The sequence below is a fragment of the Hafnia psychrotolerans genome, assembly GCF_014639435.1.
In the GTDB taxonomy this organism is placed as follows: domain Bacteria; phylum Pseudomonadota; class Gammaproteobacteria; order Enterobacterales; family Enterobacteriaceae; genus Ewingella; species Ewingella psychrotolerans.
The window spans coordinates 173,014-230,684 of record NZ_BMFZ01000005.1 but is presented as its reverse complement, the minus strand read 5'-3'; the positions used below and the strand labels follow the sequence as shown (position 1 = coordinate 230,684).

Annotated in this window: 46 protein-coding genes and 1 pseudogene (1 of these 47 running past the window's edge); 25 read left to right on the top strand and 22 right to left on the bottom strand. The window is 52.0% G+C overall.

Annotated elements, in window-relative coordinates; genetic code table 11:
- The 4 genes from dnaK to nhaR form a co-directional block, all read left to right on the top strand.
- Nucleotides 1-1,269 carry the 3' portion of a molecular chaperone DnaK gene (gene dnaK, locus IEV89_RS11440; RefSeq protein ID WP_188473642.1) on the top strand. The gene continues 633 nt to the left of window position 1, outside the view, so only the last 1,269 of its 1,902 coding nucleotides appear in the window; its start codon lies beyond the left edge, outside the window; the stop codon is at nt 1,267-1,269.
- Between the two features lie 100 nt (nt 1,270-1,369).
- Complete coding sequence (gene dnaJ / locus IEV89_RS11435) at nt 1,370-2,500, top strand: molecular chaperone DnaJ (RefSeq protein ID WP_188473641.1); 1,131 nt, start codon at nt 1,370-1,372, stop codon at nt 2,498-2,500.
- 241 nt (nt 2,501-2,741) lie between these two features.
- Entirely contained in the window at nt 2,742-3,923 is a 1,182-nt protein-coding gene (nhaA, locus tag IEV89_RS11430; protein ID WP_188473640.1) for a Na+/H+ antiporter NhaA, read from the top strand.
- A gap of 45 nt (nt 3,924-3,968) precedes the next feature.
- Entirely contained in the window at nt 3,969-4,859 is an 891-nt protein-coding gene (gene nhaR / locus IEV89_RS11425; RefSeq protein ID WP_188473639.1) for a transcriptional activator NhaR, read from the top strand.
- Nucleotides 4,860-4,941: 82 nt separating this feature from the next.
- Here the strand turns inward: nhaR and rpsT are convergent, their stop codons facing one another.
- Nucleotides 4,942-5,205, bottom strand: a complete 264-nt coding sequence (rpsT, locus tag IEV89_RS11420) for a 30S ribosomal protein S20 (RefSeq protein ID WP_188473638.1) — start codon at nt 5,203-5,205, stop codon at nt 4,942-4,944.
- 450 nt (nt 5,206-5,655) lie between these two features.
- On the opposite strand from rpsT, the gene ribF reads away from it, so the two are divergent.
- The 5 genes from ribF to ispH all read left to right on the top strand — a co-directional run bounded on the left by ribF (nt 5,656) and on the right by ispH (nt 11,396).
- Nucleotides 5,656-6,594 carry a bifunctional riboflavin kinase/FAD synthetase gene (gene ribF, locus IEV89_RS11415; protein WP_188473637.1) on the top strand — a complete coding sequence of 313 codons (939 nt, stop codon included), beginning with the start codon at nt 5,656-5,658 and terminating at the stop codon, nt 6,592-6,594.
- Nucleotides 6,595-6,665: 71 nt separating this feature from the next.
- The gene (gene ileS, locus IEV89_RS11410; protein WP_188473636.1) at nt 6,666-9,482 is read left to right on the top strand and encodes an isoleucine--tRNA ligase; all 2,817 of its coding nucleotides are present in this window, start codon (nt 6,666-6,668) and stop codon (nt 9,480-9,482) included.
- On the top strand, nt 9,482-9,988 hold the full coding sequence (gene lspA / locus IEV89_RS11405) for a signal peptidase II (protein ID WP_188473635.1): 507 nt from the start codon (nt 9,482-9,484) through the stop codon (nt 9,986-9,988). The genes ileS and lspA overlap by 1 nt, the downstream gene beginning before the upstream one ends.
- 3 nt (nt 9,989-9,991) lie before the next feature.
- Nucleotides 9,992-10,462 carry an FKBP-type peptidyl-prolyl cis-trans isomerase gene (gene fkpB / locus IEV89_RS11400; protein WP_188473634.1) on the top strand — a complete coding sequence of 157 codons (471 nt, stop codon included), beginning with the start codon at nt 9,992-9,994 and terminating at the stop codon, nt 10,460-10,462.
- Nucleotides 10,443-11,396 (top strand): 4-hydroxy-3-methylbut-2-enyl diphosphate reductase, encoded by a 954-nt coding sequence (ispH, locus tag IEV89_RS11395; protein ID WP_188473633.1) that lies wholly within the window; start codon nt 10,443-10,445, stop codon nt 11,394-11,396. Before fkpB ends, ispH begins: the two co-directional genes overlap by 20 nt.
- A gap of 77 nt (nt 11,397-11,473) precedes the next feature.
- Here the strand turns inward: ispH and IEV89_RS11390 are convergent, their stop codons facing one another.
- Nucleotides 11,474-12,349 carry an SMP-30/gluconolactonase/LRE family protein gene (locus tag IEV89_RS11390; protein ID WP_188473632.1) on the bottom strand — a complete coding sequence of 292 codons (876 nt, stop codon included), beginning with the start codon at nt 12,347-12,349 and terminating at the stop codon, nt 11,474-11,476.
- 358 nt (nt 12,350-12,707) lie between these two features.
- Between IEV89_RS11390 and dapB the strand changes: the two genes are divergently transcribed.
- The 5 genes from dapB (at nt 12,708) to kefC (ending at nt 20,921) form a co-directional block, all read left to right on the top strand.
- Entirely contained in the window at nt 12,708-13,529 is an 822-nt protein-coding gene (dapB, locus tag IEV89_RS11385; protein WP_188473631.1) for a 4-hydroxy-tetrahydrodipicolinate reductase, read from the top strand.
- Nucleotides 13,530-14,007: 478 nt separating this feature from the next.
- A complete protein-coding gene (gene carA / locus IEV89_RS11380) occupies nt 14,008-15,165 on the top strand; it encodes a glutamine-hydrolyzing carbamoyl-phosphate synthase small subunit (RefSeq protein ID WP_188473630.1) in 1,158 nt (385 codons plus the stop codon).
- A 16-nt stretch (nt 15,166-15,181) separates the two neighbouring features.
- On the top strand, nt 15,182-18,406 hold the full coding sequence (gene carB, locus IEV89_RS11375) for a carbamoyl-phosphate synthase large subunit (protein ID WP_188473629.1): 3,225 nt from the start codon (nt 15,182-15,184) through the stop codon (nt 18,404-18,406).
- 114 nt (nt 18,407-18,520) lie between these two features.
- Entirely contained in the window at nt 18,521-19,081 is a 561-nt protein-coding gene (gene kefF / locus IEV89_RS11370) for a glutathione-regulated potassium-efflux system oxidoreductase KefF (RefSeq protein WP_188473628.1), read from the top strand.
- The gene (kefC, locus tag IEV89_RS11365) at nt 19,068-20,921 is read left to right on the top strand and encodes a glutathione-regulated potassium-efflux system protein KefC (protein ID WP_188473627.1); all 1,854 of its coding nucleotides are present in this window, start codon (nt 19,068-19,070) and stop codon (nt 20,919-20,921) included. The genes kefF and kefC overlap by 14 nt, the downstream gene beginning before the upstream one ends.
- Before the next feature lie 59 nt (nt 20,922-20,980).
- On the opposite strand, the gene IEV89_RS11360 is transcribed toward kefC, so the two are convergent.
- Nucleotides 20,981-21,595, bottom strand: coding sequence for a LysE family translocator (locus IEV89_RS11360; RefSeq protein WP_188473727.1), 615 nt, complete (start codon nt 21,593-21,595; stop codon nt 20,981-20,983).
- A 118-nt stretch (nt 21,596-21,713) separates the two neighbouring features.
- Between IEV89_RS11360 and IEV89_RS11355 the strand changes: the two genes are divergently transcribed.
- The 3 genes from IEV89_RS11355 to folA all read left to right on the top strand — a co-directional run bounded on the left by IEV89_RS11355 (nt 21,714) and on the right by folA (nt 23,586).
- A complete protein-coding gene (locus IEV89_RS11355) occupies nt 21,714-22,508 on the top strand; it encodes a threonine/serine exporter family protein (RefSeq protein WP_188473626.1) in 795 nt (264 codons plus the stop codon).
- Nucleotides 22,505-22,969, top strand: coding sequence for a threonine/serine exporter (locus tag IEV89_RS11350; protein ID WP_188473625.1), 465 nt, complete (start codon nt 22,505-22,507; stop codon nt 22,967-22,969). Before IEV89_RS11355 ends, IEV89_RS11350 begins: the two co-directional genes overlap by 4 nt.
- Nucleotides 22,970-23,100: 131 nt before the next feature.
- The gene (folA, locus tag IEV89_RS11345) at nt 23,101-23,586 is read left to right on the top strand and encodes a type 3 dihydrofolate reductase (protein ID WP_188473726.1); all 486 of its coding nucleotides are present in this window, start codon (nt 23,101-23,103) and stop codon (nt 23,584-23,586) included.
- Nucleotides 23,587-23,660: 74 nt separating this feature from the next.
- Here the strand turns inward: folA and apaH are convergent, their stop codons facing one another.
- The 6 genes from apaH to lptD all read right to left on the bottom strand — a co-directional run bounded on the left by apaH (nt 23,661) and on the right by lptD (nt 30,601).
- Nucleotides 23,661-24,512: a bis(5'-nucleosyl)-tetraphosphatase (symmetrical) ApaH gene (gene apaH, locus IEV89_RS11340; protein WP_188473624.1), complete on the bottom strand. Its 852-nt coding sequence runs from the start codon at nt 24,510-24,512 to the stop codon at nt 23,661-23,663.
- A 5-nt stretch (nt 24,513-24,517) separates the two neighbouring features.
- Complete coding sequence (apaG, locus tag IEV89_RS11335; protein ID WP_188473623.1) at nt 24,518-24,895, bottom strand: Co2+/Mg2+ efflux facilitator ApaG/CorD; 378 nt, start codon at nt 24,893-24,895, stop codon at nt 24,518-24,520.
- A gap of 147 nt (nt 24,896-25,042) precedes the next feature.
- Nucleotides 25,043-25,873, bottom strand: a complete 831-nt coding sequence (rsmA, locus tag IEV89_RS11330) for a 16S rRNA (adenine(1518)-N(6)/adenine(1519)-N(6))-dimethyltransferase RsmA (RefSeq protein WP_188473622.1) — start codon at nt 25,871-25,873, stop codon at nt 25,043-25,045.
- A gap of 5 nt (nt 25,874-25,878) precedes the next feature.
- Nucleotides 25,879-26,886: a 4-hydroxythreonine-4-phosphate dehydrogenase PdxA gene (pdxA, locus tag IEV89_RS11325; protein WP_188473621.1), complete on the bottom strand. Its 1,008-nt coding sequence runs from the start codon at nt 26,884-26,886 to the stop codon at nt 25,879-25,881.
- A complete protein-coding gene (gene surA, locus IEV89_RS11320; protein ID WP_188473620.1) occupies nt 26,876-28,171 on the bottom strand; it encodes a peptidylprolyl isomerase SurA in 1,296 nt (431 codons plus the stop codon). The genes pdxA and surA overlap by 11 nt, the downstream gene beginning before the upstream one ends.
- A 66-nt stretch (nt 28,172-28,237) precedes the next feature.
- Nucleotides 28,238-30,601, bottom strand: a complete 2,364-nt coding sequence (lptD, locus tag IEV89_RS11315) for an LPS assembly protein LptD (protein ID WP_188473619.1) — start codon at nt 30,599-30,601, stop codon at nt 28,238-28,240.
- Nucleotides 30,602-30,783: 182 nt separating this feature from the next.
- Here lptD and djlA point away from each other — a divergent pair, with 182 nt between their 5' ends.
- Complete coding sequence (gene djlA / locus IEV89_RS11310; protein WP_188473618.1) at nt 30,784-31,602, top strand: co-chaperone DjlA; 819 nt, start codon at nt 30,784-30,786, stop codon at nt 31,600-31,602.
- Nucleotides 31,603-31,679: 77 nt separating this feature from the next.
- On the opposite strand, the gene rluA is transcribed toward djlA, so the two are convergent.
- The 3 genes from rluA to IEV89_RS11295 form a co-directional block, all read right to left on the bottom strand.
- Nucleotides 31,680-32,333, bottom strand: coding sequence for a bifunctional tRNA pseudouridine(32) synthase/23S rRNA pseudouridine(746) synthase RluA (rluA, locus tag IEV89_RS11305; protein ID WP_188473725.1), 654 nt, complete (start codon nt 32,331-32,333; stop codon nt 31,680-31,682).
- Between the two features lie 120 nt (nt 32,334-32,453).
- A complete protein-coding gene (gene rapA, locus IEV89_RS11300; RefSeq protein ID WP_188473617.1) occupies nt 32,454-35,351 on the bottom strand; it encodes an RNA polymerase-associated protein RapA in 2,898 nt (965 codons plus the stop codon).
- Nucleotides 35,352-35,574: 223 nt separating this feature from the next.
- Nucleotides 35,575-37,980 carry a DNA polymerase II gene (locus tag IEV89_RS11295; RefSeq protein WP_188473724.1) on the bottom strand — a complete coding sequence of 802 codons (2,406 nt, stop codon included), beginning with the start codon at nt 37,978-37,980 and terminating at the stop codon, nt 35,575-35,577.
- 238 nt (nt 37,981-38,218) lie between these two features.
- On the opposite strand from IEV89_RS11295, the gene IEV89_RS11290 reads away from it, so the two are divergent.
- The gene (locus IEV89_RS11290) at nt 38,219-38,986 is read left to right on the top strand and encodes a DedA family protein (protein ID WP_188473615.1); all 768 of its coding nucleotides are present in this window, start codon (nt 38,219-38,221) and stop codon (nt 38,984-38,986) included.
- Here IEV89_RS11290 and thiQ read toward each other — a convergent pair.
- From thiQ to sgrR, 5 genes are all read right to left on the bottom strand, one after another.
- Nucleotides 38,976-39,683, bottom strand: a complete 708-nt coding sequence (thiQ, locus tag IEV89_RS11285; protein ID WP_188473613.1) for a thiamine ABC transporter ATP-binding protein ThiQ — start codon at nt 39,681-39,683, stop codon at nt 38,976-38,978. The two genes, IEV89_RS11290 and thiQ, sit on opposite strands and share 11 nt — an antisense overlap.
- The gene (thiP, locus tag IEV89_RS11280; protein ID WP_188473611.1) at nt 39,667-41,277 is read right to left on the bottom strand and encodes a thiamine/thiamine pyrophosphate ABC transporter permease ThiP; all 1,611 of its coding nucleotides are present in this window, start codon (nt 41,275-41,277) and stop codon (nt 39,667-39,669) included. The genes thiQ and thiP overlap by 17 nt, the downstream gene beginning before the upstream one ends.
- A complete protein-coding gene (gene thiB, locus IEV89_RS11275) occupies nt 41,253-42,251 on the bottom strand; it encodes a thiamine ABC transporter substrate binding subunit (RefSeq protein ID WP_188473609.1) in 999 nt (332 codons plus the stop codon). Before thiB ends, thiP begins: the two co-directional genes overlap by 25 nt.
- A gap of 55 nt (nt 42,252-42,306) precedes the next feature.
- A complete protein-coding gene (locus IEV89_RS22075; RefSeq protein ID WP_444542660.1) occupies nt 42,307-42,459 on the bottom strand; it encodes a hypothetical protein in 153 nt (50 codons plus the stop codon).
- A 125-nt stretch (nt 42,460-42,584) separates the two neighbouring features.
- Nucleotides 42,585-44,249, bottom strand: a complete 1,665-nt coding sequence (gene sgrR, locus IEV89_RS11270) for an HTH-type transcriptional regulator SgrR (RefSeq protein ID WP_188473607.1) — start codon at nt 44,247-44,249, stop codon at nt 42,585-42,587.
- 102 nt (nt 44,250-44,351) lie between these two features.
- On the opposite strand from sgrR, the gene sgrT reads away from it, so the two are divergent.
- Both sgrT and IEV89_RS11260 read left to right on the top strand, forming a co-directional pair.
- Nucleotides 44,352-44,552, top strand: a complete 201-nt coding sequence (gene sgrT, locus IEV89_RS11265; protein WP_188473605.1) for a glucose uptake inhibitor SgrT — start codon at nt 44,352-44,354, stop codon at nt 44,550-44,552.
- Nucleotides 44,553-44,881: 329 nt separating this feature from the next.
- On the top strand, nt 44,882-46,045 hold the full coding sequence (locus IEV89_RS11260; RefSeq protein WP_188473602.1) for an MFS transporter: 1,164 nt from the start codon (nt 44,882-44,884) through the stop codon (nt 46,043-46,045).
- A gap of 67 nt (nt 46,046-46,112) precedes the next feature.
- Here the strand turns inward: IEV89_RS11260 and leuD are convergent, their stop codons facing one another.
- The 5 genes from leuD to IEV89_RS11235 all read right to left on the bottom strand — a co-directional run bounded on the left by leuD (nt 46,113) and on the right by IEV89_RS11235 (nt 51,563).
- Nucleotides 46,113-46,715 (bottom strand): 3-isopropylmalate dehydratase small subunit, encoded by a 603-nt coding sequence (leuD, locus tag IEV89_RS11255; RefSeq protein ID WP_188473600.1) that lies wholly within the window; start codon nt 46,713-46,715, stop codon nt 46,113-46,115.
- 10 nt (nt 46,716-46,725) lie between these two features.
- Nucleotides 46,726-48,126: a 3-isopropylmalate dehydratase large subunit gene (leuC, locus tag IEV89_RS11250; RefSeq protein ID WP_188473598.1), complete on the bottom strand. Its 1,401-nt coding sequence runs from the start codon at nt 48,124-48,126 to the stop codon at nt 46,726-46,728.
- A gap of 4 nt (nt 48,127-48,130) precedes the next feature.
- Nucleotides 48,131-49,222: a 3-isopropylmalate dehydrogenase gene (leuB, locus tag IEV89_RS11245; RefSeq protein WP_188473596.1), complete on the bottom strand. Its 1,092-nt coding sequence runs from the start codon at nt 49,220-49,222 to the stop codon at nt 48,131-48,133.
- A 2-nt stretch (nt 49,223-49,224) separates the two neighbouring features.
- The gene (gene leuA / locus IEV89_RS11240; RefSeq protein WP_188473594.1) at nt 49,225-50,796 is read right to left on the bottom strand and encodes a 2-isopropylmalate synthase; all 1,572 of its coding nucleotides are present in this window, start codon (nt 50,794-50,796) and stop codon (nt 49,225-49,227) included.
- A gap of 596 nt (nt 50,797-51,392) precedes the next feature.
- Nucleotides 51,393-51,563, bottom strand: coding sequence for a hypothetical protein (locus IEV89_RS11235; RefSeq protein WP_188473592.1), 171 nt, complete (start codon nt 51,561-51,563; stop codon nt 51,393-51,395).
- Between the two features lie 36 nt (nt 51,564-51,599).
- Here IEV89_RS11235 and IEV89_RS11230 point away from each other — a divergent pair.
- The 4 genes and pseudogenes from IEV89_RS11230 to cra all read left to right on the top strand — a co-directional run bounded on the left by IEV89_RS11230 (nt 51,600) and on the right by cra (nt 57,400).
- Nucleotides 51,600-53,397 (top strand): annotated as a pseudogene (locus IEV89_RS11230) (AMP-dependent synthetase/ligase).
- Between the two features lie 442 nt (nt 53,398-53,839).
- Nucleotides 53,840-55,558 (top strand): acetolactate synthase 3 large subunit, encoded by a 1,719-nt coding sequence (ilvI, locus tag IEV89_RS11225; protein WP_188473590.1) that lies wholly within the window; start codon nt 53,840-53,842, stop codon nt 55,556-55,558.
- Between the two features lie 2 nt (nt 55,559-55,560).
- On the top strand, nt 55,561-56,052 hold the full coding sequence (gene ilvN / locus IEV89_RS11220; protein WP_188473588.1) for an acetolactate synthase small subunit: 492 nt from the start codon (nt 55,561-55,563) through the stop codon (nt 56,050-56,052).
- Between the two features lie 343 nt (nt 56,053-56,395).
- The gene (gene cra / locus IEV89_RS11215; protein ID WP_188473723.1) at nt 56,396-57,400 is read left to right on the top strand and encodes a catabolite repressor/activator; all 1,005 of its coding nucleotides are present in this window, start codon (nt 56,396-56,398) and stop codon (nt 57,398-57,400) included.
- Nucleotides 57,401-57,671 lie beyond the last annotated feature (271 nt).

The following is a 57,671-nucleotide window of genomic DNA, read 5'->3' as shown; positions in this document are numbered from 1 at the left end:
GGCGAAAAAACCTTCGAAGTACTGGCAACCAATGGGGATACCCATCTGGGTGGTGAAGACTTCGATAGCCGTCTGATTAACTACCTGGTTGAAGAGTTTAAGAAAGACCAAGGTATGGATCTGCGTAACGATCCGCTTGCGATGCAACGTCTGAAAGAAGCAGCAGAGAAAGCGAAAATCGAACTCTCTTCTGCGCAACAGACCGACGTCAACCTGCCGTACATCACTGCTGATGCGACAGGTCCAAAGCACATGAACATCAAAGTGACCCGAGCCAAACTTGAGTCACTGGTTGAAGATTTGGTTAACCGTTGTATTGATCCGCTGAAAGTGGCTCTGAAAGATGCAGGTCTTTCTGTTTCCGATATTCAGGACGTGATCCTGGTCGGTGGGCAGACACGTATGCCAATGGTTCAGAAGAAAGTGGCTGAATTCTTCGGTAAAGAGCCACGTAAAGACGTAAACCCGGATGAAGCCGTTGCTATCGGTGCTGCGGTTCAGGGCGGCGTTCTGTCTGGTGATGTTAAAGACGTTCTGTTGTTGGATGTGACTCCTCTGTCTCTGGGTATCGAAACCATGGGCGGTGTGATGACTCCACTCATCACCAAGAACACCACGATCCCAACTAAGCACAGCCAAGTGTTCTCTACCGCTGAAGACAATCAGTCTGCGGTAACCATCCACGTTGTGCAGGGTGAGCGTAAACGTTGTGTTGATAACAAGTCGTTGGGTCAGTTCAATCTGGACGGCATTCAGGCAGCACCGCGCGGTATGGCGCAGATCGAAGTAACCTTCGATTTGGATGCCGATGGTATCCTGCATGTTTCTGCTAAAGATAAGAACACGGGGCGTGAGCAGAAAATCACCATTAAAGCTTCTTCAGGTCTGACCGAAGAAGAAATCCAAAAAATGGTGAACGATGCAGAAGCCAATGCCGAGTCGGATCGCAAGTTCGAGGAGCTGGTTCAGACTCGCAACCAAGCGGATCATATGGTCCACAGTACGCGTAAACAACTCGAAGAGACTGGCGATAAACTGCCTGCTGAAGACAAAACTGCTATCGAGGAAGCCCTGAAGGCACTTGAAGGTGTCATCAAAGGCGAAGATAAAGCAGATATTGAAGCTAAACTTCAGGCCCTGGTTCAGGTGTCCGGTAAGTTAGCGGAAATGGCTCAGCAGCAAGGTCAGCCAGAAGGCAGTGATGATAACGCGAAGAAAGATGATGACGTTGTTGATGCTGAATTCGAAGAAGTCAAAGACAAGAAATAATCGCCCTTAAGCGGGCACAGTAAATTCGTTTTTACTGAAAACCAGCACGGGCGTCGAGGAAACTCTACGCCCGTGCACGCATGTTGAGGGCAGGAAAAGTATGGCGAAGCAAGATTATTACGAGCTCTTGGGCGTATCAAAAACGGCCGATGAGCGCGAAATCAAAAAGGCGTATAAGCGCCTGGCAATGAAGCATCACCCAGACCGCAACCAGGGCGATAAAGACTCCGAAAGCAAATTTAAAGAGATCAAAGAAGCATACGAAATTCTGACCGATGCGCAGAAACGTGCTGCTTATGACCAGTACGGCCATGCGGCTTTTGAACAAGGCGGTATGGGCGGTGGGTACGGCGGTGGTGGTGGTGCAGAGTTCAGCGACATCTTCGGTGACGTATTTGGTGATATCTTCGGTGGTGGCCGTCGTCAGCGTGCCAGCCGGGGTTCCGACCTGCGCTATAATATGGATCTAACGCTTGAAGAAGCTGTTCGTGGTGTCACCAAAGAAATCCGTATTCCAACGCTTGCTGAATGTGATGTTTGCCACGGCAGCGGTGCGAAAGCGGGAAGCTCTCCGGTCACCTGTTCAACCTGTCACGGTGCAGGTCAGGTACAAATGCGTCAGGGCTTCTTTACTGTGCAGCAGGCCTGTCCAACCTGTCAGGGGCGCGGAAAGGTTATCAAAGATCCTTGTAACAAGTGTCATGGCCATGGCCGCGTAGAACGCTCTAAAACGCTGTCAGTGAAGATCCCGGCGGGTGTGGATACTGGCGACCGTATTCGTCTCGAAGGCGAAGGTGAAGCGGGTGAACATGGTGCCCCGGCTGGCGATCTGTACGTACAGGTTCAGGTCAAGGCGCACAAAATCTTTGAGCGTGAAGGCAATAATTTGTACTGTGAAGTGCCGATCAACTTTGCGATGGCTGCGCTCGGTGGCGAAATCGAAGTACCCACGCTTGATGGTCGGGTAAAACTGAAGGTACCTGCGGAAACGCAGACCGGCAAACTGTTCCGTATGCGTGCGCGCGGTGTTAAATCTGTCCGTGGAGGTGCGCAGGGTGACTTGCTTTGCCGTGTTGTTGTCGAGACTCCCGTTAGTCTCAATGACAAGCAGAAGCAGCTGCTGCGTGATCTGGAAGAGAGTTTTGGTGGGGCGTCTGGTGAGAAAAACAGTCCGCGATCTAAAAGCTTTCTAGATGGTGTGAAAAAGTTTTTCGATGATTTGACCCGCTAATCTGCATACTGCCTTAGGCAGAAGCTGAAACCTCTTCAATCCCCGTCAGCGGCTAAGCGACGGGGATTTTTTGTTTTTGCCGAGCCAGAAATAACATCCATGATGAAAAATAGTTTGCGAAAGATCGGTAATTACGAGCTGTAATAGAGTAATAATCGATTTTTTCCGAATCATAATAAACGGTATCATGTCTCATCTGTGTAGATACAGTCTGCTTAACATGCATAACAGGAGATTCAGGGTGCCGAATATTATTCGTCAATTTTTACGAATGGAGGCTGCAGGTGGCATCGTATTGATCGTTGCCGCCTTGTTCGCGCTGGCCATGGCCAATACATCATTAGATACGCTATACCACGCATTTCTAAACATACCGGTCACGCTGCGTATTTCAGACCTGCTGATTGATAAGCCTTTATTGCTGTGGATTAACGACGGGCTGATGGCGATTTTCTTTCTGATGATTGGTCTTGAAGTGAAACGAGAGCTGCGTGAAGGGGCATTGTCAAGCCGGGAGCAGGCGCTTTTCCCGGCGATCGCAGCCATAGGTGGCATGGTCGCTCCGGCGTTGATTTATCTCTTATTTAACGGAGCCGATGACGTAGCGCGTCAGGGTTGGGCAATCCCTGCAGCCACTGATATCGCGTTTGCGCTGGGTGTCATGGCGCTGCTCGGATCACGTGTCCCAACCAGTCTTAAAGTTTTTTTACTGGCGTTGGCCATCATCGATGATTTGGGCGCAATTGCTATCATCGCGCTGTTCTACAGCCATGATGTTTCTACCACTGCGTTAGGTCTGGCGGCATTGTCTGTCGCTGTTCTTGCCTGGCTTAACTGGCGCGGTGTCGCCAGGTTAACGCCGTATCTGCTGGTAGGCATGGTGCTTTGGGTCTGTGTGCTGAAATCGGGCATTCATGCTACGTTGGCGGGGGTGATCCTGGGTTTCTTTATCCCATTAGATACTAAGAAAAAAGTGTCTCCGGCGCGTCGGCTTGAGCACGGCATTCATCCGTATGTCGCATGGTTTATCCTGCCATTGTTTGCATTTGCTAATGCGGGCGTTTCGTTTCAGGGTGTCTCCGGAGAGCAGATTTTCTCATTATTACCCGTAGGGATTGCCGCCGGTCTACTCTTGGGGAAACCTATAGGGATCATGCTTTTCAGCGGTATCGCCGTGAAAATGGGGATTGCTCGTTTGCCGTCTGGCATTAACTTTAAGCAGATCGCTGCGGTGTCAGTGCTCTGTGGTATTGGGTTTACTATGTCGATTTTTATCGGTTCGCTAGCCTTTGCGAAGGCAGATCCTGCGCTGATGATCTACGCCAAAATAGGTATTTTGTTGGGTTCAACGATGTCAGCGGTCATTGGTTATCTTATGTTGAATAAGCTGCTACCGAAAAAGACAGGTTCTCAGGTCGAATAAACAGGGATTGTGCAGTCTGCATATCTACTGCAATAGGGGCCAGATATGTCACATATTAATTTTAATCATCTGTATTACTTCTGGCAGGTTTGTAAAACCGGTTCGGTGGTGGGGGCGGCAGAGGCACTGTTTCTGACACCGCAAACCATCACCGGGCAGATAAAATCGCTGGAAAACCGGTTGGGTGGAAAGCTTTTTAAACGACAGGGGCGCGGATTGATCCCTTCGGAACTGGGGCAACTGGTGTTCCGCTATGCTGACAAGATGTTTACGGTGAGCCAGGAGATGCTGGACATTGTGAACTACCGAAAGGAATCCAGCCTGCTGTTTGATGTTGGGGTCGCGGATACGCTTTCCAAAAGGCTCGTTAGCCGTGTGCTCGACGCCGCGGTGGCAGAAAATAAAAGTATTCACCTGCGCTGTTTTGAATCCACACACGAAATGCTGCTGGAGCAGCTTAGCCAGCATAAACTGGATATGATTTTGTCCGACTGTCCGGTGGATTCAACGCAGCAGGAAGGGCTTTTTTCTGTGAAATTGGGGGAAAGCCCTATTAGTTTTTATTGTCGAGAACCTGCTGACGATGGTGCTTTTCCTGCCTGCCTTGAAAAACGGCCTTTACTTATCCCCGGCAGGCGCTCGATGTTGGGGCGTAAACTGCTCAATTGGTTTAACAGTCAGGGGCTGAAGGTACATATTCTGGGGGAATTTGATGATGCGGCACTGATGACCGCTTTTGCGAGAAACCACAATGCAATTTTTGTGGCGCCTTCAATCTACTCTGCTGACGTATTTTTGGATGAAGGAATTGTAGAAGTTGGGCGTGTCGATGGGCTTTTGGAGGAGTACTACGTGATTTTTGCGGAGAGAATGATCCAACACCCCTCGGTGCAGCGTGTTTGTCACACGGACTTCACTACGTTATTTGATGCCTGAGACAAGGCCTGATGCCTAAATTGTAGAGATAAAAAAACCGGCAGAAGCCGGTTTTTTTATCAAGCAGGACAACGAAATGCGATTATTGCATTGCGCTGATTGCCGCCGTAAGGTTTGACTTATGACGTGCTGCTTTGTTCTTGTGGATCAGACCTTTACAAGACTGACGGTCCACAATTGGTTGCATTTCGTTAAATGCATTTTGTGCAGCAGCTTTGTCGCCTGCTGCAATAGCCATGTGTACCTTTTTGATAAAGGTACGCATCATTGAACGGCGGCTCGCGTTATGCTTACGACGTTTTTCTGACTGTACGGCGCGTTTCTTAGCTGATTTGATATTAGCCAAGGCCAACTCCCAAATATTTTTCTATTGATGAACAATTCAAAGGCCGAGGAATATGCCTTTTCGGTCTTCTGTTGTCAACGGATTTGTGCAAATAAGCGCCGTTTCTACATTCAAACGGGGTTCAAACTTCAATCGACGCTTGTTACGTTGTGATGGCGCAGGATTTTAACAGCTTCCCACCTTGGAATACAGTCTTTCGCAAGAAAATTCGACAGGAGAGTGGTAATCCAGCCAACGGGAAGCATTAAGGCTTTGTTTCAGCTAAAAGTCACGCTTTCCCTACCAAGAATGAAATATTTTCCTCGGTACGCTTCCCTTTGTGCCGACATAACTGTCGTATGGCAAAGAGAATGCGGTGATCGGGTGAATCGCTGGTTAACCTCGGAGGCTGTACAAGGTATAATCCGCCGATTTCCACCGTTATGCGTCAGCTATGGATTTGAGCCAGCTATGGAGCTAATTCGCGGGATACACAATATTCGGGCACGCCATCATGGCTGTGTGCTTACTATAGGTAATTTTGACGGCGTTCATCGCGGTCATCAGGCATTGATAGAACAGTTGAAGCTGGAAGGGCGGAAACTGGGCGTACCGGTTATGGTGATGATTTTTGAACCACAACCTCTCGAATTGTTTGCCGGAGATAAAGCACCAGCCCGGCTCACCAGTTTACGAGATAAAGCCAAATATCTGGCAGAATGCGGCGTTGATTATCTGCTTTGTGTGCGTTTCGACCCCCGATTTGCAGCCAATATTGCCCAGGCCTTTGTCTCGCAATTGTTGGTTGAAAATCTGGGCGTGAAGTTTCTGGCTGTTGGTGATGATTTTCGTTTTGGCGCAGGGCGGCTGGGCGATTTTCCGCTTTTGCAAAAAGCCGGAGCCGAATATGGTTTTGATGTCATCAGTACCCAGACTTTCCGGGAAGGTGAGCACCGCATTAGCAGTACGGCAATTCGTGATGCATTACGCGATGACGATCTGCAACTGGCAGCGCATCTTTTAGGCCATCAGTTCAGTATTTCAGGGCGTGTAGTTCACGGAGATAAGCTTGGCCGAACTATCGGCTTCCCAACAGCAAACGTACCGTTAAAGCGTGTAGTGTCGCCGGTCAGAGGTGTCTATGCCGTGGACGTGTTAGGTTTGGACGCCAAGCCTCTGCCAGGGATTGCCAATATTGGCATACGTCCGACAGTTGGCGGCGTGCGTAAACAGTTAGAAGTACACCTGCTCGATACGACGATGGATTTATATGGGCGCCACATTGACGTGGTGCTGCGCGCGAAATTGCGCAATGAACAGCGTTTTGCCTCGCTTGATGCGTTAAAGCAACAAATTGCGAGCGATGAAGTGACGGCCCGGAAGTTCTTTGGACTACCTTTACAACGCTAACTATTTTTGACAGGCAAATGGGCGCAAAACCTGAGCCTGACATCCAGCCAAAAAACGGAACTGAGAATCTAATGAGTGACTATAAGAACACCCTGAACTTGCCGGAAACAGGGTTCCCGATGCGTGGCGACTTGGCCAAGCGTGAACCTGACATGCTGAAAAATTGGTATGAACAGGATCTGTACGGGATTATTCGCGCAGCCAAGAAGGGCAAAAAGTCCTTTATTTTGCATGACGGCCCTCCGTATGCGAACGGCAGCATTCATATTGGTCACTCAGTTAACAAAATTCTTAAAGACATTATTATCAAGTCTAAGGGCATGGCGGGTTTCGACTCGCCCTATATCCCGGGCTGGGACTGTCATGGTCTGCCAATCGAACTGAAAGTTGAACAGCTGATTGGTAAGCCGGGTGAGAAAGTGACAGCGGCGGAATTCCGCACAGCCTGCCGTCAATACGCTGCTGAGCAGGTTGAAGGTCAGAAACAGGACTTCATCCGCTTAGGTGTGTTGGGCGACTGGGATCATCCCTATCTGACCATGGACTTCAACACGGAAGCCAACATCATCCGTGCGCTCAGCAAAATCATCGGCAATGGCCATCTGTTAAAAGGTGCTAAACCGGTGCACTGGTGTACCGATTGCCGTTCGTCACTGGCTGAAGCTGAAGTCGAATATTATGACAAGGTCTCACCTTCCATTGATGTTGCGTTTCATGCCGTTGATCCTGCTGCGGTGGCTGAAAAATTTGGTGCCAGCGCATTTGAAGGCCCCGTGTCTCTGGTTATCTGGACTACCACGCCGTGGACCATGCCGGCTAACCGAGCGATCTCCCTAAACCCAGAGTTTGCTTATCAACTGGTCCAGATTGAAGGTCAATGCCTGATCCTTGCGACCGACCTGGTGGAAAGCGTAATGAAACGCGTCGGTATAGCAGAATGGACTGTACTGGGCGAATGCCAAGGTGCCGAGCTCGAACTGCTGCGTTTCAAACATCCGTTCCTCGATATCGACGTACCGGCAATTCTTGGCGATCACGTTACGCTGGATGCCGGTACTGGTGCGGTTCATACCGCCCCGGGCCACGGTCCTGATGACTATGTTATCGGCCAGAAATATGGTCTGGAAGTGGCGAACCCTGTCGGTCCGAATGGCTGTTACCTGCCAGGTACTTATCCGACGCTGGACGGCAAATTCGTCTTTAAAGCCAACGACCTGATCGTTGAGCTACTGCGCGAAAAAGGCGCACTGTTGCACGTTGAAAAGATGAACCACAGCTATCCGTGCTGCTGGCGTCATAAATCGCCGATCATCTTCCGTGCAACACCACAGTGGTTTATCAGCATGGACCAGAAAGGCCTGCGAGCGAAATCACTGGAAGAGATCAAAGGCGTGCAGTGGATCCCGGAATGGGGTCAGGCACGCATCGAAAATATGGTAGCGAACCGTCCTGACTGGTGTATTTCGCGTCAGCGGACTTGGGGTGTGCCTATGTCTTTGTTCGTTCACAAAGACACCGAGGAGCTGCATCCGCGTACGCTAGAATTGATGGAAGAAGTGGCGAAACGTGTAGAAAAAGACGGTATTCAGGCATGGTGGGATTTAAACCCAGCCGACATCTTGGGCGCTGATGCTGCAGATTACGTGAAAGTACCTGATACGCTGGACGTCTGGTTTGACTCAGGTTCAACCAGCGCCTCGGTTGTCGGTGTTCGCCCTGAATTTAACGGCCACGAAGCGGATATCTATCTGGAAGGTTCTGACCAGCATCGCGGTTGGTTTATGTCATCACTGATGATTTCCACCGCCATGAAAGGTAAAGCGCCATACAAGCAGGTACTGACTCACGGTTTCACTGTGGACGGCCAGGGCCGCAAAATGTCCAAATCCATCGGCAACACCATCGCTCCGCAGGACGTGATGAACAAGCTGGGTGGCGACATTTTGCGCCTGTGGGTGGCGTCAACGGATTACACCGGCGAAATCGCCGTGTCCGATGAGATCCTCAAACGTGCTGCCGACTCTTACCGCCGTATCCGCAACACCGCACGTTTCCTGTTGTCGAACCTTAACGGCTTCGACCCGCGGCAACATTGCGTGAAACCGGAAGAGATGGTAGTGCTGGACCGCTGGGCCGTTGGCCGTGCGCTAGCTGCACAGGAAGAGATCATTGCCGCTTACGAGCGTTATGATTTCCACGGTGTGGTACAGCGCTTGATGCAGTTCTGCTCGGTTGAAATGGGCTCGTTCTATCTTGATATCATTAAAGACCGTCAGTACACCGCGAAAAGCGACAGCATAGCTCGCCGTAGTTGCCAGACCGCGCTTTATCATATCTCCGAAGCGCTGGTGCGCTGGATGGCACCGATCATGTCCTTTACTGCTGACGAGATTTGGGCTTTCCTGCCGGGTTCCCGCGAGAAATTCGTCTTCACCGAAGAGTGGTACGAAGGTCTGTTTGGCCTAGCGGCTGACGAATCGATGAACGATACCTTCTGGGATGAGCTGCTGAAAGTCCGTGGTGAAGTGAATAAAGTGATTGAGCAGGCGCGTGCTGATAAACGTCTGGGCGGTTCGCTTGAAGCGGCAGTGACATTGTTCGCAGATGATGCACTGGCGGCAGACCTGCGCTCTCTGGGCAATGAACTGCGCTTTGTGCTGCTGACCTCTGGCGCACGCGTCGCGTCGCTGGCTGAAGCGGATAGCAGCGCACAGGTGAGCGAAATGCTTAAAGGCCTGAAGATTGGTCTGGAAAAAGCTGAAGGTGACAAATGTCCGCGCTGCTGGCATTACACCAATGACGTCGGCCAGAACGCGGAACATAGCGAAATCTGTGGCCGTTGTGTGACTAACATTGCCGGCGACGGCGAAGAGCGTAAGTTTGCATAATGACTAAACCTTTATGTTCTACCGGACTCCGCTGGCTTTGGCTGGCGGCTTTAGTCATCATCATGGATCTTGGTAGTAAGTTTCTGATTATGGGGAACTTCCAATTGGGTGAATCCATGCCGTTGATTCCGTATCTGAATCTGTTTTATGCACAGAACCATGGTGCAGCATTTAGTTTTCTGGCGGACAAGGGCGGCTGGCAGCGTTGGTTTTTTGCCGTGATAGCGTTGGTTATCGTGATTGCGTTGATCGTGCTGATGTACCGCAGTAACGCTAAGCAGAAGATCAATAATATCGCCTACGCCATGATTATCGGCGGGGCGTTGGGTAATCTGTTTGACCGCATGGTGCACGGTTATGTCATCGACTTTATCGATTTCTACGTCAATGACTGGCATTACCCGACGTTCAATCTGGCTGACAGCTTTATTTGTATCGGCGCAGTGCTGGTGGTGATCGAAGGCTTTATCGCTAAGCCGACTTCTGCGGCTAAAAGCAAAGGATAAGACATGTCTGAACAGGTGAAACACGACAGCGCGGTATTGGTGCATTTTACGTTGAAGCTGGAAGACGGCTCGACGGCCGAGTCCACGCGTGGCAATGGCAAGCCTGCGCTATTCCGTCTTGGCGATGGCAGCCTTTCAGATGCGCTGGAAAATCAACTCCTGGGCTTGACGGTGGGTGATAAACGCACATTTACTCTGGCTCCTGAATCGGCTTTCGGTTCCAAAAGCCCTGATCTGGTGCAGTATTTCTCGCAGCGTGATTTTCAGGAAACCGGCATTCCTGATGCCGGTACCATCATGTTATTTACTACTCGTGATGGCAGCGAAATGCCAGGCGTTGTGCGTGATGTGACTGAGGATTCAATCACCGTTGATTTCAACCATCCGCTGGCAGGCCAATATATCGATTTTGATATTGAGGTACTGGAGATTGATCCTCAAACGGAGGAGAAGCATGCAAATACTGCTGGCTAATCCGCGAGGATTCTGTGCGGGTGTCGATCGCGCGATCAGCATTGTTGAGCGCGCACTAGAGCTTTATGGCGCACCGATTTACGTGCGCCACGAAGTCGTACATAACCGTTATGTGGTCGACAGCCTGCGACAGCGCGGTGCTATTTTCATTGAGCAAATTAGTGAAGTGCCTGATGGCTCGATCCTGATTTTCTCTGCTCACGGCGTCTCTCAAGCGGTGCGTGCTGAAGCGAAATCGCGTGACCTGACAATGCTATTCGACGCCACCTGCCCGCTGGTCACCAAAGTGCATATGGAAGTGGCGCGTGCCAGCCGGAAAGGCACTGAAGCGATTCTGATTGGTCACGCTGGTCATCCTGAAGTGGAAGGCACTATGGGTCAGTACAGTAACCCCAAAGGGGGAATGTATCTGGTCGAGTCGCCTGCTGATGTCTATAAATTGCAGGTTAAAGATGAAAAAAACCTGTGTTTTATGACACAAACAACGCTGTCGGTTGATGATACCTCCGAGGTGATTGATGCTCTGCGAGACCGGTTCCCGAGTATTATCGGCCCGCGGAAAGATGATATTTGCTATGCGACGACTAACCGCCAGGAAGCCGTGCGCAATCTTGCAAATGATGCCGATGTGGTGTTGGTCGTCGGTTCGAAAAACTCCTCGAACTCGAACCGTCTGGCGGAACTGGCACAGCGTGTCGGTGTGCCTTCCTACCTCATTGACTCTGCGGCAGATATTCAGGAGGTCTGGCTGAAAGATGCGCAACGTATCGGCCTAACCGCTGGCGCTTCTGCTCCTGATATTTTGGTGCAGGATGTGATCAACAAGCTGAAAACGCTGGGTTGTGCAGATGTGGTCAATATGGAAGGGCGCGAAGAGAGTATCGTGTTTGAAGTGCCGAAAGAGCTGCGGGTTGACGTTAAACAGATTGACTAGCAACGCCCCAGATTGAAAGCGACATTATAAAAGCGGTCAGTGAAAACTGGCCGCTTTTATATTGACGGTGACCCGTCCTAAATCGCGTTGAGACGGAACAGATTTTGTGGCGTACCCACGACAGACGTTTGTACGTGCAAGAGTGCGCCATCCCATTCTCCTGCCGAGGTGAGGCCTTTACGGGCTGAGGTGATAAACAGCTCGGTCATATCGGGTCCGCCAAACGTGCAGCAACTGGGCTGGGTCACCGGAACAGGGAGCGTATCGAGGGTGAGCAATTCACCCTGATTAATTTTCTGCCGCAACAAACATTTTCCGCCCCAGCAAGCCGTAATCAAGGTGCCATCCTGAGAAACGGCAGACCCGTCAGGTGTTTTATCACCGGAAGAAAAACAGGAAATTTTCAGCGGATTAATGCACCTTGCGTTCGCCGAGTAAAAACGTTTCTTCATGCTGTCCGCAAACCAGACCTTACCTTCGTGCCATGCCAGTGTATTGGTGATGCCCACGTTATCCATCATCAGCACCGGTTTTTCATCTGCCCGTTCATAGCGATACCACGCACCAATCGTCTGTTGTTCCTTAAGATCCATCGTGCCAAACCACAAAGAACCATCGGGCGCGATAGCGGCTTCATTGGGCCGTGTGCCTTGTGCGCCAGCATAGTCACACAACTTTTCGCTTTTGCTGAGGGCGTAGTCGTAAAGATGTAACCCATCCTGTGAGACCAGTAGAAAACGATTCAGAGACTCCGTTAATAGCACCGCGCTGGTCAATGCCGGTAGTTCGCGTGTTTCGGTTTTTTGTTGGGAAGGCCAATAGCGCAGCAGCTTTAGGTTAACAATGTCGACCCAAAGCAGCGATTGTGTCCGCTGGCACCAGACCGGAGTTTCACCTAAATCAGCCCGGTAGTCGCCAATGGCTGTGATTGCGGAACGAAAAAATACGGACATGCTTAGCTCTCCTGCAAACGGTTAACGCTGAATCTTTTTCTGATAGTCAGTCTAGTCTGGCTTTGGTCGGAGAGGGTAGAAGAATAGGTATAAACTATGGGACGAGAAGCAATATGCAGATTGTTTGCATGATTATGCGAGAGCCGTGCTATGCCGGAAAACGCGTCATATCTCTTTGGTTCGTCAGCTATTAACATGATTATGCTTATTAAGTAACCGATAAGTCGATGTATTTTACTGATATTAACCAAGCTATATCATTAATTTCTAATTATTTGGCAATTTTGCTGGCTCTGTTCCTGAGGGGTCGCTAACCTGATTCTGCTTTATGCAGAACACATCTATTAAGAGAGAAATTATGAGTAACGCTGATATTCGCATGGCAATTGCGGGCGCGGGTGGCCGCATGGGACGGCAGCTGATTCAGGCTGTTTCGCAGGCTGAGGGAGTCGTACTTGGCGCGGCGCTTCAGCGCAAAGGATCTTCTCTGGTCGGTACCGATGCAGGAGAACTCGCGGGTGTGGGCCGCTTAAATGTGACGGTGAGCGACAGCCTTGATGATGTGGTGGACGATTTTGACATACTGATCGACTTTACCCGTCCAGAGGGCACGCTGGCATACCTGGAGTTTTGTCAAAAACACCATAAAAGCATCGTCATCGGTACTACCGGCTTTGATGATGCGGGTAAGGTCGCCATTGCGCAGGCTGCAGAAGCCATTCCAGTGGTCTTTGCCGCGAATTTCAGCGTGGGTGTCAATTTAGTTCTTAAGTTACTGGAGAAAGCCGCCAAGGTGATGGGCGACTATACTGACATCGAAATTGTCGAAGCTCATCATCGCCATAAAGTTGACGCGCCTTCAGGCACCGCGCTGGCAATGGGCGAGGCGATCGCAGGTACGCTGGGGCGCGATCTGAAAACGTGTGCGGTTTATGCCCGTGAAGGCTATACCGGTGAGCGTGATCCGAAGTCCATTGGTTTTGCCACGATCAGAGCCGGCGACATCGTTGGTGAGCATACCGTGATGTTTGCTGATATTGGCGAGCGGGTTGAGATCACCCACAAGGCTTCCAGTCGCATGACTTTCGCGAATGGCGCGGTAAAAGCTTCAGTTTGGCTTTCATCGCAAAAAGAGGGGCTTTATAACATGAAAGATGTGCTCGGCTTGGATGATCTATAAGTTTTTCATACCATCGTGATGTGGTTGTTTTTATCATAATGTTTTGATAAAAGGGCGGTTTCTTGATTGCCCTTTTCTTTTTTTTGTTTTTATGTGGGTTTTAGTTTGTTTTATTAATGAAGTTGATTTTAGTATAAGTTTCCCTTCCTTTACTTGACCGTGACGGCGAAAAAATAGCCGTGGCCGCCATCTCTTTGATTAACACTCAACGTTTTTCTGCATTTATCAGACAAAACTCCTCGCAAACGGTTACCACTGAAAGATAGTCTGCTCTTTTATGGCAGTGGCGGCCTGTTTTCACTGAGTTCAGCAAAATAGAGAGAAATAATAGTGCTTTTGGTAGACAAACCAGGCTGCCATCATTAGAATGCGCCCAATTTGCCAAAAATTGTCTTCGGGGATGATTTTTGCATTGATTTAGATCGGTTAATCTGAATTAATATGCAAATAATATGATTTATTATTCCTGGAGGATGCTTTGATAAAGTCAGCGCTATTGGTTCTGGAAGACGGAACCCAATTCCACGGTCGGGCCATCGGGGCAGAGGGTACGGCAGTGGGGGAAGTGGTCTTCAATACGTCGATGACCGGTTATCAAGAAATCCTTACTGATCCCTCCTATTCCCGCCAGATTGTCACTCTCACTTATCCCCATATCGGTAATGTCGGCACCAATGCCGCAGACGCAGAATCTTCCGCAGTACACGCTCAGGGCTTGGTCATTCGCGACTTACCTCTTATTGCCAGCAACTACCGCAGTGAAGAAAACCTTTCTGACTACCTCAAGCGCAACAACATCGTTGCCATCGCCGATATTGATACCCGCAAGTTGACCCGTCTGTTACGTGAAAAAGGCGCACAGAACGGCTGCATTATCGCGGGCGATTCACCGGATGCTGAGCTTGCACTGCAAAAAGCCAAAGCCTTCCCTGGCCTGAAAGGCATGGATCTGGCGAAAGAAGTCACAACGCAGGAAGCCTATAGCTGGCAGCAAGGCAGTTGGACACTGGAGGGAGAATTACCGGAAGCGAAGAAAGAAGAAGAGCTGCCATTCCACGTGGTGGCTTACGACTACGGCGCAAAACGTAACATCCTGCGCATGTTGGTGGATCGCGGCTGCCGCCTGACGGTGGTTCCGGCGCAAACGCCAGCGGCTGATGTGCTGAAACTCAATCCGGATGGCATCTTCCTGTCCAACGGCCCGGGCGACCCAGAGCCTTGCGACTACGCCATCGCCGCTATCAAAACTTTCCTTGAAACCGATATCCCGGTCTTCGGTATCTGCCTCGGCCATCAATTACTGGCATTAGCCAGCGGTGCGAAAACGCTGAAAATGAAACTGGGCCACCACGGCGGTAACCATCCGGTTAAAGATATCGATAACAACGTGGTGATGATTACCGCGCAAAACCATGGTTTCGCAGTCGATGAAAACAATCTACCTGCGAACCTGCGTGTGACGCACAAATCGCTGTTCGACCACACGGTTCAGGGCATTCACCGCACCGATAAAGCGGCGTTCAGCTTCCAGGGCCACCCTGAAGCCAGCCCTGGCCCACATGATGCGGCACCGCTGTTCGATCACTTTATCGAACTGATTAACGCTTTCCGCGCTTCTCACAACAACGCCAAATAACAGGAGCGAATAAAAAATGCCAAAACGTACAGACATAAAAAGCATCCTGATCCTCGGCGCCGGCCCGATTGTGATCGGCCAGGCTTGTGAATTTGACTACTCGGGTGCGCAGGCGTGTAAAGCGCTGCGTGAAGAGGGTTACCGCGTCATTCTGGTGAACTCGAATCCGGCGACCATCATGACTGACCCGGACATGGCCGATGCGACTTACATCGAGCCGATCACCTGGGAAGTGGTGCGCAAAATCATTGAAAAAGAGCGTCCGGACGCCGTGCTGCCAACGATGGGCGGCCAGACCGCGCTGAACTGTGCGCTGGAACTGGAACGTCAGGGCGTGCTGGAAGAGTTCGGCGTGACCATGATTGGTGCCACCGCAGACGCTATTGATAAAGCCGAAGACCGCCGCCGTTTCGACGTGGCGATGAAGAAAATCGGCCTCGACACCGCGCGTTCTGGTATCGCACACAATATGGAAGAAGCGCTGGCGGTTGCTGCGGATGTGGGCTTCCCCTGTATTATTCGTCCGTCATTCACCATGGGCGGCACTGGCGGCGGTATTGCATACAACCGCGAAGAATTTGAAGAGATTTGTGAACGTGGCTTGGATCTTTCGCCAACCAAAGAGCTACTGATTGATGAGTCGCTGATTGGCTGGAAAGAGTACGAGATGGAAGTCGTGCGTGATAAAAACGACAACTGCATTATCGTCTGCTCAATTGAAAACTTCGATGCGATGGGCATCCACACCGGTGATTCGATCACGGTGGCACCAGCGCAAACCCTGACTGACAAAGAATATCAAATCATGCGTAACGCCTCGATGGCGGTACTGCGTGAAATCGGCGTAGAAACCGGTGGCTCGAACGTCCAGTTCTCGGTGAACCCGAAAAACGGTCGCCTGATCGTTATCGAGATGAACCCACGCGTATCACGTTCTTCCGCGCTGGCCTCAAAAGCGACCGGTTTCCCGATTGCCAAAGTGGCAGCCAAACTGGCGGTGGGTTACACCCTCGACGAACTGATGAACGATATCACCGGAGGTAAAACCCCGGCATCGTTCGAACCGTCCATCGACTATGTTGTGACCAAAATCCCTCGTTTCAACTTCGAAAAATTCGCCGGTGCCAATGACCGTTTGACGACGCAGATGAAATCCGTCGGTGAAGTCATGGCCATTGGCCGTACGCAGCAGGAGTCACTGCAAAAAGCGTTGCGCGGTCTGGAAGTGGGTGCCAGTGGTTTTGACCCGAAAGTCAGTCTGGATGACCCGGAAGCGCTGACCAAGATTCGTCGTGAGCTGAAAGAAGCCGGTGCTGAGCGTATTTGGTACATCGCTGATGCATTCCGTGCGGGTCTGTCCGTTGATGGCATCTTCAACCTGACCAACGTGGACCGCTGGTTCCTGGTGCAGATTGAAGAGCTGGTGAAACTGGAAAATGAGGTTGCCGAAGGCGGCTTCACGATCCTAACGCCGGAATACCTGCGCATGCTCAAGCGCAAAGGCTTTGCCGATTTGCGTCTTGCAACACTGGTCGGTGTTTCTGAAAGCGAAGTGCGCAAACTGCGCCATAAATATAATCTTCATCCGGTCTACAAACGCGTGGATACCTGTGCGGCGGAATTTTCAACGGATACCGCTTACATGTACTCGACCTATGAAGAAGAGTGCGAATCCAACCCGACCAACGACAAGCCAAAAATCATGGTATTGGGTGGGGGGCCGAACCGTATCGGCCAGGGCATTGAGTTCGACTACTGCTGCGTACACGCTTCACTGGCGCTGCGCGAAGACGGTTACGAAACCATTATGGTCAACTGTAACCCCGAAACCGTATCTACCGATTATGATACTTCTGACCGTCTGTACTTCGAATCCGTGACGTTAGAAGATGTGCTGGAAATCGTGCGTATCGAACAGCCTAAAGGCGTGATTGTGCAGTACGGTGGTCAGACACCATTGAAACTGGCTCGTGAACTGGAAGCCGCAGGCGTGCCAATTATCGGCACCAGCCCGGATGCGATTGACCGCGCCGAAGACCGCGAACGTTTTCAGCAGGCGGTTCACCGGTTGGGCCTGAAACAACCGGCTAACGCGACGGTTTCAACGATAGAGCAAGCGATTGAGAAAGCGCCTGGTCTGGGTTACCCGCTGGTGGTGCGACCTTCTTATGTGTTGGGTGGACGCGCGATGGAAATCGTCTATGACGACATCGACCTTCGCCGTTATTTCCAGAACGCCGTTATCGTGTCCAACGATGCGCCGGTGCTGCTGGACCGTTTCCTTGATGACGCGATAGAAGTGGACGTCGATGCTATCTGCGACGGTGAACGCGTACTGATTGGCGGCATCATGGAGCACATTGAGCAGGCTGGCGTTCACTCCGGTGATTCCGCTTGTTCTCTGCCGTGCTACACGCTGAGCAAGGAAATTCAAGACGTTATGCGCCACCAGGTTGAGAAACTGGCGTTTGAACTCTGCGTTCGTGGTCTGATGAACGTTCAGTTCGCGGTGAAGAACAATGAAGTCTACCTGATTGAAGTTAACCCACGCGCTGCACGCACCGTTCCCTTCGTCTCTAAAGCCACAGGCGTACCTTTGGCGAAAGTGGCAGCCCGCGTGATGGCCGGTCAGACACTGGCTCAGCAAGGCATTACCCAGGAAGTGATCCCGCCTTACTACTCGGTGAAAGAAGTGGTTCTGCCGTTCAACAAATTCCCTGGCGTTGACCCAATTTTAGGGCCAGAAATGCGCTCTACCGGGGAAGTGATGGGCGTTGGGCGCACCTTCGCTGAAGCCTTTGCCAAAGCCCAGTTGGGGAGTCAGTCCGGTATGAAAAAAACGGGGCGTGCTCTGCTGTCGGTCCGAGATGGCGACAAAGCCCGCGTGGTTGACTTGGCCGCGAAACTGCTGAAACGCGGTTTCGAGCTGGATGCCACTCACGGCACCGCAGTGGTATTGGGTGAAGCGGGGATCAATCCGCGTCTGGTCAACAAGGTACATGAAGGTCGACCACACATTCAGGACCGTATCAAAAACGGTGAGTATGTGTACATCGTCAACACCACGGCTGGCCGTCAGGCGATTGAAGATTCTAAACTGATCCGCCGCAGCGCGCTGCAGTACAAAGTACATTATGACACCACGCTGAATGGCGGTTTTGCTACCGCGATGGCGCTCTCTTCTGACCCAACAGAGCAGGTGATTTCAGTGCAGGAAATGCACGCGAAAATCAAAGGCTAATGGCATAATTGTCTGACAAAGGGCGCGGCGAAAGCTGCGCCCTTTGCTTTTATACCTCCTGACTTTTAGAAAGTTGCGTATGCTGAAGTAAATAAAATAAGACAAGAGACCTGCATGATTTTAATCATTTATGCCCATCCTTATCCGCGCCATTCGCGGGCCAATCAGGGATTGCTCGCGGCAGTGAAAGACTTGCCGAACGTGGAAATTCGTTCGCTGTATGACCTTTACCCCGACTTCAATATTGATGTGAATGCCGAACAGAAAGCCGTTGAACGCGCCGACCTGGTGGTATTTCAGCATCCGATTCAATGGTATAGCTTGCCACCGCTGCTGAAACTCTGGATCGACAAAGTGTTGGAGCACGGCTGGGCTTACGGCCACGAAGGCAATGCACTGAACGGCAAACATTGCCTGTGGGCCGTGACCACCGGCGGCAACGAGCATCATTTTGAACTTGGTGATCATCCGAATTTCGACGTACTGGCGCAGCCTTTACAGGCGACGGCGGTCTACTGCGGCATGCACTGGCAACCATATTTTGCGGTGCACAACACCTTTATCTGCAATGAAGTCGCGCTGAAAGCGGCAGGCGAAGAGTATCGCCGGCGCTTAACCGCCTGCCAGGGCCTGAAAGAAGGCTGTGCGCCGGAGATCGAAAATGGACAACCATAATCTGATGGTTGAAGGGCTGATTTATCTCGGCTCCGCGGCGCTGTTTGTCCCGATCGCGGTACGCCTCGGATTAGGTTCCGTACTGGGATATCTCATTGCTGGCTGCATTATCGGCCCGTGGGGGCTAAAACTGGTGTCGGATGCCGAGTCGATCCTGACCTTTGCGGAAATTGGCGTAGTGCTAATGCTGTTTGTCATCGGCCTTGAGCTGGATCCTAAACGTTTGTGGACCATGCGTGCATCGGTCTTTGGCGGCGGCAGTATCCAGATGGTCGGCTGCGGCGCGGTGCTCAGTGTATTCTGCTACTTCCTCGGTCTCGACTGGAAAATCGCCATGCTGATTGGCCTGACGCTGGCGTTGTCTTCCACCGCGATTGCTATGCAGGCAATGAGTGAACGCAGCCTGACGGCTTCACCCATTGGCCGCAGCGGGTTTGCCGTCTTGCTGTTCCAGGACATTGCCGCTATCCCGCTGGTGGCGATGATCCCACTGTTGGCCAGCACCGGCGAAGCCACTACGCTGATGAGCTTTGGACTTTCTGCCGCGAAAGTCGCCGGTGCGCTGGTGCTGGTGATCCTGCTCGGACGCTATGTCACACGTCCGTTGCTGCATTTTGTGGCCCGTTCCGGTATGCGTGAAGTGTTCAGCGCTGTGGCACTTTTCCTGGTGTTCGGTTTTGGCATTCTGCTGGAAATGGCGGGCATGTCGATGGCGATGGGCGCGTTTCTGGCAGGTGTCTTGCTGGCGAGTTCTGAATACCGTCACGCACTGGAGAGCGATATTCAGCCATTCAAAGGTTTGTTGCTGGGGTTGTTCTTTATCGGCGTCGGTATGTCTATCGACTTCGGTACCCTGGTTCATCAACCTCTGCTGATTGCGACACTGCTGGTCGGTTTCATAGCGTTGAAAGCCGCGTTGCTGTGGTTGGTCGCGCCATGGCTGGGTGTGCCCAAAAAGCAGCGCGGAATGTTTGCTATTTTAATCGGGCAGGGCAGTGAGTTTGCCTTCGTGATTTTCAGCAGCGCGCAAATGGCCGGTGTGTTGCCGGTGGAATGGGCGAAAGCGCTGACGCTGGCTGTGGCGCTGTCGATGGCGGTGACGCCGTTGCTGCTGGTTCTCGCCGCGCGTTTGGAACGTAATGCGCCGCAGGATGATCGTCCGCAAGACACTATCGATGACGAAAATGCGCAGGTGATTATTGCTGGTTTTGGGCGCTTCGGGCAGATCGCCGGTCGTTTGCTGCTGGCCAATAACGTGCATACCGTGGTGTTGGACCACGATCCCGATCATATCGAAACGCTGCGTAAGTTTGGCACCAAGGTCTTTTACGGCGATGCGACCCGCGTTGATTTGCTGGAATCCGCCGGTGCCGCGCAGGCCAAAGTGCTGATTAACGCCATCGATGATGTTGAGGCCAACCTGCAACTGACCGCGCTGGCGAAAGCGCATTTCCCGAACCTGAAGATTATCGCCCGTGCGCGAGACGTCGACCACTGGTATCAACTGCGTCAGTTAGGTGTGGAAGCGCCGGAGCGTGAGCTGTTCGAAGGTTCCCTGCGCGTCGGTCGCGAAGTGCTGGAAACCTTGGGGCTGGATGCCTATGAAGCGCGCGAAAAAGCCGATCTGTTCCGTCGCTATAACCTGAAAATGCTGGAAGCCACAATCGAGAATTACGAAGATACCGAGTTCCGTATCGCCAGTATGCAGCGAGCAAAAGACATGCTGAGCGCGGCGATCGAGCAGGATCAGGAGCGTCTGGCCTCGGAGCAACAACAGGGCTGGCGGGGAAGTATCGACGGCAAAGCGCCGGAGAATGAAGTGATTGAAGCGAAGAGTTAACGAAGGATGAAACCAGAAGCCGGTGCCTGAAATGCACCGGTTTTTTTATCAGAACGCTCTCAGCTCAGCGCCACTTTAATGCCTAAACCGATAAGTACACCGCCGAGCAGTTTATCGATAATTTTCTGCGTTTTTGCCAGACCGCGACGGACAGGTGCACTTTGGATCAACAAGGACAGCAGTGGCCACCAGATAGCCGACAGACCGACAATGATCGACGCGTACCACAGTTTTTCAACGAGACTCGAGTTAACCTGTAGAACCTGAGTAAATACCGCCAGGAAAAACAGCGTTGCTTTAGGATTGAGCAGGTTACAAAGGTAGCCTTGCACGAAAGCCGTGCGCAGCTTGACTGACTTTTGCTCAATTCCGTCCAGGTTTAGCTTACTGTTGCTGCGTGAAAACAGTGTCTGAATACCCACCCAAATCAAATAGGCAGCGCCGACATACTTCAGCAGACCAAATAGCCAGGGTGTCGTTGTGATAACCACGGCAAGACCTGCGACGCAGTACGACATGTGGGTGATGACACCACAAATTACACCGAGTGAGGTTGTTAGCGCGGCCATACGCGGATAACGCGCCGCATTTTTGATCACCAGAAAGAAGTCCGGGCCGGGGGATAGCATGCCAAGGAAAGCGATACTGGCAATAAACAAGGAGGTTTCAAGCATAAAGTAACCGTCATCAATGTTCGGAACGAAATAAGGCGGCATCATACGCCAATCTTGATGGTCGGAACTACACTTGCCGGTTTTTTTTACTGGTTCTTTTATTGAGGCTCAGGACGCTATGCAAGCATCTATCACTGAAAGTTCCACAGCCAGCTATCAGCGGGAAATAACCCGTCTGTGTATTGAATGCGCACTGCTACTGCTCCAGCATGGCGCCGAAAGCATGTTGGTGGAACTGTTATCGGCGAGGCTGGGGATAGCCCTCGGCATGGATAATGTTGAAAGTTCCATTTCTGCCAACGCCGTTGTGCTTAGTACGATCAGTAAAGGGCATTGCCTGACCTCGACGCGCAAGAATACCGATCGCGGCATCAATATGCATGTGGTAACGGAGGTGCAGCATATTGTGATCATGGCTGAACATCGGTTGCTTGATAGTTCGCTGGTGGCAAAGCGTCTGCGAAATATCAAGCCACTGCGTTATCCACGTTGGTTGATGATTCTGATGGTGGCACTTTCCTGCGCCTGTTTCAGCAAACTCAATGGCGGTGGCTGGGATGCCTCTCTTGTCACGCTGCTAGCCAGTGGCGTAGCGATGGCGGTGCGCCAAACTCTGACGATTCGCCAGACACATCCCCTTTTGAACTTCTGTTGTACCGCGTTTGTTGCGACGAGCATTTCCGGTTTATTGCTCAAACTTGCCTGGTTCAGTCATGCTTCCGGTGTCGCGATGGCCGCAAGTATTCTACTGCTCGTTCCTGGTTTTCCATTGATTAATGCGGTGGCTGATATGTTCAAAGGCCATGTGAATACCGGTCTGGCGCGTTGGGCCATGGCCAGTTTATTGACGCTGGCGACGTGTATCGGTGTCGTCATAGCGATGTCAGTATGGGGGTTGCAGGGATGGGCATGAATCTGATGTGGGCACTGGTTCAGGATATGCTGCTGGCGGCGGTTCCTGCACTCGGTTTTGCTATGGTCTTCAACGTTCCACCCAGAGCGCTGCGCTATTGCGCGTTACTGGGAGCGCTGGGGCATGGTTCACGTATGCTGATGATGCACGCCGGATTGAATATCGAATGGGCTTCGTTACTGGCGGCTATATTGGTGGGCGTGATAGGTATCCACTGGTCACGCTGGTTACTGGCGCATCCGAAGGTATTTACCGTTGCGGCCGTTATCCCGATGTTTCCGGGGATTCCTGCGTATACGGCAATGATTTCTGTGGTTGAAATTTCTCACATTGGCTACAGTGAAGCGCTGATGGCCACGATGGTCACCAATTTCCTGAAAGCCAGTTTTATCGTCGGGGCATTATCGATTGGACTATCTTTGCCGGGACTTTGGTTGTATCGCAAACGCCCTAGCGTGTAAATCAGGTAAGCAGTCTCAAATCTTTGTAAAGCGCCAGTCTTCCTATCGACGGCTGATGGGGCTTTCCGTATAGTGGCAGCTCTTTTTACGGGTCACGGTTTTATTCCTTATCTACACAGGGCTTCACAATGATTATTAGCCTGATCGCCGCACTGGCGACGGATCGCGTTATTGGTATGGAAAACGCCATGCCTTGGCATTTACCGGCTGATCTGGCTTGGTTTAAGCGCAATACGCTGAACAAACCGGTCATCATGGGACGTAAAACATTTGAATCTATCGGCCGTCCTTTGCCTGGTCGCTTAAATATTGTCATGAGTTCAAATCCAGGGACTCATGATGATGTGACCTGGGTGAGCTCTGTTGAAGCGGCGATCGCGGCGGCAGGCGACGTTGAGGAAGTTATGGTGATGGGGGGCGGTCGGGTGTATGAACAGTTTTTGGACCGCGCAGACCGTTTATACCTGACGCACATTGATGCAGAAGTGGAAGGGGACACGCAATTCCCGGACTACGAACCGGACCAATGGGAAAGCACATTCAGCGAGTTCCATGATGCCGATGCGCAAAATTCTCACGGTTATTGCTTTGAAATCCTGGATCGCAGCCAGGACTAATCCCCGCAGCCCGTTCCAAAAAGAAAGGCACCTTCTCAGGTGCCTTTCTGTATTTCCAGCGCGCATAGAACCCTTCAATAGTCGGGTGTCTGGACCTGCTCTTTCTCAATCTTTCTGCTGGACGGCTGGGTAAACCAGGCTTTATCTTCCCAGCGCACCATAGTCATGACGCCACCCCAGCAACAGCCTGTATCCAGCGCGTAAACACCTTCTGGTGTGCCTTGACCTTCCAGAGAAGCCCAATGACCGAAAGCAATACTATATCCTGCCTGCAGGATTGGGCTTTCAATATCGAACCACGGCTTAAGTGGTCGTGGGGCGTTTTCCGGTGTGTCCTTGCAAATCATATCAAGCTGACCATTCGGGAAGCAGTAACGCATGCGGGTGAGCGCATTGGTGCTAAACCGCAGGCGTGCCAGACCGCTCAGTTCTGGTGACCAGTTATTTGGCATATCACCGTACATGGCATCAAGGAAAAGTGGGTAGGTATCACTGCGTAATACCGCTTCCACTTCACGTGCGCATGTCTGTGCTGTTTCCAGGTTCCACTGCGGCGTGATGCCCGCGTGGGCCATGACCAGCTTAAGTTCTTCGTCAACCTGCAAAACAGGCTGGCGCCGCAGCCAGTTGATCAACTTGTCGGCGTCTTCGGCTTCGAGCAGCGGTTTCAGGCGATCTTTAGGCTTGTTGAAGCTGATACCGGCAAAGATGGCCAGCAAATGCAGGTCATGATTACCGAGCACCATGCGCACCGAATCCCCTAAACCACTAACATAACGCAGCACTTCAAGCGAGTTCGGGCCTCGTGCGACGAGATCACCGGTCAGCCACAAACAGTCTTGCTGCGGATCAAAATCCGCCTGCGCCAATAGCGCTTTGAGTTCATCGATACAGCCATGAACATCACCAATAAGATATGTCGACATGAGGATTAATTTATCAGCGTTGGGATCGCGAGGCGAAAAACAGGGATGGGCACGTTGAACAGCTCGCCGTTCTCTGCAACCATTTCGTAATGACCTTCCATTGTCCCCAACGGCGTTTCAAGAACCGCACCGCTGGTGTAGTGAAATTCATTACCGGGCAAAATGAGCGGTTGTTGACCGACGACACCGTCACCACGAACTTCAGTTTGTCGCCCGTTACTGTTGGTGATTAGCCAGTAACGGCGGAGCAACTGCACGTTGAAACGCCCAAGGTTGCGAATGGTAATGGTGTAGGCGAAGACAAAACGCTCTTCATCAGGTATCGACTGCGACTCTATGTAGATACTTTGCACCTGAATACTGACGCGGGGTGAATCAAGCATAACGTTACTCCCTATCCCCTTCATCATTCAAGCTACAGGTGTGCTCCCTACTTCCTTTCAACTGAATCACTGACCTCAGTCTGCTCATCAGGTTTTTCTCGCTTGTTGCTGCCCTGTAACTCGAATTCTTTTGGGTATATGAAATGATTATTCCGGTTTCGGTTCAGCATTTTTCGGCCGGGTCGATAACCAGTTAGCCAGCTTGCAATATTGCTCAACAGAGATGTTTTCTGCACGCATTTGCAAATCCAGGCCCAGGGCGCTCATCTGTTCTGGAGTGAACAAATGACCGAGGCTATTACGAATTGTTTTCCGGCGCTGGTTGAAGGCGTCGGTTGTGAGACGGCTCAAAATACGAATGTCATCCACCGGGTAAGGGATGGTCTTATGCGGGATAAGACGAACCACGGCGGAGTTAACTTTTGGCGCTGGCGTAAAGGATTCCGGTGGTACTTCAAGTACCGGAATAATATTGCAGTAATATTGCGCCATGACGGTCAGACGACCAAATGCTTTGCTGTTAGGCCCGGCAACCAGACGGTTAACAACTTCTTTTTGCAACATGAAATGCATGTCACTGATGGCATCAGTATAGAGAAACAGATGGAACATCAACGGCGTGGAGATGTTATATGGCAAATTGCCAAACACGCGCAGGGGTTGTCCTAACTCTTTGGAAAGCTCGCCGAAATCCACTTTCATGGCATCGGATTGAATCACGCGGAGCTTGCCCAGCATCTTCGGGTTGGTCTCCAGACGCGCCGCTAAATCACGGTCAAGTTCGATCACCGTCATGCTATCGAGGCGTGAAGCAACCGGTTCTGTCAATGCTGCCAGACCGGGACCGATCTCAACGACTGCCTGACCCGGCATAGGATGAATGGCCGATACGATGCTGTCGATAACAAACTGATCGGTTAAAAAGTTTTGCCCAAAACGTTTACGAGCAAAGTGGCCCTGATGTACACGATTATTCATTGTGGTTATTTATCATTACTGTTGTTTGCCATGTGAATAGCGAGATTTATTGCTGTCTTGAAACTGCTTGCATCGGCGTTGCCGGTAGCAGCAAGTTCAAGGGCGGTGCCGTGATCAACGGAAGTCCGGATAAAGGGTAGGCCGAGTGTAATATTCACTGCGCGACCAAATCCCTGATATTTTAGCACCGGAAGGCCCTGATCGTGATACATCGATAGTACGGCGTCAGCATGTTGTAGATATTTCGGCTGGAAAAGGGTGTCCGCAGGCAGCGGGCCAATAAGGTTAATTCCTTGCTGACGTAGCTCTTCAAGCGCAGGAATGATGGTATCGATCTCTTCATGCCCCATGTGGCCCCCTTCACCCGCGTGCGGATTAAGACCACACACGTAGATTTGTGGATCAAGGATCCCAAATTTAGTCTGAAGATCGTGGTGCAAAATGGTGATCACTTCATGCAGGCATTGACGGGTGATCGCCGCTGGCACGGCAGACAATGGCAAATGCGTTGTCGCCAGTGCAACGCGTAGTTCTTCGGTTGCCAACATCATCACCACGCGATCGCATTGGCTGCGATCGGCAAAAAATTCAGTGTGTCCAATGAACGGAATGCCTGCGTCATTGATAATGCTTTTTTGTACCGGACCCGTAACCAGCGCAGCGAATTCGCCATTAATGGCGCCATCGCAGGCGCGTGCCAGTGTTTCTAACACGTAAGCACTGTTAGCGACAGCCAACTTACCTGGCGTCACGGCCACGGCAGTTTTGATCGGCAACACGGTCAGTGTACCGGCAGCTTGAGGCTGTGGCGGCATACCTGGCTGATAGTCGAGCAGTGTAATGTGCAGTCCTAAAACGCTGGCCCGATCTCGCAATAACGCCGGATCAGCACAGACGACTAACTCAACAGGCCATGCCTGCTGAGCGAGTGCCAGTACCAAATCCGGCCCAACCCCGGCGGGTTCGCCGGGGGTGATGACCACTGATTTCGTCATGGAACGCTTATTTTCCATTACCGTCCAGAATTTTCACGTACGCATTGGCACGCTGTTCCTGCATCCAGGTTTGTGCTTCTTCCGAGAATTTACGGTTAAACAACATCCGGTATGCACGTTCTTTCTGTGCAGCGTCAGTTTTATCAACCTGACGAGTGTCGAGCACCTCAATCAAGTGCCAGCCAAAGGATGAGTGAACCGGTGCACTGAGCTGCCCTTTCTTCAGGTTAAGCAATGCTTCACGGAAAGCAGGGTCATACATATCTGGCGAAGCCCAACCTAAATCGCCGCCCTGATTGGCAGAACCCGGATCCTGAGAGATCTGTTTGGCTTCTTCAGCAAACGTGACTTTACCGCTCTTAATGTCAGCCGCAACCTGCTCCAGTTTTGCCTTAGCCTGCGCGTCGGTCATCACCACGGAAGGTTTCAGCAGGATGTGACGTGCATGGACTTCAGTGACGGACACGGTTTTGTTATCGCCGCGAATATCGTTCACTTTCAGGATATGGAAACCAACACCTGAACGGATTGGACCAATGATCTGGCCTTTCTGCGCCGTACTCAACGCCTGAGCAAATAGCGAAGGCAGTTCCTGCAATTTACTCCAACCCATATTGCCGCCTTTCAGCGCCTGTGAGTCAGCAGAGTAGGTGATCGCCATTTTACCGAAATCGGCACCATTATTGATCTCACCTATCACTTTCTTCGCCAGTGCTTCAGTCGTATCTACCTGATCCTGCGTCGGATTTTCTGGCAGAGGCAGCAGAATGTGGCTGATGTTGAACTCAGCACTGCTACCATTTTGTGCGCCGATCTGCTTTGCAAGAGTATCGACTTCTTGAGGAAGCACGGTGACACGACGACGGACTTCACTGTTACGTACTTCGCTAATCATCATCTCTTTGCGGATCTGTGCACGGTAAGTGCTGTAGTTCAGACCGTCATACGCCAGACGACTACGCAGTTGGTCGACAGTCAGCTTATTCTGCGCAGCAATTCCGGCAATGGCTTTATCGACGTCTGCATCCGTTAGTTTAATGCCCATTTTATTGGCCATCTGCAACTGGATGTTATCCATGATCAGGCGATCCAGGATCTGATGGCGCAGCGTGGCGTCATCGGGCAATTGTTGATTAGCCTCTTTCGCTTGTTGTTTAACGGATGTCATCAGGCTCGTGACGTCACTTTCAAGGACGACGCCGTTATTAACCACGGCGGCCACTTTATCAACCTCTTGCGGCGCTGCGAATGCGGTGCTGGCACAAAGCGTTACGCCGAGGAGAAGCATTCTCCAGTTCTTCATACTTTTTCCATTTGTTTAATCCGCAATTGCGGATGCAAGTTCACTGAGTTCAACATATCGTTGGGCTTAGAAAGCACGTTGATAAGGCAGTATGCCGCTGGCCAACATTTCATTGGTTCCGAGGCTATGATTACTGCTCAGGCCACGAAGTTCAATGTTGAATGAAATCTTGTTGTCATACTTGCTTTCGGACTTGGTTGAGTCGTATGTGGTGATTTTACGTTCGTACCCCAAGTTGACAGCCCAACAGCAAGTGTTGTATTGCAAACCCAACAGTTGGTCGGCAGGTTGCTGTGCTTTGATGTCGTAATAGTAGGCACCGACGATCGCCCAGCGGTCAGCGATTGGCCAACTGGCAATCCCGCCTAACTGCGAGATGCCCTGCTGGTATCCAGGGTTAGTTAGCTGAGGCAACGTAGCCTGAATATATTCCGGGCTGGCATAACGGTAGCTCAACTGAACCATTCTTTCTGAATCAGCGCGGTATTCCAGTACAGCATCACCCAGCGCCAAGGCATCAAGACGGGTGTCATACTGTGCACCGCCACGGATACCCCAGAAGTCATTGATTTTGTAGTAAGAATCGCCAGCCCAGACGAGGCTGCCGGTATCGCTGTTTTTATCCAGTACGCTGTTTTGGTCACCCGTACGTGGGGGCGTAAAATAATAAATCTGACCAAGAGAGGCGTTAAAACGCTCCACCAGGCCGTCATCATAAATACGGGTCGTCAGACCACTGGCTACCTGATTCGCTGAAGCGATGCGGTCCAGGCCGCTATAGCTCTTATCACGGAATAGCCCGGTATAGTCAGACTGCAATAACGTCGAATCATAGGTGTTAATTCCACTCTGATCGCGGTAGGGAATGTACAGGTACTGCGCTCGCGGCTCGAGGGTCTGGGTGAAACTTTGGTTCCAGTCCATGGTGCGTTCAAACACCATTTTACCATCACTTTTAAACTCAGGTAGCGTACGGTTAACCGTACTTTTCAGCTTGGAATCCGGGTTAGCAGCGAAGTAGGAATCGGGAATATCCTGTTGATAATGCGTCGTCATCAATTTGACTTCATTATCCAGGCTACCCAAGCTATTGCTTAATGGCAGGCTTAGGGTTGGCTCTAAATGCAGTCGAATAGCATCAGGCTGATCCGGGTTTACGTTGGTAAACTTCACAGCCTGGCTGTAGACGTGAAGATCAAATGGGCCAAGATCATTTTTATAATAATTGACGTCAAATTGCGGCATGGCACGGTAAACGTTACCCGTGTCATAGCCACTGAATATCTGGAATTGCTTACTGGCTAAGGTCGCATCCCAATTTTTATTGGCGTAGCCGACGCTGAATTTCTGCGCCGCATAGCCGTAGGTGGTCGAGCCAAACTTTGAGTCAAAATCTGTGAAGTAATACGGGTCACTGACCTTGGTGTAGTCAATGTTGAAACGCCAGACCTTATCCACCACGCCTGAGTGCGCCCAATAGTACATCCAGCGGCTGGTACGACCTTGAGTCTTGACGTAATCATCATCGATTTTCTTATCGTCACCGAGATAATCGAACTCCATAATACCGGCACCGGCAACGGTCAGATAACGGAATTCATTCTGCAATTGCAGACCACGGTTACTCATGTAATTCGGTGTGATAGTGGCGTCGTAGTTAGGTGCTATGTTCCAGTAATAAGGAACGGTAACACCAAAGCCATTATTGCTGCTGTAGTTGGCGTTCGGAATCAGGAACCCGGAGCGACGTTTATTACCAATCGGTAACTGCATATAGGGGCTGTAGAACACCGGCACCGGGCCGATGTGGAAACGGGCATTCCAGATCTCTGCCACTTCTTCCTGACGGTCTTCGATGATCTGCGAACCCACTACGCTCCAGCTATTATCACCGGGCAGACAGGAGGTAAATGTGCCGTTATCAAGAATGGTGTAACGGTTGTTGTCACGCTGCTTCATTTTGTCCGCAACGCCGCGACCCTGACGGCCAACCATTTGATAATCGCCGTTTTCCACGTCGGTGTCTTTGGTTGTCAGGTTCGAGAAGGCTTTAGGGCCATTCAGCTTGATCTGATTGCTATTATATTTAACGTTTCCCGTCGCCGTGACGGTGCGGATCGGTGTGTCTTGCCCGGGATTCGCGATCTGATTCAGCTGAACCTGGTCGGCATCGAGTGTGGCATTACCCTGTTCGACATTAACTTTTCCGCTGAACAAGGCATTATCTGGGTAATTCCCGGTGGCTTGGTCAGCCTGAATACGAACGGGAAGTTTATTAGGGTCACCGGTAACCAGCGGTTTATCATAGGTCGGAACGCCGAGCATACATTGCGCAGCGAGATCGGCGAAAGCCCCATGGCTGTAAAGGGCCGCCCAAATAGTGGTGGCCAGCAGCGTAGGTAAGCGAGTTTTCAGACGTCTGTTTTTCATACGTAAAATGGTATTCCGTCATCAGAGGCATCATGCCGGCAAACGGTCAGAGACTATATCACTCGTCATCGTTGCGCTAGTGTTAAATCCAACCGGTAATCGTTGTCGCCGTTAGGCACAACGGTAAATGCCGGTTATGATAAAGCAATTTTTCGACGACGCCATGGTGAATTGAGGAGTATATGCAGTATTGGGGAAAGCTGCTCGGTCTTATACTGGGCTTAATGTCCGGTGTAGGGTTCTGGGGAATCGTTATAGGGTTGCTGGTTGGGCATATGTTCGACAAAGCGCGCTCGGTTAAGAGTCGCGGCTATTTTGCCGATCAGCAGACAAGACAAACACTTTTTTTCCGCACCACCTTTGAGGTGATGGGGCATTTAACCAAATCAAAGGGGAGAGTTACCGAGGCTGACATTCAGATTGCCAGCCTGTATATGGATCGCATGCAACTGCACGGTGAACACCGTAATGCAGCTCAGGGCGCGTTTCAAATAGGTAAAGAAGCCAGTTATCCGCTGCGCGAAAAAATGCGTGAATTACGCGGTGTCTGCTTCGGCCGTTTTGATTTAATCCGGACTTTTCTGGAAATTCAGATCCAGGCCGCTTTTGCCGACGGGTCGTTGCATCCTAATGAGCGTCAGGTGCTGTATGTCATTGCTGAAGAACTGGGGATTTCCCGTCAGCAGTTTGACCAGTTCCTGAGCATGATGGAAGGCGGTCAGCAGTTTGGTGGCGGACAGCAAGGGTACTCTTCGCAGGGAGGCTATCGTCAGGCGCCACAAGGCCCTACATTGGCGGATGCCTGTAAAGTGCTCGGCGTCAGCCCATCAGATGATGGCACCACCATCAAACGTGCTTACCGTAAGTTGATGAGTGAACATCATCCAGACAAACTGGTCGCAAAAGGTTTGCCGCCAGAAATGATGGAAATGGCGAAAGAAAAAGCGCAGTCAATCCAGGCCGCGTATGATCTGATCAAAAAAGAGAAGGGTTTTAAATAGCACTTTTCTTCCGGTCTGAAAAACGAAAGGCGCTGAATTCAGCGCCTTTTTCTTTCGATGACGTTTTGAACGTGACGTTAGAAATCCGGTTCGCAGTTAAACACCAGCGGTGCATCGGTGATCGGGTGATAAAATGACAACTCCTGCGCATGCAGTTGCAGCCGAGGGACCATCACCAACGCGTCGTGCGGCGCATAAAATTTATCGCCGAGGATCGGGTAGCCCAGCGCCAGCAGATGCACACGCAGTTGATGGGAACGTCCGGTGATTGGCCGCAGTCTGACCCGCGTGGTACCGTCGTCGTCCCAGGAAATCACTTCATATTGCGTCAGTGCCTTTTTGCCCGTTTCGTGGCAGACCTTCTGTTTGGGGCGGTTCGGATAGTCGCAAATTAACGGCAAGTCGATGATGCCGTAATCTTCCGCCATATGTCCCCACACCCGCGCGATATAGACTTTTTTGGTTTCACGCTCGCGAAACTGGCGCTTAAGCTCGCGCTCGGCCTTTTTGGTCAGCGCTGTGACCATTACGCCGCTGGTGGACATATCCAGACGATGTACCGATTCGGCCTCAGGAAAATCACGTTGAATACGCGTCATCAGGCTGTCCTGATGTTCAGCCGCTTTACCCGGAACCGACAATAAACCGCTGGGCTTATTGACCACCATGATGTGTTCATCCTGAAACAACACCTGCAACCAGGGATCGGTTGGGGGATAGTAATCCTCCAGCGGGCGGGTATTGGAGGGCTGATACGGTGCGGGCTGATTTTCGCTCATAGCGGATTTCCCGAGTCTGTTGTCATCAAAGGGAGAAAAGAAAGGCAGGAAAATCCTGCCTTGGTGCTGACATTACTGATGGCTGACGACTACCAGCCGGATAGCGTCCAGACGCCAGCTGGCCTCGTTCAGATTAGCCAGAACCTGAGTACGGTTAGATTCTACCGCTTCCAGCTCATCATCACGAATGTTTGGGTTGACCGCTTTCAGCGCTTTCAGACGCGCCAGCTCTTTACTCAGTTGAACGTCGGCTTCGACTTTGGCTGCTTCAATCAACACGCGGGCTTCATCGGCAATCTGGGGTTCAGCCCGTTGTAACATGGTATGAACCTCGGCCTGCACCGCATTCACCAGCTTGCTGGAGTTATGACGGTTGATGGCATTGAGCTGACGGTTGAAACTTTCAAACTCGACCTGTGCCGCCAAATTGGTGCCTTTGCTGTCGATCAGCATACGAACCGGCGTGGGTGGCAGGAAGCGGGTCAGTTGCAGGTGTTTCGGCGCCTGACACTCCACCACGTAAATCAGCTCCGCCAACAGCGTGCCCGCTGGCAGTGCTTTGTTTTTCAAAATAGAGACGGCACAGCTGCCGGTATCGCCTGAAAGGATGAGATCCAGACCATTGCGCACAATCGGATGTTCCCAACTGATGAACTGAGTATCTTCACGCGACAGGGCTTGTTCACGATTGAATGTCACGGTGCAGCCATCTTCCGGCAGGCCCGGGAAATCAGGAACCAGCATGTGATCGGATGGCGTCAGGACGATCAAGTTATCACTACGATCGTCTTGATTGATACCGACAATATCGAACAGGTTTAGCGCAAAATTCACCAGATTCACGTCGTTGTCCTGACCGGCAATTTCTTTCGCTAACTGCTGGGCCGGTTCGCCACCATTTGAGTGCATCTCCAGCAAGCGATCGCGGCCGTTCTCCAGTTCTAGTTTCAGCGCATCGTGCTGGTTGCGGCATTGCTGAATAAACAGATCAAGACCTTCCTGCTCGTTTGGCGTGGCGAGGAAGGTAATTAACTGCTGGTAAGCGCTGTCATAGATGGTTCGCCCGGTCGGGCAGGTGTGCTCGAAGGCATCCAGCCCTTCATGGAACCAGCGAACCAGCACCGCCTGCGCGGTTTGTTCGAGGTAAGGCACCATGATGTCGATATTGTTCAACTGGCCGATGCGGTCCAGGCGGCCAATACGCTGTTCGAGCAGATCGGGATTGAACGGCAGATCGAACATCACCATTTTACTGGCAAACTGGAAGTTACGGCCTTCGGAGCCTATCTCGGAGCAAAGCAGTACCTGTGCGCCATCTTCTTGCGAGGCAAAATAGGCTGCCGCACGATCACGCTCAATAATCGACAAACCTTCATGGAATACCGCGGCGCGGATAGCTTCGCGTTCGCGCAAGACCTGTTCCAGTTGAAGCGCGGTGGCGGCTTTGGCACAGATCACCAGCACTTTCTCATCGCGGTTGTGGGTCAGGTAATCGAGCAGCCATTCAACACGCGGGTCGAAGTTCCACCAGGTCGCGTTATCACCCTCAAATTCCTGATAAATCTGCTCCGGGTACAGCATGTCATAAGCGCGCGCTTCCATGGTTTTCTTGGTGCTCATAATGCCGGAGACTTTGAGCGCCGTCTGATACTGGGTCGGCAATGGCAGTTTCACTGCGTGCAGATGGCGATCGGGGAAGCCTTTCACGCCGTTACGTGTGTTACGAAATAGCACGCGGCTGGTGCCGTGGCGATCCATGAGCATGGCAACCAGCTGTTTAGCTGCCGCTTCTTCACCGTTGTTGGCTGCTTTCAGTAGCGCGTCAGTGTCGGTATTGCCGACGCTTTCGCCCAACAGCGTCAGTGCTTCTTGGGTCAAAGGCTCTTTATTCAGCAGCAATGTTACGGCATCAGCCACGGGCTGGTATTGCTGCTGCTCGTGAATAAACTCTTCGTAATCGTGGAAGCGATCCGGGTCGAGCAAACGCAGGCGGGCAAAGTGGCTTTGCTGGCCCAGTTGTTCTGGGGTGGCGGTTAAGAGCAACACGCTTGGGATCTGCTGAGAAAGCTGCTCGATCACTTGGTATTCACGACTTGGCGTCTCTTCGCTCCATACCAGATGGTGCGCTTCATCGACCACCAACATGTCCCATTCGGCCTCAGAAAGCTGCTCCAGACGCGATTTATTGCGGCGAACGAAGTCCAGAGAACAGATAACCAGTTGCTCGGTTTCGAAAGGATTAGTGGCGTCGTGCAGTGACTCGGCATAGCGGTCATCATCAAACAGCGAGAAACGCAGGTTAAAACGACGCAGCATTTCCACCAACCACTGGTGCTGTAAAGTTTCAGGTACCACAATCAGGACGCGCTCGGCCCGGCCAGACAGCAGTTGCTGATGAATGATCATTCCGGCTTCGATAGTTTTACCCAGACCCACTTCATCAGCTAATAATACGCGCGGCGCATGGCGCTGGCCGACTTCATAGGCGATGTGTAACTGATGCGGGATCAGGCTGGCACGCATGCCTCGCAGGCCGCCGAATTCCAAACGGAATTGCTCGCGCTGATATTTACGGGCGCGAAAACGCAGAGCAAAGCGATCCATGCGGTCAATCTGACCGGCAAATAGACGGTCCTGCGGTTTGCTGAAGGTCAGCTTGCTGTCTAACAGCACTTCGCGCATGGTGACGCCGGGTTCTTCGGTATCAAGACGGGTGCCGATGTAGGTCAACAGACCTTTATCTTCAATGACTTCTTCGACTTGCAACTGCCAGCCTTCGTGGCAACTGATGGTGTCACCGGTATTGAACATCACGCGGGTGATCGGGGAATCATTTCGGGCATACAAACGGTTTTCACCGGTGGCGGGGAAAAGCAAAGTCACCATGCGCACATCCACTGCAACCACGGTTCCTAATCCTAATTCGCTTTCCGTATCGCTTATCCAGCGTTGACCCAATGTAAACGGCATAATTTCTCTCTGTGTTGTGTGTTCCAGATGTGGCAACTGCGACGTCAACTGCGCAATGCTTGCTATGCCTCTGATAACGCGCGGGCAATAGTCTTCTTTCCCCGCCAGAAGGCGCGGAATGTTTCACTGTGTGAGGATGATTCAGAAATGGGAAAGGGCGCTATGGTAATGGAAGGTAAACGATTCGTCACCTGCGAATCACCGGACTCGCGCCAATTTTTGCTTAAAACAGCCCCATCTGACCTGTAATGAGTGTAGCAAAATTGTCATGCAGGAAAGGCAAAATGCCGTCGGCGACTGGCTCCAACTGGCGTTCAATGTAGTGATCGTAGTCGATAGTAGACCGGCGGTTCTCCAGCGGTTCCGGCCCGGAGGTGGTCATCACATAGCTGATCCAGCCGCCGTTCTGATACTGCTTCGCGCGCCCGTGCAACACGTTATAGTCATCGGCTAAGCGTGCCGCGCGGACGTGTGGCGGCACGTTTTTCTCATAGTCACTGAGCTTGCGGCGCAGTCGTTTGCGGTACACCAGTTTGTCATCAAACTCGCCGTTCAGCGTGCTGGCCACATAGTCACGGACATAATCCTGATAAGGCTGACGGTGAAATACACGATGGTAAAGTTCCTGCTGAAACGTTTGCGCCAGCGGTGTCCAGTCGGTGCGTACGGTCTCCAGACCCTTATAAATAATGTGTTCGCCGTCCGCGTCGCTAACCAGCCCGGCATAGCGCTTTTTACTGCCCTGTTCGGAGCCGCGAATGGTTGGCATCAGGAAGCGTTTGAAATGGGTTTCAAACTCCAGTTCCAGTGCACTTTCCAAACCATATTCCTGCTGTAGATGAGCCTTCCACCAGGTGTTCACTTGCTCAACCAGTTGGCGGCCAATCGCGCTGGCATCTTCCTCCGAATGCGCCCGGTTAAGCCAGACGAAAGTGGAGTCGGTGTCACCATAGATCACCTGATAGCCTTCGGCTTCAATCAGTTCGCGGGTCTGACGCATGATGTCGTGGCCGCGTAGTGTAATGGACGACGCCAGTCGCGGATCAAAGAACCGGCAACCGCTGGATCCCAGTACGCCATAAAAAGCATTCATGATGATTTTCAGCGCTTGCGACAGCGGCTTATTTTTCTGCTGTTTGGCGGCCTCGCGTCCCTGCCAGATCTGGCGGACGATTTCTGGCAGACAATGCTTTTCCCGCGAGAAACGGGCGTTGCGATAACCGGGCACTGAGTGTTCATCGTCCGGTTGTTGAAGCCCGGCGACCAGCCCGACCGGATCGATCAGAAAGGTGCGGATAATCGATGGGTACAGACTTTTGTAATCGAGTACCAGCACCGAGTCATACAAGCCGGGGCGCGAATCCATCACAAAACCGCCGGGGCTCATCTCTTCAGGCCGTTCGCCCAGATTGGGCGCGACATATCCGACGCGGTGCATACGCGGTAAGTAAAGATGGGTGAACGCTGCCACTGAGCCGCCGCTGCGATCAGCCGCCAGACCCGTGACTGAGGCACGTTCCAGCAGGAAGGGCATCAGCTCAGTCTTGGCAAAGATGCGCGTCACCAGCTCGCAGTCTTTCAGGTTGTAATGCGCCAGCGCGGGTTTGTTTTCGTGAAAACGTTGCTCGATCTCCTCCAGCCGCTGATAAGGACTGTCGCTGGCTTTCCCTTCGCCTAGCAACGTTTGCGAGACGGTTTCCAGACTAAATGAGGGAAAGTTCCAAAAGGCGGATTTGAGGGCTTCAATGCCGTCAATGATCAAGCGTCCGGCGGCGGCGGCAAAAAAATGACCTTGTTTAAATCCGTGTTCGCGCCACTCGAGTTCTCCGCCGCCGCGTCCGAAACGTAAAGGGATGTTGTAGCGCTCAGCATGTTTTTGTAGCACCCGCAAATCAAACTGCACCACGTTCCAGCCAATGATAGCGTCGGGATCGAAGTCGGCGATCCACTGGTTCAATTTTTGAATCAGTATTGGACGACTGTCGACATATTCGAGAATAAAGTCGCGAGGTGTATCAGGGTCACCATTGGGTGGCCCAAGCATGTAAACATGGCGCTGGCCGCAGCCCTCAAGGCCAATACAATACAGTTCGCCGCTGCCGCTGGTTTCAATGTCCAGCGAACAGAGTTTCAACGGCGGACGATAACCTTCAGCGGGTTTCATTTTGGTTTCGAGCAGCACATTGCCCGGTCCCGGTTTACCGCTGAACCAGACCGGTGCCGTGATATAACGCTCCATCAGAAAACGTTCCGGCGGGCGGATATCCGCTTCATACACCTGAACGCCGCCCTCTTTCAGCAGCTTTTCGATGCGCATCAGTTGGCGATGCTGCTGACAGTACAAGCCAAGTACCGGCCGTGAATGGAAATCCTGCATCGGCAATTCGCGCAGGCTGATATTTTTTTCATCGGCCAGAATGCGCACCACCTGAGCGCGCTGTTCCGCTGGAATAAACGCCACGGATTCTTGCAAAGGCAGGCGAACTTTCTGCGCGCCCTGGTCAGTTGCCAACCACACTTCCACCTCGGTACCCTGCTGTGTGTCGCGCCAGTGGCGGGTCAGCACAAAACCCTGACGCGGTGAAGTGTCAGTGGGGGCAAAAGAGGAACGTGCGGTTGCGGAGTTAATAAGCGCCTCGAAACGACAGAGAGAAAGAAGAGAAAATCAAAGACAGAGTATGGTTATTTATACAGTCCTTGTCCATTGCTATGGTATTAGCCAAATACGCATACAATTACGCAGTTGACTGCGAAAGTGCATGCACTGACAATTCAGCCGCTTAATGCTTTTACTACAATGAAAATGCAGAAAGCTCACACTTGTCTTATTTATCTACGCAATTTGCGTCACGAAATACTGGAAATCTATGGAAGCCTATCTACAACATCTGGTCGCTCAGTCGGTGGGCTTTGCTCTGATTATTGTCGCTGTGGTGGCTTTCTTTGAATCGCTGGCGCTGGTTGGACTGATTTTGCCGGGCACCGTGATGATGGCGACGCTCGGGACGCTGATTGGCAGTGGTCAGGTGGGGTTATACGAGGCTTGGCTGGCGGCCGGACTCGGTTGCTTCGTCGGTGATTGGGTGTCCTATTTTATCGGACGCGGATTTAAAGAACCCCTGCACCGTTGGCGATTTCTCAAACGGCATCAGTCACTGTTGGATAGAACCGGTTATGCCCTCGATCGCCACAGTTTTGCCACGGTGATTTTAGGGCGTTTTATTGGCCCGACGCGACCGCTGGTTCCATTGGTCGCCGGTATGCTGAATTTGCCGCCCTATAAATTTGCGCCACCAAATATTGTTGGCTGCATCACCTGGCCGCCAGTGTATTTTCTGCCAGGCATTTTGGCGGGTGTCGCTATCGACATTCCTGCCAGTCACAACAGCGCCGTTTTCAAATGGATGCTACTTATCAGTGTGGTGCTGGTGTGGCTCAGTGCATGGTTGCTCTGGCGCGGGTTCCGTGCCGGTAAAGGTTCACCGGACATGATGACCCAATGGTTGCCGCTGCCGCGACTGTGGGTCATGTGCATGCTGAGCGTGGTGGCGACCGTGGTGAGCATCATGGTGCTCAGTAAGCAGCCGATGATGCCGATTTACGGGCATCTGCTGTGGAACGTGCTCACCCGCTGACGGGGCGGATCCCTAATACCTTGGCTTCCGGCGCGGTGCCGTCCACCAGCGCCTGCGTCGGGCCGTCATAAAAAATTCTGCCATCGACCACCAGCAGCGTGCGCGGAGCAATCCGCGCCGCATCATCCAGATTGTGCGATACCATCAGCAGCGTTAGGTTGCGCTGCCCGCAGACCTTATCCAGCAAGCTCAGCATTTCACTGCGCAACGCCGGATCGAGTGCGGAGAAAGGCTCATCGAGCAGCAAAATCGGCTGGCTGCGTAACAGACAGCGCGCCAGTGCGACCCGCTGACGTTGCCCGCCGGAAAGCTGCGACGGCAGGCGGTCCAGACAATCACTCAGCCCGACCTGTAGGGCGATCTCTTCCAAATCCTGCTTTTGCTGCACGCTGAGTTTCAGGCCCGGATGTAACCCCAATCCCATGTTCTGACGCACAGTCAGATGCGAGAACAGATTGTTCTCCTGAAACAGCATCGACACCGGACGCTTCGCCGGCGGCGTCGCGCTGTGATCGTGATCATTTAGCCGGATCTGCCCGCTTACCGGTGCGAGAAAACCCGCGACCAGGCTGAGCAAGGTGCTTTTCCCCGCGCCGCTCGGGCCAAGGATCGCCACGCGCTCGCCCGCATCGATGTGTAAATCAAAGCGCATCGGCAGATGCTCGTACAGATAGGTCAGTTTATTCAGCGTCAGCATGGCGGCCCGGCAGTTTCTCGATCAGGGTGAATAACAGGAAGCACAGCAGCAGCAGCAACAGCGCCGTCACCGCGCCGTCCTGACTGCGGTAGGAACCGATCTGCTGATACAGATAAAACGGCAGCGTGCGGAAATTCTCATTGCCGAATAACGCGATCACGCCGAAATCCCCCAGCGACAGCACGCAGGCAAATGCCAGCGCCTGCGTGATCGGGCGTTTCAGCGCGTTGAGTTCCACCCAGCGCAGTCGCTGCCAGCCGTGCATATCCAGCGAAAGACACAGCGGATTGTAGCGTTCGGCCACGTCGCGCATCGGGTTATCCAGCACTTTTAATGCGTAAGGCACGGCCATCAGCGCGTTAGTGAGGATCACCAGCGGCCATGGCGACTGCGGTAGTCCCGTCGTATCGCTGAGCAGCAGGAAGAAACCGGTCGCCAGCACGATCCCCGGCATCGCCAGAATCAACATCCCGCTGAGATCCATGACTTGCGCCCAGCCATGTCGCTGGCGTAAGCGGAGTTCGCGGCTACTCCACAACAGCATCATCGTCAGCAATACGCATAATAATCCGCTACCCAGCGCAATGCGTATAGACGTCCACAACGCCAGCCAGAGCGCGGACTGTTGCAGCACGCTGATGGCGGCACGGTTTACACCATCAAAAATCACTGCCAGCAGCGGCGGCAAGATCAGCAGCAGGGCGAGGCCTATCAGCACAGCATCGACGAGGCGGCGCGGCAGGGAATCATCGGGATTGCGCCAGCGTTGGGAATGCGTTTGCCCGACCGGCAGCGCCTGGCTGAGTTTCTGACTTAGTAGCACCAGCGCCAGACAGCAGAACAGTTGGATCAGCGCCAGTGTGGCGGCGCGGCCTAAATCGTAGTCATAACTGAGCGCCTGATAGATCGCCAGTTCGATAGTGGTCGCCTGCGGGCCGCCGCCAAGAGACAGTACGGTGGCGAAGCTGGCGAAACACAGCATGAAAATCAGCGCCGCGGCGGGGAAAATCTGGCGGCGCAGGGCGGGCCATTCGACAAAGCGGAATTGCTGCCAGGCATTCATACCCAGCTGCGCGGCAAGTTGACGCTGTTCGACGGCGATATTCTCCAGCGCCTGTAAGAGAAGGCGCGTCGCCAGCGGCAGATTGAAGAAGATGTGTGCCAGCAAAATGCCTTTCAGACCATAAGGCGAGAAAGCGTAATCCATGCCAAACCAACCGCATAGCTGAGCCAGCCAGCCTTGTCTTCCGTACACGCTGAGAATGCCAAACACGGCAACTAACACCGGCAGCACCAGCGTCATGGCGCATAAGCGCAACAACAGCTGACGGCCGGGGAAGCGGCGGCGGAACAGCGCCCGCGCCAGTAAAATCGCGGGTAGCACCGAACAGAGCGCCGAAAGCAGAGCTTGCCAGAAGGTAAAGCGGATCACATGCCAGAGATAGGGATCCTGCCACAACGATGCGCCGCTCATCTGCGGCGCGTGACGCCACAGAGAACCTAAGGCCAGCGCGGCAACCAGCAGCATCGCCAGCGAGGCCACCGCGCCCGGCCACAGCCAGCGAGGGATCAACGGCTGACGGCGTTCTGCCATGCCTGGATCCATTCTGAACGGTGAGTCGCAACCTCTTGCGCACTGTATTGCAGCGATTTCGCCGGCACCGTGAGCTGATTAAAGGCATCAGGCAGTGGCGTGGCGATCACCGGATACATCCAGTTGCCGGTTGGGATCACTTTCTGGAAAGCGTCGGTGGTGACGAACCTCATAAACTGTTCAGCCAGCTTCGGCTGTTTGCTGTTCGCCAACTGACCCGCAACTTCCACCTGCATGTAATGACCCTCGGTGAAGTTGGCCGCGGCATAGTTGTCTTTCTTCTCCTCGACGATATGGTACGCCGGAGATGTGGTATAGCTCAGCACCAGATCGCTTTCGCCTTTGAGGAATAAGCCGTAGGCCTCGCTCCAGCCTTTGGTGACAGTGACGGTTTTCTTCGCCAGTTTCTGCCATTCCTGCGGCGCTTTATCACCATAGACTTTTTGCATCCACAGCATCAGGCCCAGACCCGGTGTGCTGGTGCGCGGATCTTCATAGATCACTTTCCAGTTCTGATCGCTGTTGATCAGTTCATCGAGGCTTTTGGGTGGATTCTTCATTTTGTTTTTGTCATAGACGAACGCGAAATAGCCATAGTCGTAAGGCACGAATGTGCTGTCATTCCAGCCACCCGGGACCGTCAGTTTAGCCTCGATTTTCGGTGCTTTGGCAAAAAGCCCGGTTTGCTCTGCAGCTTGCAACAGGTTGTTATCCAGCCCGAGTACCACGTCTGCTTTGCTGTTTTTGCCTTCCATCCGCAGACGGTTCAGCAAAGACACGCCATCTTCCAGCGCAACGTATTTCAATTCGCAGCCGCATTGTGCTTCAAAGGCTTTTTTGATGGCCGGACCCGGTCCCCAGTCGGCAGAGAAGGAGTCGTAGGTGTAGACCGTTAGGATAGGTTTGGCCGCATTGGCCGTGGCCGCGAAGATCGGTGCAGAAAGTAACAGCAGGCAGGGCAGTAATTTTTTCAACTTTGCACTCCAAAAAATAAAGGGGCAAAGGATTTTGAGTGAGCATCGCACAGTCTCAAATCCCTCCGCCGGGATTAACCGGACCAGGTTCGACGGGTTTACTCTCAGCCTTTTTAAACTTGCTGCGCAGGTATTGATCGGGCGTCGTGCAGTGCTCGCCATGCTCACGTACTGATGTACGCTGCGCTGGCTGTGCGCTGGACTTCACCCGTTGAACACCTGCTTGCGGCGTTTAAAGATCGAGCTCATTCTTCATGGAAAAGAATCAACTTCAGGCACCCCGTTGAGAACGGATGTCATTCTAGAGATTAACGGCGCGATGCGATAGTCCGATTAGTTGTCGGGGGGCGCAAACCAGGCGGATTTGAAGTCGAACCAGCCGAGGGTGTTCATGCGTACACCGCGCATGCTGCGTTGTCCCTGTAATACTAACCAGTGGTGGAACAGTGGGTGAATGTGATGGCTGGTGACCTGCCTCTGGCTCCACTCGGCCATTGAGAATTTACCGGCGTGCCACAATGCTGCGTCTTCAGCCATATCGTGACTGAAACAGTGCGCGGCTAATGGCAGCTCCAGGAAAGTAGCAAACAAGGAAAACTCCAGCGGCAGAGTGAAGTTGGCGCTGCCGAGCCACAGATCGCTGTTTGCCTCGCCGCGTTGCCAGACGCCGTAATCCACAATCTGAATAATGAGTTCGATGCCTTCCTCCGCCAGCAGCGGGCGCAGCGCGTTGCAGATCGCATGATGCTCGGAATGCTCGCCGTAAAACGTCAAGGTAATCTGTGTCAAATCCTGCGGTTTCACCGGGTGCGCCTGCGGATCTTTATGATGCCATCGTGGTAGTAGGCCGTACGCCGGAGACCAGTAGCGCTGATATATCGGCTCGGCGCCGTTAAGTAAGGCGATCGGGTTGAGCAATTCACACAGCCACTCGCGGGTTGCATCGTGCTGGCCGACTGCTGAACGCTGATCGAACAACAGGAAATAGCACCCTTCCTCCAGACGGCTTTCCAGCTCGCTTTTACCGGATTCATCCGCCTGCAGCTGCACGCCGGAATGGACCAGCTCTTCGGTCAGCTCCGGCAGCACCCAGATATTCACTTCATCGATCAGCGCGCGAAAGCCGAAATAGTCGTCAAACGCGCGGATACGCAACTGCGTTTTCTGATTGTGCACCACGGCGTAAGGGCCGGTACCGACCGGGTGCCGGGCGAAGTCGGGCAGAGATTGCCATTCTTGCGGCAGGATCGTGGCGTGGACATTGCCGAACAGCCACGGCAGCCAGCGGTCGGGCGTATTCAGATGGATGTCGATCACGTTGGGGGTAGGCGAGGAAAACGATGCGAGATTGCTGAACAACCGGTGGGTCTGTTGCAGGCGGGTAAACGTAGTGATGATATCCATCATCTCCAGTTCGCGCCCATGATGGAAATGGATCGCCGGACGCAAATAAAACCGCCAGTGCAGTGGCGTGATCGCTTGCCAGTGATGAGCTAAATCGGCTTCTACTTCCCCTTTTTCCTCATTTATTCGCGTCAGCCCGCTAAAGATTTGCCGGGCGATATGGGTTTCTGAACGACGCAACATGGTGCCGGGCAGCAGGTTAAACAGTGGACGGTAATACAATACGCGCAGAATATGTTTGCCCTGGCGGAAGCTGCGGCCAAGATGTGACAACAGCATCTGACGTACCTGGGTTTTATCGCCCACCAGTTGCACCAGCTGTTCGACTTTATCCTGTTCAAGAAGCTCTTCGGCCCGCAGCTGCTGGAGCGCCAGCCCGGTATACAGAAACGTCAGCCGGGAGCGTTTACCGCGCCCCACTTCAGCATGCCACGTCAGCCAGCCCCGTTCTTGCATCGTGCTGAGCAAGGAACGCATATGCCGACGCGAACAGCTCAGTACTTCCGACAGTGCCTGCAATGTCGTGTCGGTTTCTTCGCCGTGGCAGGATTGCCACAAGCGGATGAACTGCTGCTGCAAACGCGATGAGGCCATAAAAGAGGAACTCCATGGTCGATCTTCATCAATTTATCTTTCCCCATATTACTCCAATACTGTTTATCAACGAAAGCTTGTTGCGAACACCCGGAGGTCATCATGAAACGCATTCTGAACGCCCGTTTTTATCGAAGCTATTTCTCTGCAATAAATAGCGAAGCCATTAAAAATAATGGGGCCAGGAATCATGCTGACTGGCTGTCATGGGTTCCGGTGGAATACCGTATGGATATTTTGTCGCGGCTCACGCAGTGGGATATGGAATCGCTGGATGACGAACAATATCGTCGCAGGATCTGATTGCGGCGCAACCTGCTCAACCGAATTCGATTTTCTGAGTAATGGTGAACTTTCACCAGCCAGTGGGGAGACTCACTGGTTTTTTTATATCCATATACCCTTCACATTTCGAGCCGCAGATGCGTTGGCTGCGCTTACTCACCCGAATCACTGACTCATGTCAGCTCATCGGGATTCGTGCAATTTCCGCGTTGCTCGGCAAAGCCTCGCCCCTTCGGGGCCAGCGCGAGCGCTGTTCAAAGGCTAAAACCTTTGTCCTGCAGCTCGAACTGTTTTGGGTATACACTCTATATTTCGTTGTAAGACATTTATTTCTCAGGGAAGACGTCATGTCAAAACCTCGTATTAATGCCATTTATGTCACCTTTCTGGTGGTCTCCTTGTTGTGCGGCATTGCAGGCGCGCTGCAGGCGCCAACGCTGAGCTTGTTCTTGACGAATGAAGTGAAAGTCCGGCCGATGTGGGTTGGATTGTTTTATACGGTTAATGCCACCGCGGGGATAGCCATCAGCTTTCTGCTGGCTAACCGTTCCGACAATAAAGGCGACCGCCGCAAGCTGCTGATGTTTTGCTGCCTGATGGCGCTCGGTAATAGTCTGGTGTTTGCCTTCAGCCGCGACTATCTGGTGCTGATCACTGTCGGTGTGCTGCTGGCGGCGATAGGCAACGCGTCGATGCCACAGCTTTTTGCGCTGGCCCGTGAACATGCGGATCGCTCGTCCAGCGAAGTGGTGATGTTCAGTTCGATGATGCGTGCGATGCTTTCACTGGCGTGGGTGCTAGGTCCGCCGCTCTCTTTCATGCTGGCGCTGAATTATGGTTTTACCCCGATGTACCTAAGCGCAGCGGCGGTATTTGTTGGCAGCATACTGATGATCTTTTTCTTTCTGCCGTCGGTACCGCGCGTCGAGCAGCCAGTCGATGAAAAGGTGGTGCCGGTCAGCGCATGGCGCAACAAAGATGTACGTCTGCTGTTTGTCTCGTCACTGCTGATGTGGACCTGTAATATCATGTATGTGATTGATATGCCTCTGTATATCACCAGTGACTTAGGCTTGCCAGAAGGGCTGGCGGGGTTACTAATGGGCACGGCAGCGGGGCTGGAGATTCCTGCAATGTTACTGGCGGGTTATCTGGTCAAACGTACCGGCAAGCGCAAGCTGATGCTGTACGCAGTGGCGAGCGGGGTGGTTTTCTACGCCGGCCTTGTGGTGTTTCAGTTCAAAGCCGCGCTGATGATCCTGCAACTGTTTAACGCGATTTTTATCGGCATCGTGGCCGGTATCGGGATGCTCTATTTTCAGGATCTGATGCCGGGGCGTGCAGGTTCCGCGACCACGTTGTTCACCAACAGCATTTCCACCGGTGTGATCTGTGCAGGTTTGTTACAGGGCTTTATCGTCGAAAACTTCGGGCATTATCCGGTGTACTGGGCGGCGACGGCGCTGGCGGTTATCGCCTTAGGCCTGATGTATAAAGTCAAAGACGTTTGAAGCCTTCGATAAAAGAAAAAGAAAAACCCGCGATTGTCGCGGGTTTTTTATGCTGACGGAGCTGCAATCAGTTCATAAACGCAGGTTGATTCTTCTCGTAGGCAGAGATGTTTTCTTCGTGCTGGAGCGTCAGACCGATGCTGTCCAGACCGTTAATCATGCAGTGCCGACGGAAGCTGTCGATCACAAACGGATAGCTTTTATCACCGGCTTTGACAGTCTGCGCTTCCAGATCCACTTCAAAGGTGATGCCTTCGTTCTCTTTCACCAGCGCAAACAATTCATCAATTTCTGCATCGCTCAGTGTGATGGGCAGCAGTTGGTTGTTGAACGAATTACCGTAGAAGATATCGGCAAAGCTTGGTGCGATCACTGCATGAAAACCGTAGTCGGTCAGCGCCCAAGGCGCATGTTCACGGGAAGAGCCACAGCCAAAGTTTTCGCGCGCCAGTAAAATGCTCGCGCCTTTGTAGCGCGGTTTATTCAGCACGAAATCCGGGTTAGGCACCTGACCGGCGTCGTCCAGAAAACGCCAGTCGTTGAACAGGTGCTGGCCGAAACCGGTGCGGGTGACTTTCTGCAAAAACTGTTTCGGAATGATGGCATCGGTATCGACGTTAGCGGCATCCAGCGGAACCACCAGACCAATGTGTTGAGTAAATTTAGCCATGGTGTTGTCCTCAGTTCAGTTCACGGATATCAGCGAAACGGCCGGTCACCGCTGCTGCGGCTGCCATTGCCGGGCTGACCAGATGTGTGCGTCCGCCACGGCCCTGACGGCCTTCGAAGTTACGGTTGCTGGTGGAAGCACAACGTTCGCCGGGTTCCAGACGGTCGTTGTTCATCGCCAGACACATGGAGCAGCCCGGCAGACGCCATTCGAAACCGGCTTCGATGAAGATCTTATCCAGACCTTCTTCTTCCGCCTGCGCTTTTACCGGGCCAGAGCCGGGTACCACAATCGCCTGTACGCCGGTCGCGACTTTACGACCTTTGGCAACGGCTGCGGCAGCGCGTAAATCTTCGATACGTGAGTTGGTGCAGGAACCGATGAACACTTTATCAATCGCCACATCAGTCAGTTTAATGCCCGGTTGCAGATCCATGTATGCCAGCGCTTTTTCAGCGGAAGCACGTTCGACTGGATCGGCAAAGGAGGCCGGATTTGGGATGGTCTGATTGACGCCCATCACCTGACCCGGGTTAGTTCCCCACGTAACCTGTGGTGCGATATCCGCTGCATCCAGTGTTACGACGCTGTCGAATTTGGCATCCGCATCTGTTTGCAGGGTTTTCCAGTACGCGACTGCGGCGTCCCAGTCTTGGTCTTTCGGCGCGAACTGGCGTCCTTTCAGATAAGCAAAGGTCGTTTCGTCAGGCGCAACCAGTCCCGCTTTAGCCCCCATTTCGATCGCCATGTTGCACAGGGTCATACGACCTTCCATGCTCAGCGCTTCAATGGCTTTACCGCAGAACTCGACGACGTGACCGGTACCACCAGCGCTGCCGGTTTTACCGATAATCGCCAGCACGATATCTTTGGCGGTGATACCTGCTGGGGCATCGCCGGTCACTTCGATTTTCATGGTTTTGGCGCGGCCCTGTTTCAGGGTTTGCGTCGCCAGAACGTGTTCCACTTCTGACGTGCCGATACCAAATGCCAGCGAGCCGAATGCGCCGTGAGTCGCAGTATGGGAATCGCCGCAGACAATGGTCATTCCCGGTAACGTCATGCCTTGCTCTGGGCCAATCACGTGAACGATGCCCTGGAAAGGGTGATTCAGGTCATACAGCTGCACGCCAAATTCCGCACAGTTCTTGATCAGTTCCTGCATCTGAATACGGGCCATTTCGCCGCTGGCATTGATGTCTTTGGTTTGGGTGGAGACGTTGTGGTCCATGGTCGCGAAGGTTTTACCCGGCTGACGTACCGGACGACCCATGGCACGCAAGCCGTCGAAAGCCTGCGGAGAGGTGACTTCATGGACCAAATGGCGGTCGATGTACAACAGCGGCGTTTCGTTTTGCGCTTCATACACCAGGTGTGCATCAAATAATTTCTGATATAAGGTCTTCGCCATGATGTTATGCCCCCTCGGCCACGAAGCGGGCAATAATGTCGCCCATTTCGCTGGTGCCAATTGCGTTATGACTGTTCGCCAGATCGCCCGTACGATGGCCGGCTTCTAATGCTTTATTTACCGCCTGTTCGATGGCGTCTGCGGCTTCGTCAGCACCCAGGCTGTAACGTAACAAAAGGGCCGCTGAGAGGATTTGTGCAATCGGATTAGCAATGTTTTTGCCGGCAATATCCGGCGCTGAGCCGCCTGCAGGCTCAAACAGACCAAACGCCTGTTCGTTCATGCTGGCCGATGGCAACATACCCATGGAGCCGGTGATCATCGCGCATTCGTCCGACAAAATATCGCCGAACAGGTTAGAGCACAGCAACACGTCAAACTGAGACGGGTCTTTAATCAGCTGCATGGTCGCGTTGTCGATATACATGTGATTCAGGCTGACGTCCGAATAATCTTTCGCGATTTCGTTAACCACTTCGCGCCACATAATGGATGTCTGCAATACGTTGGCTTTGTCGATGGAGGTCACTTTGCTGCGGCGTTTTCGCGCAGATTCAAAGGCAATGCGTGCGATGCGCTCGATCTCAAAGCGGTAATATACTTCGGTGTCGAAGGCTTTCTCATGCATGCCCTGACCTTCACGGCCTTTCGGCTGGCCAAAGTAGATGCCGCCGGTCAGTTCACGGACGCACAGAATATCGAAGCCCTTGGCGGCGATGTCGGCACGCAGCGGACAGAATTCTTCCAGGCCCTTATACAGACGGGCGGGACGTAAGTTACTGAACAGTTTGAAGTGCTTACGCAGCGGCAGTAACGCGCCGCGCTCTGGCTGATCGTTTGGCGGTAAATGTTCCCACTTCGGACCACCGACGGAACCGAACAAAATCGCGTCAGCTTGTTCACAACCGGCAACGGTAGCCGGTGGCAATGGGCTGCCGTGTTTGTCGATGGCGGCACCGCCGACATCGTATTCGCTGGTTGAGATTTTCAGGCCAAAACGCTGACGGACCGCGTCCAGTACTTTATAAGCCTGCTGCATGACTTCCGGGCCGATGCCGTCGCCGGGTAAGACGGCAATATGATGGGTCTTGCTCATGTTCACACCGTTTCCTGATTGTTTTGTTTTTCGGTTTGCAGACGCTGTTTTTCGATTTCTACCTGCTTGCTGCGCCAGATGCTGTTCAATACGTGGATCATCGCTTTGGCGGAGGATTCAACAATGTCCGTCGCCAGACCGACACCGTGGAAACGACGGCCATTAAAGGAGACAACAATATCAACCTGGCCCAGTGCATCACGGCCATGACCTTTGGCGGTCAGCTGATATTTGATCAGTTCAATCTGGTAGCCAGTGATGCGGTTAATCGCCTGATAAACGGCATCGACAGGACCATTACCGGTCGCGGCTTCTGTTTTGAACTCATCGCCGCTGGCCAGATTGACTGAGGCCGTTGCTGTCATGTTGGAGCCGGATTGCACGCTGAAATTGTCCAGACGGTAAAACTCTGGCTCTTCTTGCTGCTTATTGATGAATACCAGCGCTTCCAAATCGTAGTCAAAGACCTGACCTTTCTTGTCGGCCAGTTTCAGAAACGCTGCATACAGATGATCCATATTATAGTCGGATTCTTTGTAGCCCATTTCTCCCATGCGGTGCTTCACTGCTGCACGGCCGGAGCGAGATGTCAGGTTAAGCTGAACCTGATTCAGGCCGATAGATTCCGGGGTCATGATTTCGTAGTTTTCGCGATTTTTCAGCACGCCGTCCTGGTGAATACCGGAGGAGTGAGCAAAAGCGTTGGAGCCGACAATGGCTTTATTGCCCGGAATTGGCATGTTGGTGATTTGGCTAACAATCTGGCTGGTGCGATAGATCTCTTTGTGATTGATGTTGGTGTGCACGTTCATGTATTCGGAACGGGTACGGATGGCCATAATCACTTCTTCCAGCGCCGTGTTTCCGGCACGTTCACCAATCCCGTTCAGCGTACCTTCAACTTGACGGGCACCGGCCTGAACCGCAGCGATGGAGTTACCGACCGCCATGCCTAAATCATCGTGGCAGTGAACAGAAATAATCGCTTTATCAATGTTCGGTACGCGTTCATACAAGTTAGTGATGATGCCGCCGAACTGAGTGGGTGTAGTGTAGCCGACGGTGTCAGGAATATTAATGGTGGTTGCACCCGCTTTGATCGCGGCTTCTACCACGCGACACAGGTTATCCAGTGGCGTACGGCCGGCATCTTCACAGGAAAATTCGACGTCATCCGTATAGTTACGGGCTCGTTTCACCGAGTGAACTGCCATATCCAGGACTTGATCGAAAGAGCGCTTTAATTTGGATTCGATATGCAGCGTAGATGTCGCCAAAAAGACGTGAATACGGAAGGCTTCGGCAACGCGTAATGCCTCCGCTGCGGCGTCGATATCGCCATCAACACAGCGGGCCAAACCGCAAACACGGCTGCTTTTAATCTGACGCGCAATGGTCTGCACAGATTCAAAATCACCAGGAGAAGAGACGGGGAAGCCAACTTCCATGACGTCGACGCCCATTCTTTCCAGCGCGATGGCAATTTGCAGCTTCTCTTTAACGCTCAGGCTGGCTTGCAATGCCTGCTCACCGTCACGCAGCGTAGTATCGAAAATAATGACTTGTTGGCTCATGGGTAGATTCCTTGTCTGCTTTACTTTCACGCCGTGGAGGTAAAAAAAAACCCGCGCATCGGCGCGGGTTTAGTGTCTTTGGAAGAGGAATCAGTTCTGATTTTCTGCCACTGGCTTACCGCGCGAATTTTCTGCGTTGAGTAGTAGGCCTGATAGAAGAGTGATCATGAACATGGGTTTCAGCTTCTCTTGAATAATGATTGTCGGAATTAATTAAACCGTGGCCTAAATTGATACGTGAATGCGTGGTTCGTGTCAACCACTCTCACGACAAACAAGTGAGAACAATAGAGTGTGAGAATATTTCTCATTTGGTGGAATATTCTGGATATGTAATCATTAACGAAGTAATCGAAACACCCTATAAAGTAATTATGGACAAGAGAGATATCCAGCAGAGGACTAGGTTTTCGGATTTTTTTGCTGAAATTTGAGGTTTTACACGGAACGCCTTAGCGCATTATTCTTTGCCTGGATGACAGGTAGAGTTGGTCTGGTGATTAAGCGCCAGCAATCCCTTTTTGGTGATTATAGCCAGGTTTAATTCTTTATGTGGTTTTTTCTCCTGTCAGAGATATTTTGTTTTTTTGCTTTTCTCATGCTGTCGCCATGCCTGCGAATTGAACTTCTGCTTCATTTTTTCTTTTCTCGTTTTCCTGATCTTCCTGAACCATAATTTGGTTTGCCTGCCGTAGCAGTCCCGGTAGACTACGCGAATTGTTAATATTGGTGAGCAACTGCAAATAAATCTTTGGGTTTATTGCCACTGGCTGTTCCTCCTTTACTCCTCAGGCTCACAGATTATGACCACGACGTTGAATGACTATCATCTTGTTACCCGTTTTCGGCAGCAGCTTTCCACCCGACCTGACAACATCGCTTTTCGCGAATGGTCAGCAGATCGGGAAACTGCGCTGACCTGGCGCGAAGTCGGTAAAGAAGTCGATCACTTTTCACGCCTTTTATTGCAGTTAGGTGTGGGTATTCAAGAGCGTGTCGCTATCTGTGGTGGTAATGCCATGGCATGGACACTGGCAGATATGGCCATTTTGCAACTTCGTGCCATCACGGTGCCGATTTATTCCACGAGTACTGTCGCACAATTTGCCTATGTCATAAATGATGGAGACATCCGCACGTTGTTTATCCTCGGCCAGGCGCAATTTGACACGGCGGTGCAATTGCGTGAACTGTGCCCACAGTTACAGAATATTTTGGTTCTCGATGACGATGTTGATCTCCGCGGGGTCACGATAGCTCGCCATGTGCATGCGCAGACCCTAATCGAACCTGCTCTGGACGAGACCTTACAGGCGAGGATCGCAAGTTGTCATCTCGAGGATTTGTTTACCCTGATTTATACCTCGGGCACCACCGGTGAGCCGAAGGGAGTGATGCTTGATTATCGCAGTATTGGCACGCAGCTCCAGCAACATGAACAGCGACTGGCGTTGTCAGAAAATGACGTTTCTTTGTGTTTCTTGCCGTTGGCACATGTCTTTGAGCGGGCATGGAGCTTCGTCGTCATGCATTTTGGTGCGCAGAACGTCTACCTGCGGGAAACCGACCGGGTTCGTGATGCGCTACAGGCTGTCAAACCGACGGTCATGTGTGCGGTGCCGCGTTTTTATGAAAAGGTCTTCAGCGCGATCAATCAAAAAGTCGCGCAAGCCGGATATATAAAAAAGAAGCTGTTTCACTGGGCTTTGGCTTGCGGGCGCAGAAAATTTTTGTCTGAAAGGCACGGTGCTGTTGCGACCTGGTGGCAAACTCGCCAGTACGCGCTGGCTGATAAACTGGTGCTCAGCAAGCTGCGCGATCTGTTGGGCGGCAATCTGCGCTTTTTGCCAGCGGCAGGTGCCAGCCTGGACGACAACATCATTCTGTTCTTTGAATCTATCGGACTTAAAATCAAATATGGTTATGGGTTAACAGAAACCTGTGCCACGGTCACTTGCTGGGAGGAAAAGGATTTTCTGTTTGGCTCCGTCGGGACGTCTTTACCCCTGATTAAGGTGCGTATTGGCGACGAAAATGAAATTCAGGTGCGCGGGCCGACGCTTTTTCGCGGTTATTTTAATAAGCCAAAAGAAACCGCTGCCAGTTTTACGGCGGATGGCTGGTTCAAAACGGGGGATGCTGGAAAGCGGGATGAGCAAGGTAATCTATTTGTCACCGAGCGTTTAAAGGATCTGATGAAAACCTCGGGCGGTAAATATATTGCACCTCAGCGTATCGAAGGCACGCTGGTTCAGGACCGTTATATCGAACAGGTGGCGGTTATCGCAGATGCCAAGCACTTTGTGCTCCGCGCTTATTGTGCCGGACTTTAATGCGCTGATTGATTATGCGCAAGCACACAGCATTGATTATCTCAACCGAGAAAGCCTGCTGAAGAATGAGCAGATTCTGTCGCTATTTACCTACCGTGTCCGCGAAATTCAGCATGAATTGGCCAGTTATGAGCAGGTGAAGAAATTTGCGTTGCTGACATCGCCTTTTACCATGGAAGCCGGAGAGTTGACGCCGACATTGAAGCTGCGGCGCAAAATTATCCTTCAACGATACAAAAAAGAGGTCGACAATTTCTATTGTGACTAAGGTCACTGACTGAATCAGCATTGCCTGTCGTGACGGGATTTTGTCGCTTTGAAGGTTTTTATTACGTTGCCATCGTTAAAATTGCCGTCAGTTAACAGCGCAAGTCAGCCATAATTTAATGCTGTAATTTATCCCTCCTTCCTGATAATCCTGAGTAGTTGTCTCAGTTGAGCAGTGTTTTGTCTGGAGAGAGCAGGGCAGAGCAGCGCGACGCATTAACCCTGTAACGACTCCGGCATTTTGTCGTTTGCCTGACCTAAATTCAGGCGTTAAGGTATTGGGTTAAGTTAGCGTAATCCGATAAGAACATCAGGGCTTAGCCCTCTTACCCGGAATGACTGGAAATGATTTCCATCACTCTTTTGAGTTGCCTACTTACCCGAGCAATTCACTTATTAAAATAAGTTATCCTATTAGAAACAAAAAGCCTGGAGGCAAAACCATGGAGATGTTGTCAGGAGCCGAGATGGTCGTGCGATCGTTGATCGACCAGGGTGTTAAACACGTATTCGGTTATCCCGGCGGAGCGGTGCTGGATATCTACGATGCCCTGCATACAGTCGGTGGGATTGATCATGTGCTGGTGAGACATGAACAAGGTGCTGTGCATATGGCGGATGGTTATGCCCGCGCCACAGGCGATGTCGGCGTAGTACTGGTGACCTCAGGTCCCGGTGCGACTAATGCCATCACGGGTATTGCTACGGCCTATATGGATTCCATTCCGCTAGTGGTGCTGTCAGGCCAGGTTCACAGTGCTCTTATCGGCTACGACGCCTTCCAGGAATGCGATATGGTGGGGATCTCCCGCCCAGTGGTGAAACACAGCTTCCTGGTGAAGCGCGCAGAAGATATTCCTACCGTATTGAAAAAAGCGTTTTATTTGGCATCCACAGGTCGTCCTGGTCCGGTGGTGGTTGATCTGCCCAAAGACGTCGTCAGTCCGCAGATAAAATTGCCTTATGCCTATCCTGAGCACGTTAGCCTGCGCTCGTATAACCCGACGGTTCAGGGGCATCGCGGGCAGATTAAGCGCGCACTGCAAACGCTGCTGGCGGCTAAAAGACCGGTGCTCTATGTGGGTGGCGGCGCGATCAATTCAGAATGTCATGCTGAGCTTTTACAGCTGGCAGAAAAACTCAATTTGCCGGTGACCAGTTCCCTGATGGGATTGGGCGCATTCCCTGGAACTCATCGTCAAAGTGTGGGTATGTTAGGCATGCATGGTACTTATGAAGCCAACATGACCATGCACAATGCCGATCTTATTTTCGGCGTGGGTGTGCGTTTTGACGACCGTACCACCAACAACCTGGCTAAGTACTGCCCGAATGCAACGATCATGCACATTGATATCGATCCGACCTCAATCTCCAAAACGGTCAGTGCAGATATTCCGATTGTCGGCGATGCCAAGCAAACCCTTGAGCAGATGCTTGAATTGCTGGCACAGAGTGAAGAGAAGCAGGAGTACGACGCTCTGCGTGACTGGTGGCAGAGCATCGAACAGTGGCGCGCCAAAAACTGTCTCGACTATGACAAGAACAGTGGCACCATTAAGCCTCAGGCAGTCATTGAGACGCTGTGCCGTCTGACTAAAGGGGATGCCTATGTCACCTCGGATGTCGGTCAGCATCAGATGTTCGCGGCGCTGTATTATCAATTTGATAAGCCACGCCGTTGGATAAATTCCGGTGGTCTCGGCACCATGGGCTTTGGTTTACCCGCTGCGCTGGGTGTAAAACTTGGTTTACCCGATGAAACAGTCATTTGCATCACGGGTGACGGAAGTATTCAGATGAACATTCAGGAGTTGTCTACCGCACTACAGTATGATCTGCCGGTCATCGTGGTGAACCTGAATAACGGTTATCTTGGCATGGTGAAACAGTGGCAGGATATGATTTACTCTGGACGTCACTCCCAGTCTTACATGCAGTCACTGCCTGATTTCGTCAAGCTGGCGGAAGCTTACGGGCACGTGGGTATTGCCATTCGTACCCCGGATGAATTGGAAAGCAAACTGGCGCTGGCGCTGGCACAGAAAAACCGTCTGGTATTTGTGGATATCAGCGTGGATGAAACTGAACACGTTTACCCTATGCACATCCGTGGCGGTGCGATGGACGAAATGTGGTTAAGCAAAACGGAGAGGACTTGATCATGCGCCGGATTTTATCAGTACTGTTGGAGAACGAATCAGGCGCGCTGTCGCGTGTAGTGGGCCTCTTTTCACAACGCGGTTATAACATTGAAAGCCTGACCGTGGCCCCGACCGATGACCCAACCCTGTCACGCATGACCATTCAAACCATGGGTGATGCCAAGGTCATTGAGCAGATCGAAAAGCAACTGCACAAGCTGGTCGATGTGCTTCGCGTCACCGAGCTGGTTCAGGGCGCTCATGTTGAGAGAGAAATCATGCTGGTCAAGGTGCAGGCTTCTGGCTATGGCCGCGAAGAAGTGAAAAGGTCCACCGAGATTTTCCGCGGGCAAATTGTTGATGTCACCGCAACGCTTTACACCGTTCAACTGGCGGGTACCAGCGATAAGCTTGACGCATTTCTGGCATCGATTCGTGATGTGGCGGAAATCGTTGAGGTTGCCCGTTCCGGTGTTGTGGGTGTGTCGCGTGGCGACAAAATCATGCGCTAAAAGTACGCTTGTCTCATGGCCATGATTTTACCTGAGAGATGACGTATAACCGACAAAAGCCCAGCCTCAGGTTGGGCTTTTGTTTTTTTGCAACAGCAGAGCGCTTGTTGCGCGGACAGACATTTTTAGGTGAAACGATTCGGTAAAACACCAAACCCCTTGCTCAACAGGGTCTTCTGCGGTTAGATAATGGAAGTTTAATTAATCATTTCATCATTCAGGCTACGCTTTATGCGCGCCAGGATGGTCCAAAAAGAGCAGGCAGCCATTTACTCGTCGGAATGACGGGCAATTTCAGAGCGGCTTGCATGTCATGTTATGGGTAATGAAAGGGGATTTCTGGGTGAAACTGGATGAAATCGCGAGGTTAGCGGGCGTTTCGCGTACCACCGCCAGTTATGTGATAAACGGCAAAGCGAAGCAGTATCGTGTCAGCGATAAGACAGTTGAAAAAGTGATGGCTGTCGTGAAGGAACATAACTACCACCCGAATGCTGTCGCAGCCGGTTTACGCGCCGGTAGAACCCGTTCTATAGGGTTGGTTATCCCCGATCTTGAAAATACCAGCTACACCAAAATCGCCAATTACCTTGAACGTCAGGCTCGCCAGCGCGGTTATCAATTGTTGATTGCCTGCTCAGAAGATCAGCCTGATAACGAAATGCGCTGCGTGGAACATCTGCTGCAACGTCAGGTTGATGCAATCATTATTTCTACTGCACTACCACCGGAACACCCCTTTTATCAGCGCTGGAAGGATGGCAGTTTCCCGATCATTGCGCTGGACCGCGCCCTCGATCCTGAACATTTTATTAGCGTAGTGGGTGCCGATCAGGACGATGCTTTGATGCTGGCCCAAGAGCTGCGTTCATTCCCGGCTGAATCGGTTCTCTATCTTGGCGCTTTGCCCGAGCTTTCCGTCAGTTTTTTGCGTGAGGCGGGATTCCGTCAGGCATGGGCTGAGGATAGCCGCGAACCGCAGTATCTCTATGCAAATGCCTACGATCGTGAATCTGCGAGCGTCGCTTTTGCAGCGTGGTTGAAAACCCATCCGATGCCGCAGGCGTTATTTACTACCTCATTCCCGCTCTTGCAAGGCGTGATGGATGTGACGCTTAAGCAGCATGGCCGTCTGCCCGTTGATTTGGTGATCGCCACCTTTGGTGACAATGAACTACTCGACTTCCTCGATTGCCCTGTACTGGCCGTCGCGCAACGCCATCGTGAAGTGGCTGAAAGGGTACTGGAACTGGTGTTGGGTTGCCTGGATGAGCCGAAGAAACCGAAAGCTGGCCTTACCCGCATTCGTCGTAATCTGTTCCGCCGAGGGCGTTTAAGCCGTAAGTGATGATTCAGTAAAGAATATGACGGATTTTCTTAGAGTAAAGTCCGTCCCTTTACTTTCACATTAACCCTAATTAATTTGTGATAAGACGTCTAAAGATGAGCTACGACGTTCTAAAAGGTATTTTGGGAGATATCTTAATCTCTGAATTATTAGCAAATATTTTCGGCCTTATTTCTCTGGTATAACCTCCCCCTAAATCAATTTCAAAAATACGCTAATACCGGTTTTAAAAGTGCTGTAGAATTCACGCCGTCATTTTGACGTGGTTTAT

Excerpts from the sequence above, each read along its gene's own strand:
- dnaJ (WP_188473641.1), top strand. The coding sequence starts at position 1,370 with ATGGCGAAGCAAGATTATTACGAGCTCTTGGGCGTATCAAAAACGGCC.
- nhaR (WP_188473639.1), top strand. The coding sequence starts at position 3,969 with ATGTCACATATTAATTTTAATCATCTGTATTACTTCTGGCAGGTTTGT.
- ribF (WP_188473637.1), top strand. The coding sequence starts at position 5,656 with ATGGAGCTAATTCGCGGGATACACAATATTCGGGCACGCCATCATGGC.
- ileS (WP_188473636.1), top strand. The coding sequence starts at position 6,666 with ATGAGTGACTATAAGAACACCCTGAACTTGCCGGAAACAGGGTTCCCG.
- lspA (WP_188473635.1), top strand. The coding sequence starts at position 9,482 with ATGACTAAACCTTTATGTTCTACCGGACTCCGCTGGCTTTGGCTGGCG.
- fkpB (WP_188473634.1), top strand. The coding sequence starts at position 9,992 with ATGTCTGAACAGGTGAAACACGACAGCGCGGTATTGGTGCATTTTACG.
- ispH (WP_188473633.1), top strand. The coding sequence starts at position 10,443 with ATGCAAATACTGCTGGCTAATCCGCGAGGATTCTGTGCGGGTGTCGAT.
- IEV89_RS11390 (WP_188473632.1), bottom strand. The coding sequence starts at position 12,349 with ATGTCCGTATTTTTTCGTTCCGCAATCACAGCCATTGGCGACTACCGG.
- dapB (WP_188473631.1), top strand. The coding sequence starts at position 12,708 with ATGAGTAACGCTGATATTCGCATGGCAATTGCGGGCGCGGGTGGCCGC.
- carB (WP_188473629.1), top strand. The coding sequence starts at position 15,182 with ATGCCAAAACGTACAGACATAAAAAGCATCCTGATCCTCGGCGCCGGC.
- kefF (WP_188473628.1), top strand. The coding sequence starts at position 18,521 with ATGATTTTAATCATTTATGCCCATCCTTATCCGCGCCATTCGCGGGCC.
- kefC (WP_188473627.1), top strand. The coding sequence starts at position 19,068 with ATGGACAACCATAATCTGATGGTTGAAGGGCTGATTTATCTCGGCTCC.
- IEV89_RS11360 (WP_188473727.1), bottom strand. The coding sequence starts at position 21,595 with ATGCTTGAAACCTCCTTGTTTATTGCCAGTATCGCTTTCCTTGGCATG.
- IEV89_RS11355 (WP_188473626.1), top strand. The coding sequence starts at position 21,714 with ATGCAAGCATCTATCACTGAAAGTTCCACAGCCAGCTATCAGCGGGAA.
- IEV89_RS11350 (WP_188473625.1), top strand. The coding sequence starts at position 22,505 with ATGAATCTGATGTGGGCACTGGTTCAGGATATGCTGCTGGCGGCGGTT.
- apaH (WP_188473624.1), bottom strand. The coding sequence starts at position 24,512 with ATGTCGACATATCTTATTGGTGATGTTCATGGCTGTATCGATGAACTC.
- apaG (WP_188473623.1), bottom strand. The coding sequence starts at position 24,895 with ATGCTTGATTCACCCCGCGTCAGTATTCAGGTGCAAAGTATCTACATA.
- rsmA (WP_188473622.1), bottom strand. The coding sequence starts at position 25,873 with ATGAATAATCGTGTACATCAGGGCCACTTTGCTCGTAAACGTTTTGGG.
- pdxA (WP_188473621.1), bottom strand. The coding sequence starts at position 26,886 with ATGGAAAATAAGCGTTCCATGACGAAATCAGTGGTCATCACCCCCGGC.
- surA (WP_188473620.1), bottom strand. The coding sequence starts at position 28,171 with ATGAAGAACTGGAGAATGCTTCTCCTCGGCGTAACGCTTTGTGCCAGC.
- lptD (WP_188473619.1), bottom strand. The coding sequence starts at position 30,601 with ATGAAAAACAGACGTCTGAAAACTCGCTTACCTACGCTGCTGGCCACC.
- djlA (WP_188473618.1), top strand. The coding sequence starts at position 30,784 with ATGCAGTATTGGGGAAAGCTGCTCGGTCTTATACTGGGCTTAATGTCC.
- rapA (WP_188473617.1), bottom strand. The coding sequence starts at position 35,351 with ATGCCGTTTACATTGGGTCAACGCTGGATAAGCGATACGGAAAGCGAA.
- IEV89_RS11290 (WP_188473615.1), top strand. The coding sequence starts at position 38,219 with ATGGAAGCCTATCTACAACATCTGGTCGCTCAGTCGGTGGGCTTTGCT.
- thiQ (WP_188473613.1), bottom strand. The coding sequence starts at position 39,683 with ATGCTGACGCTGAATAAACTGACCTATCTGTACGAGCATCTGCCGATG.
- thiP (WP_188473611.1), bottom strand. The coding sequence starts at position 41,277 with ATGGCAGAACGCCGTCAGCCGTTGATCCCTCGCTGGCTGTGGCCGGGC.
- sgrR (WP_188473607.1), bottom strand. The coding sequence starts at position 44,249 with ATGGCCTCATCGCGTTTGCAGCAGCAGTTCATCCGCTTGTGGCAATCC.
- sgrT (WP_188473605.1), top strand. The coding sequence starts at position 44,352 with ATGAAACGCATTCTGAACGCCCGTTTTTATCGAAGCTATTTCTCTGCA.
- IEV89_RS11260 (WP_188473602.1), top strand. The coding sequence starts at position 44,882 with ATGTCAAAACCTCGTATTAATGCCATTTATGTCACCTTTCTGGTGGTC.
- leuD (WP_188473600.1), bottom strand. The coding sequence starts at position 46,715 with ATGGCTAAATTTACTCAACACATTGGTCTGGTGGTTCCGCTGGATGCC.
- leuC (WP_188473598.1), bottom strand. The coding sequence starts at position 48,126 with ATGGCGAAGACCTTATATCAGAAATTATTTGATGCACACCTGGTGTAT.
- leuB (WP_188473596.1), bottom strand. The coding sequence starts at position 49,222 with ATGAGCAAGACCCATCATATTGCCGTCTTACCCGGCGACGGCATCGGC.
- leuA (WP_188473594.1), bottom strand. The coding sequence starts at position 50,796 with ATGAGCCAACAAGTCATTATTTTCGATACTACGCTGCGTGACGGTGAG.
- ilvI (WP_188473590.1), top strand. The coding sequence starts at position 53,840 with ATGGAGATGTTGTCAGGAGCCGAGATGGTCGTGCGATCGTTGATCGAC.
- ilvN (WP_188473588.1), top strand. The coding sequence starts at position 55,561 with ATGCGCCGGATTTTATCAGTACTGTTGGAGAACGAATCAGGCGCGCTG.